This window comes from Paenibacillus planticolens, assembly GCF_013141725.1.
Classification (GTDB): domain Bacteria; phylum Bacillota; class Bacilli; order Paenibacillales; family NBRC-103111; genus Paenibacillus_E; species Paenibacillus_E planticolens.
Genome location: NZ_WHNZ01000017.1, coordinates 1 through 57671 on the forward strand (window position 1 = coordinate 1; position 57671 = coordinate 57671).

54 protein-coding genes and 1 riboswitch (1 of these 55 running past the window's edge) are annotated in these 57671 nt (G+C 48.7%); of the genes, 26 read left to right on the plus strand and 28 right to left on the minus strand.

Features of this window, described 5'->3' with window-relative positions; all coding sequences use genetic code 11:
• Positions 1–224: 224 nt before the first annotated feature.
• The gene (locus GC097_RS08685) at positions 225–503 is read right to left on the minus strand and encodes a hypothetical protein (RefSeq protein WP_171682946.1); all 279 of its coding nucleotides are present in this window, start codon (positions 501–503) and stop codon (positions 225–227) included.
• A gap of 150 nt (positions 504–653) precedes the next feature.
• Positions 654–1868: an S-layer homology domain-containing protein gene (locus GC097_RS08690; RefSeq protein ID WP_171682947.1), complete on the minus strand. Its 1215-nt coding sequence runs from the start codon at positions 1866–1868 to the stop codon at positions 654–656.
• Positions 1869–2083: 215 nt separating this feature from the next.
• Here GC097_RS08690 and GC097_RS08695 point away from each other — a divergent pair, with 215 nt between their 5' ends.
• The 4 genes from GC097_RS08695 to GC097_RS08710 all read left to right on the plus strand — a co-directional run bounded on the left by GC097_RS08695 (position 2084) and on the right by GC097_RS08710 (position 6685).
• The gene (locus GC097_RS08695; RefSeq protein WP_246294080.1) at positions 2084–3739 is read left to right on the plus strand and encodes an FAD-dependent oxidoreductase; all 1656 of its coding nucleotides are present in this window, start codon (positions 2084–2086) and stop codon (positions 3737–3739) included.
• 153 nt (positions 3740–3892) lie between these two features.
• The gene (locus tag GC097_RS08700; protein WP_171682948.1) at positions 3893–4660 is read left to right on the plus strand and encodes a DeoR/GlpR family DNA-binding transcription regulator; all 768 of its coding nucleotides are present in this window, start codon (positions 3893–3895) and stop codon (positions 4658–4660) included.
• Between the two features lies 1 nt (position 4661).
• Positions 4662–5486, plus strand: coding sequence for an HAD family hydrolase (locus GC097_RS08705; protein WP_171682949.1), 825 nt, complete (start codon positions 4662–4664; stop codon positions 5484–5486).
• The gene (locus GC097_RS08710) at positions 5483–6685 is read left to right on the plus strand and encodes an MFS transporter (RefSeq protein WP_171682950.1); all 1203 of its coding nucleotides are present in this window, start codon (positions 5483–5485) and stop codon (positions 6683–6685) included. Before GC097_RS08705 ends, GC097_RS08710 begins: the two co-directional genes overlap by 4 nt.
• A 92-nt stretch (positions 6686–6777) precedes the next feature.
• On the opposite strand, the gene GC097_RS08715 is transcribed toward GC097_RS08710, so the two are convergent.
• The 4 genes from GC097_RS08715 to GC097_RS08730 form a co-directional block, all read right to left on the minus strand.
• Complete coding sequence (locus tag GC097_RS08715) at positions 6778–7323, minus strand: hypothetical protein (RefSeq protein WP_171682951.1); 546 nt, start codon at positions 7321–7323, stop codon at positions 6778–6780.
• A 54-nt stretch (positions 7324–7377) separates the two neighbouring features.
• Positions 7378–8778, minus strand: coding sequence for a DEAD/DEAH box helicase (locus GC097_RS08720; protein WP_171682952.1), 1401 nt, complete (start codon positions 8776–8778; stop codon positions 7378–7380).
• A 143-nt stretch (positions 8779–8921) separates the two neighbouring features.
• On the minus strand, positions 8922–9443 hold the full coding sequence (locus GC097_RS08725; RefSeq protein ID WP_312875637.1) for an RNA polymerase sigma factor: 522 nt from the start codon (positions 9441–9443) through the stop codon (positions 8922–8924).
• Positions 9444–9619: 176 nt separating this feature from the next.
• Positions 9620–10423 carry an alpha/beta hydrolase family protein gene (locus tag GC097_RS08730; protein ID WP_171682953.1) on the minus strand — a complete coding sequence of 268 codons (804 nt, stop codon included), beginning with the start codon at positions 10421–10423 and terminating at the stop codon, positions 9620–9622.
• 82 nt (positions 10424–10505) lie between these two features.
• Between GC097_RS08730 and GC097_RS08735 the strand changes: the two genes are divergently transcribed.
• Entirely contained in the window at positions 10506–10763 is a 258-nt protein-coding gene (locus GC097_RS08735) for a DUF2573 family protein (RefSeq protein ID WP_171682954.1), read from the plus strand.
• Positions 10764–10814: 51 nt separating this feature from the next.
• Here GC097_RS08735 and GC097_RS08740 read toward each other — a convergent pair whose 3' ends face one another.
• Positions 10815–11591, minus strand: coding sequence for an SDR family NAD(P)-dependent oxidoreductase (locus GC097_RS08740; protein WP_171682955.1), 777 nt, complete (start codon positions 11589–11591; stop codon positions 10815–10817).
• A gap of 119 nt (positions 11592–11710) precedes the next feature.
• Positions 11711–12169 carry a chemotaxis protein CheX gene (locus GC097_RS08745; RefSeq protein WP_171682956.1) on the minus strand — a complete coding sequence of 153 codons (459 nt, stop codon included), beginning with the start codon at positions 12167–12169 and terminating at the stop codon, positions 11711–11713.
• 291 nt (positions 12170–12460) lie between these two features.
• Between GC097_RS08745 and GC097_RS08750 the strand changes: the two genes are divergently transcribed.
• Together GC097_RS08750 and GC097_RS08755 are read left to right on the plus strand one after the other, a co-directional pair.
• Positions 12461–14155: a PAS domain-containing sensor histidine kinase gene (locus tag GC097_RS08750; protein ID WP_171682957.1), complete on the plus strand. Its 1695-nt coding sequence runs from the start codon at positions 12461–12463 to the stop codon at positions 14153–14155.
• Positions 14152–14946, plus strand: coding sequence for a TIGR01457 family HAD-type hydrolase (locus tag GC097_RS08755; RefSeq protein ID WP_171682958.1), 795 nt, complete (start codon positions 14152–14154; stop codon positions 14944–14946). Before GC097_RS08750 ends, GC097_RS08755 begins: the two co-directional genes overlap by 4 nt.
• A gap of 107 nt (positions 14947–15053) precedes the next feature.
• Here GC097_RS08755 and GC097_RS08760 read toward each other — a convergent pair whose 3' ends face one another.
• Positions 15054–15632 (minus strand): PadR family transcriptional regulator, encoded by a 579-nt coding sequence (locus GC097_RS08760; protein WP_171682959.1) that lies wholly within the window; start codon positions 15630–15632, stop codon positions 15054–15056.
• A 13-nt stretch (positions 15633–15645) separates the two neighbouring features.
• Positions 15646–17172 (minus strand): MDR family MFS transporter, encoded by a 1527-nt coding sequence (locus GC097_RS08765; RefSeq protein WP_171682960.1) that lies wholly within the window; start codon positions 17170–17172, stop codon positions 15646–15648.
• A 221-nt stretch (positions 17173–17393) separates the two neighbouring features.
• Between GC097_RS08765 and GC097_RS08770 the strand changes: the two genes are divergently transcribed.
• Positions 17394–18296 carry a LysR family transcriptional regulator gene (locus tag GC097_RS08770; protein WP_171682961.1) on the plus strand — a complete coding sequence of 301 codons (903 nt, stop codon included), beginning with the start codon at positions 17394–17396 and terminating at the stop codon, positions 18294–18296.
• A 41-nt stretch (positions 18297–18337) separates the two neighbouring features.
• Complete coding sequence (locus GC097_RS08775) at positions 18338–19144, plus strand: histidinol-phosphatase (RefSeq protein ID WP_171682962.1); 807 nt, start codon at positions 18338–18340, stop codon at positions 19142–19144.
• A gap of 52 nt (positions 19145–19196) precedes the next feature.
• Here GC097_RS08775 and GC097_RS08780 read toward each other — a convergent pair whose 3' ends face one another.
• Positions 19197–21500 carry a bifunctional diguanylate cyclase/phosphodiesterase gene (locus GC097_RS08780; RefSeq protein WP_171682963.1) on the minus strand — a complete coding sequence of 768 codons (2304 nt, stop codon included), beginning with the start codon at positions 21498–21500 and terminating at the stop codon, positions 19197–19199.
• A 189-nt stretch (positions 21501–21689) separates the two neighbouring features.
• Here GC097_RS08780 and GC097_RS08785 point away from each other — a divergent pair, with 189 nt between their 5' ends.
• Positions 21690–22574: a helix-turn-helix domain-containing protein gene (locus tag GC097_RS08785; RefSeq protein ID WP_171682964.1), complete on the plus strand. Its 885-nt coding sequence runs from the start codon at positions 21690–21692 to the stop codon at positions 22572–22574.
• A gap of 70 nt (positions 22575–22644) precedes the next feature.
• The gene (locus GC097_RS08790) at positions 22645–23694 is read left to right on the plus strand and encodes a ParB/RepB/Spo0J family partition protein (RefSeq protein WP_171682965.1); all 1050 of its coding nucleotides are present in this window, start codon (positions 22645–22647) and stop codon (positions 23692–23694) included.
• Here the strand turns inward: GC097_RS08790 and GC097_RS08795 are convergent.
• The 3 genes from GC097_RS08795 to GC097_RS08805 form a co-directional block, all read right to left on the minus strand.
• On the minus strand, positions 23686–24189 hold the full coding sequence (locus GC097_RS08795) for a GNAT family N-acetyltransferase (protein WP_246294081.1): 504 nt from the start codon (positions 24187–24189) through the stop codon (positions 23686–23688). The genes GC097_RS08790 and GC097_RS08795 overlap by 9 nt on opposite strands.
• 55 nt (positions 24190–24244) lie before the next feature.
• Positions 24245–24739 carry a CYTH domain-containing protein gene (locus GC097_RS08800; protein WP_171682967.1) on the minus strand — a complete coding sequence of 165 codons (495 nt, stop codon included), beginning with the start codon at positions 24737–24739 and terminating at the stop codon, positions 24245–24247.
• 78 nt (positions 24740–24817) lie between these two features.
• Positions 24818–25636 (minus strand): helix-turn-helix domain-containing protein, encoded by an 819-nt coding sequence (locus tag GC097_RS08805; RefSeq protein WP_171682968.1) that lies wholly within the window; start codon positions 25634–25636, stop codon positions 24818–24820.
• A gap of 113 nt (positions 25637–25749) precedes the next feature.
• Here GC097_RS08805 and GC097_RS08810 point away from each other — a divergent pair, with 113 nt between their 5' ends.
• Positions 25750–27456 carry a glycoside hydrolase family 2 protein gene (locus tag GC097_RS08810; protein WP_171682969.1) on the plus strand — a complete coding sequence of 569 codons (1707 nt, stop codon included), beginning with the start codon at positions 25750–25752 and terminating at the stop codon, positions 27454–27456.
• Between the two features lie 294 nt (positions 27457–27750).
• On the opposite strand, the gene GC097_RS08815 is transcribed toward GC097_RS08810, so the two are convergent.
• Positions 27751–28530, minus strand: a complete 780-nt coding sequence (locus tag GC097_RS08815; protein WP_171682970.1) for an APH(3') family aminoglycoside O-phosphotransferase — start codon at positions 28528–28530, stop codon at positions 27751–27753.
• A gap of 305 nt (positions 28531–28835) precedes the next feature.
• On the opposite strand from GC097_RS08815, the gene GC097_RS08820 reads away from it, so the two are divergent.
• The 5 genes from GC097_RS08820 to GC097_RS08840 all read left to right on the plus strand — a co-directional run bounded on the left by GC097_RS08820 (position 28836) and on the right by GC097_RS08840 (position 35145).
• Complete coding sequence (locus GC097_RS08820; RefSeq protein ID WP_246294110.1) at positions 28836–30137, plus strand: erythromycin esterase family protein; 1302 nt, start codon at positions 28836–28838, stop codon at positions 30135–30137.
• Between the two features lie 127 nt (positions 30138–30264).
• Positions 30265–31218, plus strand: coding sequence for a magnesium/cobalt transporter CorA (corA, locus tag GC097_RS08825; protein WP_171682971.1), 954 nt, complete (start codon positions 30265–30267; stop codon positions 31216–31218).
• Between the two features lie 46 nt (positions 31219–31264).
• Positions 31265–31945, plus strand: a complete 681-nt coding sequence (locus GC097_RS08830; protein ID WP_171682972.1) for a response regulator transcription factor — start codon at positions 31265–31267, stop codon at positions 31943–31945.
• The gene (locus tag GC097_RS08835) at positions 31942–33303 is read left to right on the plus strand and encodes a HAMP domain-containing sensor histidine kinase (RefSeq protein WP_171682973.1); all 1362 of its coding nucleotides are present in this window, start codon (positions 31942–31944) and stop codon (positions 33301–33303) included. The genes GC097_RS08830 and GC097_RS08835 overlap by 4 nt, the downstream gene beginning before the upstream one ends.
• 144 nt (positions 33304–33447) lie before the next feature.
• Entirely contained in the window at positions 33448–35145 is a 1698-nt protein-coding gene (locus GC097_RS08840) for a S41 family peptidase (protein ID WP_171682974.1), read from the plus strand.
• Between the two features lies 1 nt (position 35146).
• On the opposite strand, the gene GC097_RS08845 is transcribed toward GC097_RS08840, so the two are convergent.
• Positions 35147–35668 (minus strand): DUF6886 family protein, encoded by a 522-nt coding sequence (locus GC097_RS08845; protein WP_171682975.1) that lies wholly within the window; start codon positions 35666–35668, stop codon positions 35147–35149.
• Positions 35669–35847: 179 nt separating this feature from the next.
• Between GC097_RS08845 and GC097_RS08850 the strand changes: the two genes are divergently transcribed.
• Complete coding sequence (locus tag GC097_RS08850; RefSeq protein ID WP_246294082.1) at positions 35848–36762, plus strand: phosphotransferase family protein; 915 nt, start codon at positions 35848–35850, stop codon at positions 36760–36762.
• Here the strand turns inward: GC097_RS08850 and rbsK are convergent.
• Together rbsK and gcvH are read right to left on the minus strand one after the other, a co-directional pair.
• Complete coding sequence (gene rbsK / locus GC097_RS08855; RefSeq protein ID WP_171682977.1) at positions 36735–37631, minus strand: ribokinase; 897 nt, start codon at positions 37629–37631, stop codon at positions 36735–36737. The two genes, GC097_RS08850 and rbsK, sit on opposite strands and share 28 nt — an antisense overlap.
• Positions 37632–37715: 84 nt before the next feature.
• Positions 37716–38105 carry a glycine cleavage system protein GcvH gene (gcvH, locus tag GC097_RS08860; RefSeq protein ID WP_171682978.1) on the minus strand — a complete coding sequence of 130 codons (390 nt, stop codon included), beginning with the start codon at positions 38103–38105 and terminating at the stop codon, positions 37716–37718.
• 161 nt (positions 38106–38266) lie between these two features.
• Positions 38267–38364, plus strand: a riboswitch (glycine riboswitch).
• Positions 38365–38590: 226 nt separating this feature from the next.
• Here gcvH and gcvT point away from each other — a divergent pair.
• The 3 genes from gcvT to gcvPB are packed head-to-tail and all read left to right on the plus strand — an operon-like array spanning position 38591 to position 42551.
• Entirely contained in the window at positions 38591–39685 is a 1095-nt protein-coding gene (gene gcvT / locus GC097_RS08865) for a glycine cleavage system aminomethyltransferase GcvT (RefSeq protein ID WP_171682979.1), read from the plus strand.
• 23 nt (positions 39686–39708) lie between these two features.
• Entirely contained in the window at positions 39709–41061 is a 1353-nt protein-coding gene (gene gcvPA, locus GC097_RS08870; protein WP_171682980.1) for an aminomethyl-transferring glycine dehydrogenase subunit GcvPA, read from the plus strand.
• Complete coding sequence (gcvPB, locus tag GC097_RS08875) at positions 41058–42551, plus strand: aminomethyl-transferring glycine dehydrogenase subunit GcvPB (RefSeq protein WP_216625709.1); 1494 nt, start codon at positions 41058–41060, stop codon at positions 42549–42551. The genes gcvPA and gcvPB overlap by 4 nt, the downstream gene beginning before the upstream one ends.
• Positions 42552–42953: 402 nt before the next feature.
• Here gcvPB and GC097_RS08880 read toward each other — a convergent pair whose 3' ends face one another.
• The 4 genes from GC097_RS08880 to GC097_RS08895 all read right to left on the minus strand — a co-directional run bounded on the left by GC097_RS08880 (position 42954) and on the right by GC097_RS08895 (position 47301).
• Positions 42954–43463, minus strand: a complete 510-nt coding sequence (locus GC097_RS08880; protein WP_171682981.1) for a DinB family protein — start codon at positions 43461–43463, stop codon at positions 42954–42956.
• Positions 43464–43537: 74 nt separating this feature from the next.
• Complete coding sequence (locus tag GC097_RS08885; RefSeq protein WP_171682982.1) at positions 43538–44512, minus strand: helix-turn-helix transcriptional regulator; 975 nt, start codon at positions 44510–44512, stop codon at positions 43538–43540.
• Positions 44513–45101: 589 nt separating this feature from the next.
• Positions 45102–46025, minus strand: coding sequence for a Gfo/Idh/MocA family protein (locus GC097_RS08890; RefSeq protein ID WP_171682983.1), 924 nt, complete (start codon positions 46023–46025; stop codon positions 45102–45104).
• Between the two features lie 7 nt (positions 46026–46032).
• A complete protein-coding gene (locus GC097_RS08895; protein ID WP_246294083.1) occupies positions 46033–47301 on the minus strand; it encodes an MFS transporter in 1269 nt (422 codons plus the stop codon).
• 132 nt (positions 47302–47433) lie between these two features.
• Between GC097_RS08895 and GC097_RS08900 the strand changes: the two genes are divergently transcribed.
• Entirely contained in the window at positions 47434–47991 is a 558-nt protein-coding gene (locus tag GC097_RS08900; RefSeq protein WP_171682985.1) for a hypothetical protein, read from the plus strand.
• 50 nt (positions 47992–48041) lie between these two features.
• Here the strand turns inward: GC097_RS08900 and GC097_RS08905 are convergent, their stop codons facing one another.
• From GC097_RS08905 to sigI, 4 genes are all read right to left on the minus strand, one after another.
• Complete coding sequence (locus GC097_RS08905; protein ID WP_171682986.1) at positions 48042–49553, minus strand: leucyl aminopeptidase; 1512 nt, start codon at positions 49551–49553, stop codon at positions 48042–48044.
• A gap of 21 nt (positions 49554–49574) precedes the next feature.
• Positions 49575–50588, minus strand: coding sequence for an aldo/keto reductase (locus tag GC097_RS08910; RefSeq protein ID WP_171682987.1), 1014 nt, complete (start codon positions 50586–50588; stop codon positions 49575–49577).
• Positions 50589–51534: 946 nt separating this feature from the next.
• Positions 51535–52962, minus strand: a complete 1428-nt coding sequence (locus GC097_RS08915; protein WP_171682988.1) for an anti-sigma-I factor RsgI family protein — start codon at positions 52960–52962, stop codon at positions 51535–51537.
• 29 nt (positions 52963–52991) lie between these two features.
• Complete coding sequence (gene sigI / locus GC097_RS08920; RefSeq protein ID WP_171682989.1) at positions 52992–53771, minus strand: RNA polymerase sigma factor SigI; 780 nt, start codon at positions 53769–53771, stop codon at positions 52992–52994.
• A gap of 196 nt (positions 53772–53967) precedes the next feature.
• Here sigI and GC097_RS08925 point away from each other — a divergent pair, with 196 nt between their 5' ends.
• Positions 53968–54609 carry a helix-turn-helix domain-containing protein gene (locus GC097_RS08925; protein WP_246294086.1) on the plus strand — a complete coding sequence of 214 codons (642 nt, stop codon included), beginning with the start codon at positions 53968–53970 and terminating at the stop codon, positions 54607–54609.
• Here the strand turns inward: GC097_RS08925 and GC097_RS08930 are convergent.
• A complete protein-coding gene (locus GC097_RS08930) occupies positions 54580–55161 on the minus strand; it encodes a hypothetical protein (RefSeq protein ID WP_171682990.1) in 582 nt (193 codons plus the stop codon). The two genes, GC097_RS08925 and GC097_RS08930, sit on opposite strands and share 30 nt — an antisense overlap.
• A gap of 224 nt (positions 55162–55385) precedes the next feature.
• Here GC097_RS08930 and GC097_RS08935 point away from each other — a divergent pair, with 224 nt between their 5' ends.
• Complete coding sequence (locus GC097_RS08935) at positions 55386–56168, plus strand: LytR/AlgR family response regulator transcription factor (RefSeq protein WP_171682991.1); 783 nt, start codon at positions 55386–55388, stop codon at positions 56166–56168.
• Between the two features lie 55 nt (positions 56169–56223).
• On the opposite strand, the gene GC097_RS08940 is transcribed toward GC097_RS08935, so the two are convergent.
• Positions 56224–56646: a hypothetical protein gene (locus GC097_RS08940; RefSeq protein WP_171682992.1), complete on the minus strand. Its 423-nt coding sequence runs from the start codon at positions 56644–56646 to the stop codon at positions 56224–56226.
• Positions 56647–56861: 215 nt separating this feature from the next.
• Here GC097_RS08940 and GC097_RS08945 point away from each other — a divergent pair, with 215 nt between their 5' ends.
• A complete protein-coding gene (locus GC097_RS08945; protein WP_171682993.1) occupies positions 56862–57269 on the plus strand; it encodes a DUF4912 domain-containing protein in 408 nt (135 codons plus the stop codon).
• Positions 57270–57292: 23 nt separating this feature from the next.
• On the plus strand, positions 57293–57671 hold the beginning of the coding sequence (locus GC097_RS08950; RefSeq protein WP_171682994.1) for a 1,4-alpha-glucan branching protein domain-containing protein. 2444 nt of this gene lie beyond the right edge of the window; the window shows 379 of its 2823 coding nt (coding positions 1–379); the start codon lies at positions 57293–57295; its stop codon lies beyond the right edge, outside the window.

Consider the following 57671-nt stretch of genomic DNA (forward strand, 5'->3'; position numbering starts at 1 on the left):
AGTCGATTACTCGACTGTGCTTACTCACTCGTTGTTCAGTTTTCAAAGATCAATGTCTTTCTCATTCCGTCCCGCTCTTGCGACCGGAATTACAATATAGCACATTCACCCAACCAGATGCAAGTTTTATTTTTACTTTTTTCGATAAAAATTTCAGCTCGTCTTGGCCGGAATGACAATATACCATGGGGATATGAATAATGCAACACCATTCTGCATTTTTTTTACGAATGACCGCGATTCAGCATATCCTCTACCAATTCCTGCTCGAAGCGCTCTTTCAACGCATCATTGCTTGGCGCTACGGATAAGCTAATCTCTTTGTATTCGCGGATCATATTTTGAATGGCCTCCAAGTTGCCCCCCTGGGCGAAATAATCTGTTTGGGCAATAACATGATAAGCCACAGCTTGGTAAGCATCAGTAAAGCTTTGATCCATATTGGCGGATCCTCGGTAGTCGGTGTAATATCTTTTGAATGTTTCCATCAGTGTTTCGTTCATAGCCAAGCCACTCCTTTCAAGATAGAGAACAGTTTCCCACAAGAAAAGGAAGTTTATACAGCATAAAACATAACAGCTCCCCGCAATAAAACGCAAGGAGCCTGTTATGTGTACTTAACCTTTTTCTATATCTCTCTAAAAGTTCTTTTTTTATTTTACATCAATGGAAGATACAACTTGGTTTTGACCTTTAAGCTCCACCAGATGACCTTGTGTAAACCCACCTAGGTTGCCTGTCAAAGCTACATTAGCAGCTACGTTATACACAGTAGTTTGGTTTACGCCATTGATATTTTGAGTGATGGAAATCGTTGTGATTTTACCATTCGCATCAACCGTTGTACCGTTCAATGTACCTACTACATCAAAGGATTGGTTAACTTGCGCCAATTTTGTAACTTCTACGAATACAACTTGATTATTGAAGGAACGAACTTTAATTTCGTCTCCCACTTGAAGCTCGGAAGGAGCTACTTTCACTCCGTTGCGCAAAATGAATGCATCCGGGTGCAGAACATAGTTTGTTGTAACTCCCGCTTTCGTTACCGGAAGCACGTTATTGTAAACCGTAGCGTTCACTGTGCCTGCAGTCGCGTTTTGCTCATCAGGCATTTGCCCGCCAGTACGATCCAATAGAGCTGCCAGTTGGGCACGCGTTACGTTTTGGTTTGGTTTGAAAGTGTTATCTTCGAAACCGTCAACCAGACCTTTTGCGATAGCTACAGCTACATAGCCTACAGAACCTGCAGGGATTTGCTTCGCATCTTTAAATGTCAGCTGCGTGTTCATTTTCGCTTTAGCTTCGGACTCAAGTTTCAGAGCTTTTACAAGAAGTGTAGTTGCCCATAGGCGGTCAGCTTCTTTATTCGGTTGAACGGAGTCATCGCTCTCAGTGAAAAGGTCGTTTTCAAGAGCTACGGCTACGTATCCTACAGCCCAAGCAGGGATTTTGTCAGCATCTTTGAAGTTTAGTTTTGTTGCCATTTCAGTAGCGGATTCCGCTTGTTCACGCAAACCCATCAATCTTACAGCGGCTGTAATCGCTTCAATGCGGGAAACGGATTTGTCCGGTTTGAACGTACCGTCTTCGTAACCTTCGAATACTTGCTTGGATGCCAAGCTAGCTATGTATCGCATTGCCCATTGAGCGCCTTTAAGATCGTCAAAGTTGATGCGGATTTGAATGTTGCCTTTAACATTAATATTATTGTTATTATAAGTGCTGTTGATGCTGTTGTTTCCTTTGCCGCGGTCATCACGGTCATTGTGGTCGTTTCCTTTAGCGAACGCTGCAGAAGCGCCACCCATTACCATTGTAAATACAAGTCCTGTTGCTACAGCTTTCTTCAATAGGTTCTTTTTCATATCAAGTTCCCTCTCCCATATTCATATGATTGGTATAAATAATGTGGAGCCTTCGCGAAGGGTTCCTGGTTATGCTACAAGGATTCGCCATAGAGAAAATGTTTAGGGGGGTGGTGCTGAAATCTTTTGAAATATCAAATGGCCGTGTCTGTTAAATCACCTATGAAACTGCTAAACTAAACGATATAAAAGACTGTCGCTAAAGGAGCCCGTTCATGCGTTTACGTAATCCCAGAGTTCAACTCGTTATTGCTCTAGCCGTCGTTCTAATTGGTTTGTTAGTCTTCTCCTTTAGCAAACTCGGGCTTATGCAAACAAAAGTGAAACCCCTCGCTGATTCAACAACAAACATCACGAACTCAAATCTTCCTCCTGCTACCGTAGCGCCCTCAGCACCAGTGGCAGGAACCAAAAATGAGAATATTAACACGTATCCAACAGAGCAATTTGACGTCGTTGTCATCGGCAGTGAGCTGGAAGGTCTGTATTTGGCCCGGGCGGCGGCAGACGAAGGCTTGAAGGTAAAGGTACTGGATCCTCACAAAGCTTTTGGAGGTCAAATTCTTCAAAGCCAAATGCTGTTTCTGGACGAAACTCGCGACGATCAAGGTCATTTATTAGTACAAGGCCGTGCTAAAGAATTATTCGACGGGTTCCGGAATGCCAAAATTCGCAAGCTTTCCGAATTCACTTCCTACATGAATAAACTGATCTTGAATATTCCGGTCGAATCCGGCATTGTCATGAATGAAGTTGAGCAAATCAACACATCTGACAATATGCATAAGGTTGCTTCTATTGTGTATACGAACGCTCAGAATGAGAAAAAGAAAATTACAGCCGGCTACTGGGTCGAAAATAGCGATTATGCCGCACTCATCTCCCGGCTCGATGCTAAGAGACTGCCCGGGCTTGAGAAATTCTACGGACAAAAAGAAATCGAGTACATGAGTGCCGGTATGATGATGAAATTCAAAAATGTCGATTGGAAAAAGTTCAATACCACCTTCAACTCGCTGAAGCCTGAGGAAAAATCCAAAAAATTTGGCGGCGGCTATGTCAGTGACAGCTTTGCAATTGGACTCAGCGGCATGACAAAGGCTTATCACCCTTCCAATGACCGAGTGTTTCTCAGAGGTTTGAATGCGGTGAATCAAAGAGACGGGGAAGTATTGATCAACGCACTTCTTGTGTATACGGTCGACCCGTCCAAACCCGAATCCATCCAGGAAGCCGTTACACTGGGCAACAAGGAGACCGCGTCCATTCTCGGGCATTTCCGTAAAACATTACCGGGCTGGGAGCATGCCGAGCTTGGCGAACTGCCGACCTACCCGTATGTACGAGAATATAACCATTACGAAATGGATTATGTGCTAAAGCCGTCCGACCTGCTCTCGGGCACCATGTTCTGGGATAACGTCAGCATTGGCGGCTACCCGCTTGATTTACAAGGCACGAGTGCAAATAAGTGGGGAATTGAAATGGGGCGCCCAGATAAATACGGCATGCCGCTGCGCAGCTTTTTATTGAAAAATTACGAAAACGTCATTGCCGCCGGGAAAAATGTGGGCTCCTCAGCGATCGCTTACGGAAGCACAAGAATTCAGCCGAATACGAGCCTGGCCGCTGAATCGATCGGCGTCATCCTCGGCCAAATTCACGGCAAGCACACGCTTAGAGAGATCAAGCCGGAAGAAATGACGAAGCTGCAGCAGTATTTAGCCGACCATTACCAAATAAAGGTGACCGGAGTCACCGGCACGAACAAAATCAGCGGTTGGACCGAGGAAGAAATCAGAAAGCTCGATAGCGGAGAAATTACGTATCCGAGTTATGTGCAAACACGTAAGAAAACAACTGCGAAATAAACAAAGACCGTACATTCGTTTCCAAAACGATTGTGCGGCTTTTTTTACGAAAATTTAATGAAATGATGGTTGAAAAAACAGAGCTGCGGTCATATAATAAGCATTATACTTAACATCACTTAAAAACACTTAAGCGAAAGGAGTGAAAACCCCTTGTTTCAAGAGGAGAGGCTTATTTCAATCCTTGATTACTTAAAATTAAATAAGCGCATTACCGTTGATTTGATTTGTGAACTCTATGATGTTTCACGGGATACCGCAAGGCGTGACATGGTGAAGCTTGAGGAACAAGGACGCATTGTGCGGACACGCGGCGGCGCTATTCTTCCTACCCTTTCCAAAGAAGTAGGCAATTATGAACAAAGGCTGCAAGCCGAGTCATCCTCGAAGCTAACCATCGGGAGAGCTGCCGCAGCGCTCATTCAGGACGGGGACTATATTATGATGGATGCTTCCACCACAGTTCTCCAAGCTGCAACCGCATTAAGCTCCAAGCGCAATGTTGTGGTGACAAGCTCCATAGAAATTGCTGCGATTCTGACCCGCAAGGATGAAACGACGATCCATATTCTTGGAGGTGTATTGGACAACAAACACCATAGCGTATACGGAGCAAAAGCGATTGAAATGCTGAATGATTACCACGTCGATAAGCTGTTGATCGGAACCTGCGGGATTACAGAAGAAGGCCTGTCAGCTCCTAACGAAGAGGACTGCTATTTAGTTCGCGCCATGATGCAGCATGCTGACCAAGTCATTGTTTTAGCGGATCACTCCAAGTTCGGTAAACGGCTGTTTCACCGGGTCGTAGGTTTCGAAAGCATCGATATCTTAGTGACTGACCAAGCGTTAAGCCCGGAAATGAAAGAAAAATTGCTTGCAAGCGAAGTAGAAATCGTTCTGGCTGAAGGAGATGAATGACATGATTAAGCTTATCGTCAGTGATTTGGACGGCACATTGCTCGATCACAGCAAGAAGGTTAGCCCCAGAGAGCAAGCTGCCCTGAAAAAGGCGAAGGAAGCCGATATGATCCTTTGCCTGGCATCAGGAAGAATGAATGTGGAGATGCAGCAAGTATTAGAGGAAATTGGACATCGCGCCTATTCGTTATCGCAAAATGGCGCGTTCATCCATCTGGAGGACGGTACGTTTCTGAAATCCGAGCTGTTCAAACCTGAGTTGGCTTTCCAAGTGTACCAATTGTTGAAGGAATTTGACCTCGTCAAGCTCGTTTGCTCCGGGGAAGCGAATTATATCACGCATTTGACTCCGGCTTCCGACGAGGTTCAATCCCGGACATTCCGCCCTTTTATTCTCAAAGAGGACTTGGAGCCGTCATTGAGAGGTGAACTTCCCGTTTGCAAGTTCTCGCTATTTGGAGATATCCAAGTTCTCTTGACGCTTAAATCCGTCATGGAGAAACAGCTCGGCGATCAAGTCGAACTGTTCATCTCCGACAAGGATTGCTTGGACATTATGCCGCTTCAAGTTTCCAAAGGCAACTCGCTGCTCGTGCTGATCGAGAAATTAGGTTTGCAGCCGGAGGAAGTCGCCTGTATCGGAGACTCCTTCAATGATGTCTCCATGTTCGGCATCACTCCTCATAGCTTTGCCATGAAAGGCGCTCATCCGGATGTTAAACAACAAGCAAACTATCAGGTGGAATCCGTAGCAGAAGCCATTCATCATATATTTGCCTACAACGATAAATATATTGCCGAACAAAAAGGAAGCACGATGATATGAAAAAATTATTGATCATGGGCTGCTTGTCTTATTTGTTAACTGGCTGCACCCACGTTATTTTTGGCGCTGTATTGCCTGAATTGCTTGCGCATTACGGACGGAGCTACAGCGACGGAGGCCTGCTAGTGTTCCTGGAGTTCGGCGGCTTCCTTCTTGGCGTGCTAAGCATGCCCGCACTCAGCCGCCGCATCAGCCGCCGAAGCACCATCATTACGGCCTTTGGGCTGCTCTTTTTGGCCATGATCGCCGTCGTGCTGCTGCCCCCTTGGCCGCTAGCTGTATGTCTTTCATTCGTAGCAGGCGTGGCTTTCGGGCTCGTTGAAGCGAGCATTTCCACCTTTGTGTTAATGGCAGCCAAGGATAAGCAAGCTTCTGCATTCAGCCAGCTTGAGGTCTTTTTCGGACTTGGCGCTCTAATTATGCCGGTGATTTCCAGTCTACTGATTATGAATGGTTTATGGAAATACGGCTTCATGCTGCTGGGACTTAGCGCGCTTGCGACAGGCATCATCTGGTCGAAGCTCTCCTTGGGCGAGCACGACGAATTGCTGGATCACAAAGCGGACCGGACGAAGGAAAATGTTAAGCCTCCAGCCCTGACGAGAAGTTCTTTAACCTTCCTTATTCTGTTCATGCTTGTTTTCTTCATCTACGTAGGAATGGAAAATACGATCGTTAATTTCCTGCCATCGATCTTTATCGATCAAATGCAAACGTCAAGCTCTGTTTCCACTTTGGCGGTGACGGCTTATTGGATTGCTATGGTCATTGGGCGTATATTCGCCGGCGTACTTGCCGAGAAAATGACCTATTTCCGCTACTTGGCCGTTTCTTTTGGCGGCAGCTTGGTTACTGTATTTTTGTGGTTGTTCAGCACTCAGTTGTGGAGCAGCTTCGCAATTGTTCTTCTGCTTGGCCTCTTCATGTCAGGGATGTTCGCTGTCGCTCTTATTTATGCGAATCAATTGCTTCCGGGACGTACAGAGCAAACGACAAGCACACTTATCGCTGCGGGCGGTTTAGGCGGATCCGTTCTTCCGCTAGGCGTGGGCTGGGGGATGGATAGATTTCAAGTCGGCCTCTCAATTTGGTTTGTGTTAGCTGGCATGTGTATCGTGTTCGGAATTGTTGTCTATTCCCGGAGATGGAAGGTTCAGGCTTCAAGTGAACGGAAACATGAGTCCGCTATCGTGACATAAAGTTTTTCGAAGAAGGCCAGGTAAGCACAAAAGGCTGTCCCACAAGTCATAGTAATGACTGGGACAGCCTCTTTCTTTTTTCCTCCACGCGTTTACCGCAGCGCCTTCAATTGAATGAGGACCGCTTTCTCCTCGAACCGCACATCCCTTACCCCTATAAGTAAAGGTAAGTGATCTTCGATCGAAAGCTCTATCGGAGCAAGCTGGAGCCAGTCTTTTGGCAGCAGCAGCCCTTTGATCATCGTGTTCTGATGTCGAATGACGACATTTGGCGGATCCCATGCTAAGGTAAACAGCAGTTGGGCACCAACAGGCACTATGTCCTGCCACCTGACATTTACGTCAGCCACAAGGTTGGATCCCTGAAGCGTGAGCTTGGCCCCTTCGATTCGAACACCGTTAGGCAAAGTCCGATGGGCTGCCAGCTGTTTCTTAACAAGATTGTTCAAATCTTGCTCGCTTACCTGCACTTCCAGCTTCCTGTTCTTGGCGATATCGGCGATCTTACCGGCAATCGAGATTTCTTGATAGCTCAGGTCCAGATCCTCCGCAGGTTTGATGTGCCGGATGATCATCACCGCGGCGGCCGCAGCAATAACGATGACCGCTATGACGAAAACAAATAACTTTTTCAGCACGCTTCACACCCCGCAGAAGACAGATTTGGCGAACCGTACCGATTCGGTAAACGGCTACTCTTTGTTCTGCTGCTTTTCCTTGAGCCAGCGGGGAGCGCCCTTGCTCTTGCGGTCGCGCTCGCGCTGGGCTTTGCTCACGGCCTTGCCGCCGGCAGCCGTGGGCTTCGGCGCTGTCGGCTTCGCCGGGGCAGCGTTAAACTCGCGCGCGTCCGGCGCCGCGGCAGCATCGCGCAGGCCGGCGGAGCCGCTGCGCACAGGCGCTGCGTCCCTCGGGCGCGCAGCTTCACGGCGGCTGCGCATGGCAGCCGCGCTGCGATCCTGGGCCGGATCGACGAGCCGGCCCTCGTACATCGCCTTCGGCGCGATCGTGATCCCGAGCTGTTTCTCGAATTTATCGAGAATGAACTGCTCCTTCGGTGTCACGATGGAAATGGTCGTGCCCTCGCGGCCCATCCGACCGGTCCGGCCTACGCGGTGGAGATAGTACTCCGCGTTCGTGGCAGGATCCAAGTGAAAAACGTGAGTCACGCCTTCAATGTCGAGTCCTCTTGCCGCAACGTCCGTTGCCAGCAGCAATTGGAATTTCCCCTCCCGGAAGTTGCCCATCACTTTGGCCCGGTCCTGTTTGCTCGCTTCTCCGTATAGAGCTTCTATCGACAATCCAACATATTGAAGCTTGGCTACAACTTGAGCGATATCATCCGTTACATTGATAAATACGATCGCGGATTTGGGCTTAATTAAGCGTACAAGTCTTCGCAAAGTATCAATCTTTTCGCGCTCTTGGCATACCACGTACATATGCTCCAAAGTTTCCGCGGTGCGCTGGCTTGGATTGATTTTAATGACAACCGGTTCCTTCAGCCATCTGCCGGCCGCTTGCTCCGTGCTTTGCGGAATCGTCGCTGACACGAACACCTTTTGACTGGACTTCAGCATCCCTTTTAAGACAGACTCAACATCCTGCATAGAGCCTAACTCGAACACTTGATCCACTTCATCGACAACGCCGATTTTCACATGGTGCAGGGTCAGCTTCTTTATTTTCATAAGCTCAAGCAAACGCCCCGGCGTTCCGACAACAATATGAGGGTGCAGCCGAAGCTTTTCAACTTGTCTGACCACAGCCGCTCCGCCAATCAAAGATTGCGAACGAATAGGGCTGCCAGCCGTCAATTTTTCAATTTCTTGCATGATCTGCATCCCTAGCTCCCGTGTCGGGACAACAACAAGCACCTGCAGTTGTTTCTGCGTCGGATCGATTTGCTCCAGCGCCGGCAGTAAATAAGCTAACGTTTTGCCTGTGCCGGTTTGCGATTGAATAATCGCATCGCTGCCTTGTTTCAAAACAGGAATCGCTTCTGCTTGAATAGGCGTTGGCTCGCCAATACCCAGTTCTTTCAATTTATCTAAATACGTTTGTGTGATTTGCAGCTGTTCAAAGCTTGTACTCAATGGACGTAAACCCCTTTTCTCATTCAACCTAATGACCTTATTATATGCGACGCTGTATACCGATACAAATCAGAACTTTGAAAAACACGTTAAACGGCGGCGTCTGCCCCATACAAGCAGAAATAAGAGTCCGCATGGACTCTTTATTTGCCAGTTCCCCACTCTTCTAACAACTTTTGCTTAATCACATCTCTTGCCCGGAACAAACGCTGCCGCACAACGCCCTCCGTAACCCCGAGCTCGATTGCCATGTCCTTGTAAGATAAATTATGTATCCATTTCATTGCAATAATTTGCCGGTAGGACGGTGTTAGCTGATTAATATAAGCTATGATGGCTTCACGCATGAGCTTCAGCTCGACCTCTTGATCCAGGGGAACCAAATAATCCGAGGTTGGCGCCGACTCCTTGATGCACAGCATAAGCTCAGTTTCAAGTTCATCCCGGTTTCGTCTGTGCTTCCTGAGATGATTCAGGGTGACATTCCGGGTCAGCTTTTTAACCCAGCTTTCATATTTATCTATATCTTGAAGCAGCGGCGCCTTACGCACAGCCCGAAGAAAAGACTCTTGAATGATATCCTCAACAGCCGCATGATCCCGAAGAATAAAATAGATCATGGGATAAACGAGGAGATAGAACTCATGATATATCTGTTCTTGCACGCTCTTCTCTAAGGTATAGAAATCACTGCTAAATAACAATCTGAGAGACTTCGAAATCAACGCCCCCTAGCCAACCAGGTAAGAACAATCTCTGTTTCATATCCTTATTTTAGGGCAAAGCCAGGGAGTAAACAACAATAAAAACAAAGTATTATGGTAACATCATCCACTTCGTACTAATGTTGGCTTTTTTCGCGCAACCAGGCAAATACATCATCCAGCGCCTTCTCATCTTCTTTCCTGGGAAACCGGTGATCCAGTCCCGTAAACAAGGCCATGGTGTAGACTTTGCCTGCCTGTTCCAAAGCAGCAGCCAGTTTTCTTGCATGACCGATATCGACTTGCGAGTCCTGAGTGCCATGAATAATATAGATTGGCGTGTCGATCTCATGAACCCAGTGCACCGGAGATCGGTCCAAATAAGCTTCGACTTGTTTCTTCGGGTGCCCGACTACGCGCTTTAACATCCGCCGCAAATCCACGCGCTGTTCGTAGGTGTCCAGCATGTCGCTTACGCCTCCCCACACAACAACAGGTCCTACCCCGCTGCATTCTCTAGCCGCACGCATCGCCATAACGGCTCCGCGAGAAAAGCCGATCAAGGATACAGGACCGGGTTGTACTTCCGCCAAAGACTGTACCAGTGGGATAGCATGAAATAAATCGTACCTGTCTTCCCCCGCAAAATCTTCGCGCCCTTCACCGCCTTCATTGCCTCTATAATACGGCGCAAAGACGACATAGCCGCGTTTGGCCATGGAGATGATCCGTCGCTTCCGAACCATGCCGACACGTTTGATGCCACCCCGGCAGTAAATAACCGCCGGCCGCGGGCTTGTCCCTTCCGGAACGGCTAGAAGCCCCTTCACCTTTAACCCTTGGCTTACATAGGTAAGAATAAATAGCGAAATATGTTTCACGAAGCAGCATATTTGCTCTCTTGCTATTAATTGGCCATCTTGCAATTGTGCTGTGGACATGGGTCCCCCCTATTTTGACAGCTGTCAGATCATCCTATAAACTAAAAGTGTCTTACTATTTTCCATCCGAAGGGATGAAACTATGAATACAGATTTTGAGAAAGAATTCAACGCCTTAGTGGTAAAAACCGCTGAACTCATTACGGGAGACACTTCGCCTGAAATGCTTGAGAAAATAAAGATTTGGGCATTTTTTAATCACGTTCATAAGTCGCTCCCAGCCTTGACCTCCCATTGGAACCAAACGCATCCGGAAAGCAAAGCGGAGGTACGCCGTATTTTCGAAGAGATTCGTGATCTAAACCAAGCCCAACAAGCAAAGAAGCCTGACTCGAAGTAACTGCAATCACCTAGAAAAAGCGGAATCCCGGTCCATTGACCGGGACCCGCTTTATTTTTTATTCAGAATACCTGAGGCCAGCCGGTCGAACAACCGCGGAAACAGGTGAAACAGCTTGATTCCTACGCCTGCTACAAAAGGAAGATTCTTCTCCGGTATTTTTTTCTGTACAGCATGGATCAGTTCTTTAACGACTTTCTCCGGTTTGAGCATAAACCAAGCCACATTCTTCACATAGTTACCGCTCGGGTCTGCTTTATCGAAAAATGGCGTAGAGATCGGCCCCGGGTTAATCGCCGTAACCGAAATCCCCGTTCGCATCAGCTCCTGACGCAAGCTATTCGTGAAACCAAGCACGGCATGCTTCGTTGCCGAGTAGCCCGTAGATTTGGCCGAACCGATTTTCCCTGCCATTGAAGCAATGTTCACGATATGGCCGCTCCCCGCCTTCAACATATGAGGCAATACGGCTTGTGTGCACCGGACGACTCCCATGTAATTTACGTTCATCATGTCTTCAAAATGCTCCAGCGGCGCCCCTGCAAACGACTCAAATATCCCATAGCCGGCATTATTAATCAGAATATCGATACGGCCGAACTTGGCGATAACCTGACTAACCACGTCATTTACTTGCTGCGTATTCGTAACGTCCAAGGCGTACACGGCATGCTGTCCTTGAAGACCGGCTGCAATTGTTTCGAGCTTGTCTGTACTGCGGGCAGTTAAAACGGGGATCGCTCCCATTTCAGCAAATTGCTGTGCCATGACCGCCCCGATACCGCTTGAAGCACCTGTAATCAAGACGATTTTGTTCGAAATGTTCAACGTTATTTCTCTCCTTATCTCAACAGATTACAAAAAAAAGAGAACTGCTTATCACAGTGCTCCTTCATTCTATCATATGTATACAACATGATTATCCAAATGAATATCCAAAACTCATATTACGTAATTAACACTTGAATGTCCAATTCCCCTATGCTATCCATGATCAAAGGAATGGTTAGCGCCCGCTTCGGCACGAATCCGGCAGCCGTTGCCGATTCAACAAGCTTCGGAGGTGTGATATCTACTCTTACGCCTTGATTAAAGAGCATCGTACTTGCATTCCCGCTAATCATATTACCTAGCTCTGATATGGCGCTTTTGCCCATTTCGTCCATTTCCGTTATCACGAATCCGCCCATCATCGCGGAAACCATTTTCAATGCGACATCTTCAGCCAATCCGAATACAATATCGCCTTCCATTTGTCCGGTCATCCCGATTTGGATCCAAATATACTTTTCTACAAATTTGACGTCTTTAACGCCGAGCTGCCCCGTAGTTGGGCGAATGTTAGCAACCTGCTCGATGACAATTCTAGCCGACTCCAAAAAAGGATTAATGTACTCAGCGTTCATAGCTCCGCTCCGATCTCATTTGTGAATAAGTTCCACGCGAAAAACGACCTTTTTCAACATTATACCTAAAATACTAGGACAAGTATACTGTATTTATTCATAAATTAGTTCCTTATACTCACATACAGGTGCTTGCCATGGCTTCATACTAAAATTGTCGAATATGGTTTTATTAATCTGAATCAGCAGGAAAATGAACATGTAATCTGGAAGAATATATAAATATGTGTCGAATCCTGATATACACACGCATGTGTGCATGTCCCCTCAAAGGAGCGCTGAAAGACCACCATGATAAAACAGAAAACGACAATTCACAATTGGACTTTATACCGGTTTACGCTTGTTTATCATATTATCGTTCTCTTGCTGGTCGGAGTGGATCTCTTCATCTTGCATCAGCTGTCTTATGTGAAATCTCACCGTTTGATCGGAGGAGCAGCCGATATTGTTGTATTTGGCTCCGTGCTGGGGTTGGCTTGGTATGGGATCAAAAAAGTGAAAAGCAAAGAAGCCACCATTCTGGAAACTGCCGAGCGATATCAATCCTTATACGACAATCATCCGGACTCGATTATTTCGTTTAGCCTCGACGGCGAAGTGCTGTCCGCTAACCACGGCATCGAGAATCTGCTTGGCCTCGGACGCGAAAGTTGTATGATGACTTCCTTTATTCCGATGATAAACCCGCCGGATCTGCTCAAGGCTTTGCATCATTTCCAAGTGGCCTCTGCCGGGATGCCGCAAAATTTCGAAGCTTCTTTTGTCCATCAAAACGGATTTCCTATTCCTTCGAATGTGACCTTTGTCCCGACGAAGGTCGATGGCCAAGTGGTGGGGGTTTACGCTATTCTAAAGGATCTCACTGAAGTTAAAGAGCAAAAAAAGGTCATCGACAAGCTGTATAAGCAAAATCAGCTTATCCTTAACTCCGTATCCGAAGGCATTTATGGGATTGACATGAGTGGCCGGACTATTTTCTGGAATCAGGCGGCTGAAGCGATTACCGGCTGGAAAGTGGACGAAATGCTAGGACGGCAAATTCATAATCTGATTCGGCCTGAGATGGCGGACGGAACCCCTTATTCCCGCGAGGAAAGTCCCATTCTCAACACCATCATGAACCGGGGCGTGCCTATTTTGAGAGAGGACCTGTTCTGGCGAAAGGATGGCACCTCCTTCCCTGTCGAATATATGTCCAGTCCCATTTTGGAGGAGAAAGGGCACATTCTGGGTACGGTGATAACTTTTAAAGATATTACAGAGTTAAAAAAGACCCAAGAGCTGCTTATTAAATCGGATAAGCTGTCTGCCGTAGGCCAGCTGGCAGCAGGCGTAGCGCACGAAATCCGCAACCCTTTGACAGCCTTGAAGGGATTCCTTCAATTATTGAATACAAAGAATGCGAAGGAGCAGTATTACATAGAGATCATGCAAAAAGAACTGCAGCGCATTGAATTTATTGTGAATGAGTTCCTGTTTGTGTCTAAACCTCAGGCTACAAACTTTGCCACTCGAACCGTTGAAGGAATTGTTATGAGCACGATCGAACTCCTTCAGCCGCAAGCGCTGATGGAAAATATTCAAATCGAAGCCGATATTGCGCCGGATCTCCCCCTTGTTTCCTGTGACGAACGGCAAATTAAGCAGGTTTTCATTAATATATTGAAAAATGCACTTGAGTCTATGGAACTAGGCGGGATAATGCGTATCCATGCCTCAGCGGATCCTTCTAAGCGCAACATTCTCATTCGTTTCATTGACCAAGGTTGCGGTATTGCACCGGAGCGGCTGCCCAAACTGGGGGAACCTTTCTATAGTACGAAGGAAAAAGGCACCGGACTTGGGCTCATGGTTTGTTTCCGGATTATTGAAGCGCATGGCGGCTTGATGGAAATTCAAAGTAAACTGGAGGAAGGGACGACGGTTGAGATTACGCTTCCTTCCGCACCAATAAAAGACAACGAGGGAGAGTTCGCATCATGAACGGTTTTCTAATTGATTTGGATGGCACGCTGTACCGGGGGCATGAACCAATTCCCCATGCCGCTTCTTTCATCCGGTGGCTGCAGCAGCACCGCATGCCCTATTTGCTGGTGACGAACAATTCATCCCGTACGCCGGAGCAGGTGTCCGGGCATCTGCATGAGCTCGGCATCGAGGTTCCCGCGGCGGCGGTCTATACATCCTCGCAGGCTGCCGCGCAGTACTTGACCGAGCAGCGCGGCGGCAGCCGCGTGCATATGGTCGGCGAAGCCGGACTGCGGATCGCCTTGGAGGCGTCCGGCTTCGCCATTAACGGCACGACGACGCCGGATTACGTCGTCCAAGGCATTGACCGCAGCTTCTCCTATGAGAAGCTGACGGAAGCCGTCCGCCACCTGAAGGCCGGCGCGACGTATGTGTTAACCAACCCCGACCGCATGCTGCCGTCGGATGGCGGGCTTATGCCAGGGGCCGGCTCCCTGGCCGCTTCGATCACCGCCGCCTCCGGCGTAGAGCCGGTGGTGATCGGAAAGCCTTCGCCGATCATTATGGCTTACGCCATAGAGCGGCTCGGTCTTCCTGCCGCCGATGTCTGGGTCATCGGCGATAACGTGCATACCGACATCCGCGGCGGCGCAGTAGCGGGGTGTCGTACGGCGCTCGTGCTGACCGGCGTCGCAACGGCGGATAACGTGCACGAGCAATTGGCGTCGGCGGGCGTGACGCCGGACCTCGTCTGCGATGATTTGGCGCATTTCATCGCACAATTCAGCGCACTTGACAGGTCTTAGGTCGCTAAAGTTAAATGCCGCCTCCATTGGCACAACAAAAAAACCTCCAATTCCGCAGCATCTGTGGTTTTGGAGGCTTTATTGAATCTATTTTTGTCCCGGGCTGATCAATCCAATCGGTCCCAGTCCACTTCGGGAGGAGAGTCCTTCTCCTGCAAACGGCCTTCGCGGGCATCCTTTTGCAGCTGCTCCAGCCATTTCAACTCGCTGAAGGAGTGCTTATATGTGCCAATCATCATCTGTAAGACAACACGGGGTACCGTGTTTCGGTGCTCTTCATACAGGCTTTTCATTCTGTTCATGATCACTTTTTGAGCCAAAATTTTATTTTCAAGAATATTGGCTATCTTGGCTTGGTCGCCATGTACGGTAAATGGCAAAGCGACATAAAGCGGGTGATAGTGCTTAATTTCTTCATGCAGCTGCTCGATCAACAGCTCCTGAAATTTGCGCTTCCCGGCTTCGGTGATTTGATAGACGGTTTTCTCCGGCCGATTCGTATCGCGCACGACTTCAAGTGCTTCCACAAGACCGTCCTTGCGCAATTGATCCATGGCATAATACAGCGAGCCGTCCTGCAGCTTCATATAATTATGCATGCCTCTTTCTTTCATCGTTTGCCGGATTTCATACGTATGCCGGTTGGCTTCCATCAACAGACCGAGTATGACGAGCTTCATCGACATAGCGGTTAACCTCCTAGTGCCCTACAGAGCCGCTCCCTTTGACAGGGGCGCTTCCCACTTCCATTTTCGCATTCCCCATAAGCAAAATGAACGCGAGTCCGATGACGGCTAAAACGACTGTTGTTTGAAAAACGACCGCAATGGAATCTGCCAGTGCCGTCAGCAGCTTGTGCAGCACTTCGGCAGGAATGTTCGCCCGAACTTGCGGCTGCAGCAAAATGCGCGCATCATGAAACTTTTCAGCCATCGCAGGATCTTGTAGGGATTTTGTAATGTTATCTCTAAGTGAGTTTACCTGAATACTGCCGAATACCGCAACTCCGATAGCGGAACCTACGGAACGGAAGAAGCCGACGAGCGAAGTCACAGTGCCTCTGCGGCGGAAATCTACCTTATGCAGTGCCGACATTGAGGTGATCGGGAAGCAAGCGCCGATGCCGAGTCCCATCAGAATCATAAACGTCGTGATTACCCAGCGTTTGGAATCGATGGAGATTCCTCCCAAAAGCGAAGTGGCTACCAGCAACAGTGCAGCGGATACCAACATCACATTCCGGTAAGAGAACTTCCCGATGAAGCGCCCGCCTAATGCGGAGCTGACAACGACACCAAGCATCATCGGCGTTAATGTAGAGCCTGCACTTGTAGCAGAGCCTTCAAATACACCTTGAATAAACAAAGGAATATACGTACCGGCCGAAATCAGAACGGCCCCGTAAGCGAAGCTGACACCCATGCTTGCGGTGAACAAGCGATTTTTGAACAAATCCAGAGGAACAATCGGTTCTGCGGCAGATTTTTCAATCATCAGGAAGACGGCCAAGAGAACGGCAAATCCTGCGAACAAGCTAATAATTTGCCAAGAATCCCAAGCATATTCTTTACCGCCGAGCTCTAACGCAAACATGAGTGACATAATCGCTGCCGTCAGTAAAATCGTACCGCTCCAGTCGATTTTGGCCTTGCTGTGTTCCACGGACTCGTGGTACGAGAAAATAATGAGTAATAAGGATACGACACCGAGAGGAAGATTAATAAAGAAAATCCATTCCCATGTAACGTGATCCGTGAAATAGGCGCCGATAATCGGGCCAAGCACGCTCGACAAACCGAATACGGCTCCGAATAGCCCTTGCATTTTACCCCTTTTCTCCGGCGGGAAAATGTCAAAAATAATGGCAAACGTAATCGGCATCAGGGCGCCGCCTCCGATACCTTGGATGGCGCGGTACACGATGAGCTGGGTCATCGAGGTAGCCGTTCCGCATAAAGCAGAACCAACCATGAATACAATGATCCCAATGATAAAAAACAGCTTGCGCCCATACATATCCGACAGCTTCCCGAAAATCGGCATCGCTGCCACGTTCGCAATCAAATATGCAGAGAAAACCCAGACGAACTGGCTGAAACCGCCCAATTTAGAAACAATAGTCGGCATCGCCGTCGAGACGATCGTCTGATCCAACGAAGCCAGTAGAAGTCCTAACATCAACCCGACGACTGTCCATGTTGGGTTTGACTTGCGTGTTAACGACATGAAGTGAATCTCCTTTATCAATCAATTTTAATCATACAAATTATTATAATCAAATTTGAATATATCGCAATAAAAATCGCATATCTTCGTCCCTGTTTTTCCGAAAATATTGCCGACCCGGCCCTACTATCATATAATAGGCTTACAAAAGCTTTTTATGCACTTTACAATTTCGATAAATTTTATTTGTAAACATACTATGAATAGCAGGAGGTAATCGCATGAATATGAACCAGTTGGAGACATTGCTCACGATTTCCAAAACGATGAGCTTCCGTAAAGCTGGCGAAATTCTTAACTTGACCCAACCTGCCGTTTCCGCGCAAATCAAGAGTCTAGAAGACGAATTCGGCACGATTCTCATTGATCGCAATCAGCCTGTTACTTTAACGGACAGCGGAAAGCTATTTTTGGAGCATGCTGAGAAAATGCTGCGGATCGCCAGTGACCTCAGGCAGCGCTTGACTGACTTACATCAAACACCGCAAGGCCATATCCACATCGGTACGACAACCTCTATTGCCATGCAAATTTTGCCGCGGGTGCTATCTTATTTTCAAGACCAATTCCCCCTGATCAAAACGACCATTCACTCCATGACGTCTTCCCAAATTATGACCTCTGTTGAGAATAGCCAAATTGATATCGGGCTTACTTATTTGTTTGAGAAAAATCAAGCGTTAGAGACTTCCGTGCTGTATTACGACACTTTCGAATTGATCGTCTCGACGCATCATCCGCTTAGCCGGTTCGCCCATTTGTCGATTGAGAAGCTGCGCAATATTCCGTTCATCATGCTTTCGCCGGAAACCGCCGGACGGCGCTTCGTCGATCACATTTTCAAAGCGTATGACGTCTCGCCGCACATTGTGATGGAGTTGTCCAGCAGTGAGGAAGTGAAGCGGATGGTGGAACTAAATCTCGGCGTCGCGATCATCTCCAAGCTTTCTGTGGCGGATGAGCTGCGGCATGGGACGTTGAAAATGGTAAAAGTCAGTGAGCTGGATAGTACTCATCCTGTAGGTGTAGTATATAAGTCGGGACGCTACTTGAATTCCGCCATGCAGCAGTTCCTTGCAGATCTGAAAGGAATGCCGGAAACGCAGTTTCTTGGCTCAGAGTAAAGAGAAATCAACTCAATTCATTGTTCAGGAGGCATCCTTGTATGAAATTCGACCTACATACCCATCATGACCGGTGCGGGCACGCGCAGGACAAAATTCGCGACTATATCGAGGCCGCCATTGCCGGCGGTTTGAAAGCGATTGGAATTTCGGACCATTCCCCATATTTCGGAAGCACGGAAGATCACGCCCAACCTTTAATCGCTATGGCAAAAAGCGAATTTCCCCGCTATATTGAGGAAGTGCTTCAGCTAAAAAAAGAATACGAAGGTAAAATCGATGTGCTGTTAGGCGTCGAATCCGACTATTTTCCCGAGCACGTCGACATCTATCGCCAGGAGTATGCCAAATACCCATTCGACTACATCATCGGCTCGGTGCATTTGTCCGGCGGCGTCAGCATTTTTAATCGCAACCGATGGAAACATCTGAACGAAGAGGAAAAGATCGAGCATAAAGAAGAGTACTACCGCCTTATCGCAGATTCCGCCCGTTCCGGCATGTTCCATATTCTTGGACATATCGATGCGATGAAAGGCTTTTACCCTGCTTTCTCCGACATCGCGACGCCGGCAGTAGGTGAGACTTTGAAGGTCATAGGCGAGTCCGGTGTAGCCATTGAAATCAATACGTCAGGCAAAACCAAAGATGTCGGCGGCTGGTATCCTTCGCACGCGATCTTGGAGCAAGCGCTTCACTATGGGGTAGAGGTAACGTTCGGCTCCGATGCGCATATCCCAAGCCGCGTCGGGGATGATTGGGATGAAGTGAGCAGAACGCTCAAAGAGATCGGCTTCAAACATTGGGTGTATTTCAAAAACAAACAAAAACAAATTGTTCCGCTATAAGAAAAGAGGCTCCCTTGCGTAAATCACTCTACGCGAGGGCAGCCTCTTTGATTTAGTTGCCAATATTCTCCATAAACATGAGCTTCGGCTGAAGACTCTCATGAAGTTTGTCATGCGTCTGACCCGCAGTCATAGGCATAAAGAAATAATAGCCCTGGATTTGGCTGCAGCCGTTAGCAACCAGGAAGCCGGCCTGCTCTTCCGTCTCGACCCCTTCGGCAATGATTTGCAATTGAAACGATTTGGCTACGGAAATGATCGCTTTGATCATAGCCCGATCCTTGTCATCGGTTTGTACGCCGCGGACAAACGACTGGTCCAGTTTGATTTTGGTGACCGGAAACCTTTTTAAATAGCTTAATGAAGAATAATGAGTGCCGAAATCGTCGACGGATATCGCAATACCGAGCTCGCGCAGACGGCCGAGAGCTTCCAACTGCTCATCCTGCATCGCAACATTTTCTGTAATTTCAATTTCCAAATATTTCGCCTCAAGGCCCGTCTCTTCGAGAATTTGAATCACTTTATCGACAAAGCGCTCATCGTTCAGCTGCTTAACGGAAAGATTGACGGATATCGTCAGCGGCTCTTCCAGGGTGCTGTGCCAAGCTTTCATCTGCTGGCAGGCCCCCCGCATCACCCATTCGCCGATCGCGACGATGAAGCCCATTTCCTCGGCAATCGGAATGAATTCCGAAGGGGAGATATAGCCCTTGGTCGTATGCTTCCAGCGCAGCAGCGCTTCAACGCCCGTAACTTTCCCCAGCAGGCAATCAACCTGCGGCTGATACACAATCTCGAGCTCATTTCGATCCATCGACTGCCGGAGATGATTCCCCATTTCCAGCTTGGATACGGAATTCATCGCCATTTGCTGATTAAAGAAGCTGTAGGAGCTGCCGCTCTCTTTCTTGGCCATATACATGGCGATATCTGCGTTCTTAAGCAGCGACTCCCAGGTTAGACCTCCATGCGGATACTGCACAATGCCAATGCTCGCGCTGATGAAAAAGGAACGGCCCGCGATCATACACGGCGGCTTCAAAATCTCGATCAATCCTTCGCAAAAACGCTGAATGTCCTGTTCTTCGGGGCAATCTTCGAGCAGGATCGCAAACTCATCCCCGCCGAATCTGGCGAACGTATGATAAGGAAGTTCGGAATGCTGAATCCGATGGACAACCTCGCTCAGCATGAGATCGCCCATGTGGTGACCGTGCGAATCATTCACCATTTTAAAGTTATCCAGGTCAAAAAACAGCACAGCCAGCGAAGTATGATTAATTTCGTTATAGACGATTTGTTCCTTCAATATCATTTGAAAATGCGCCCGATTATGAATTCCTGTCAGTACATCATGATAGGCCATATAGGACAGCATATGCTCCGATTCTATCAGCCTTTTGGTAGACTCCTGCAGCTCCTGCTGTCCGGCGATCAGCTCCTCATTCATCGCTGTCAAATCTTCATTGGCGAGCTGCAATTCTTGTGTGCGCTCGTTCACAGCCCGGCTTAACGCATTGCGCTGTCTAACCATGTAGAGGATGAAAAAGAAACCGAGCAGCAAAACTGTCATATACGAGCAGCGCGCCACGAGGATCTGCTTGTTGATGCTGTGCAACGCACTGCTATGAGGCAGCGCACCCAGCTCCCAGTTGTGATCCGCAAGCTCAATCGTGGTTATCATGGTGCTCTTCGCTTGGAAAACCGCATCATCCCCAAAAAAGGCCGGCTGTCCGGGGTTACGGAGGGCGAGTCCTTCATTTCTTGCCTCTTCCTCTCCCAAGCCCGCTTCGGTAAGCAAGTTATCCGAGTCGGCTCCAACGGATACAAATCCCCAAAACTGCCCGTTTTGATAGATAGGTTTGCGGGCAACTAATCCATTCACCCCTTGCAGCAATGTAAACGGACCATCTATGGTCATTTTCTTGGTTTGAAGGGCACGTGAAATTTGCTGCTGCACATTGGGCCGGGGATCTTTCAATAAATCCCAGTTTAGAATGGTTTCATTCCCCTTAAGCGGAAAAACGAATTTCATTACCCCTTTGGGCGCGATAATTAAATTAAGCGTAGATGCTTCTGCCCCAAGATACAGCGAAGCTATGTAATTCAAAACCTCTTGATCTGGTATGTTTTCCAAATAAGTAGAGCTTACGTAAGCTTCTAAACTGACCATGACGTTAAAATTACGATCAATCACCGATTGCAAGGCCAATGCCCTCGAGGATAACTGAGATTGTTCGGTTATACTTAGCTCATTCAACAAGGAGTTTTTGTACTTACCGAGAACAAACTCGGATGAAGAGATCAGTATAACGAAAACTAGAGCTATTATCGTATATTGCATCGTTTTCATGAGTCTCTACTCCCGTCAATTAACATTAAACGCCAAACTTCGACACGTTCCTCTCTATTATTCCATCTACGAAGTACTAGATCAATCTTTTTATTACGGAAAAGAAAACTAGCTTCCCGGCTCTTGCACTTTTCACAGATCATATGAAACAATAGAAGCAAGTCACAGCCTTGTTTGGGGGGAAGTCCGATGAAGACTCATCTCGGATCACTCGGGAATTTGCGTCCAACCGTCAACTTCTGCAATTATTTTCAAGCTCCGGCCGGCACATATTGGGGCCCCCGCACGATTCCGGACTGCCAGCTCATCCTTTTGGTATCCGGTTCTGCTAGTTTTGAATTTGCAGGTAAAAGCCTGAATTTACTGCCGGGGAACTGTCTGTTTTACGGAACCGATACGCCGCACCGTTTAGCGATTTCTTCCGATGGCCCTTCTACCTTAGGCAGCATTCATTTTAGCTGGGATTCAGCTTCGAGCGAAGCGATTCATCCGGAACCGACTATTATTTTACATACGAAAGAGCACTTGGCCAGACCTGCCAGAACTTATACCGTTCATGTGGAAGGACACGGCGACGTGGATATGTGGCATTACTATGAGGTTACACAGCTGGAAAGCCTGTTTGCGCGGATCGCCAAGGAATTCGTACACCGAGATCCTGGTTATGGCGCTATCGCCCGCGGCTATCTCCTCCAAATCCTTACCACTTTATTGCGCTATCAAATCGATAAACGTTTTCGCGCTGCTAACGGGCATAGCAAAATCGCGGCATCGATAGAGGCGATTCAGCAGGATACGTCCCGCCATTGGTCAACACCTGAGCTCGCTGCCATAAGCGGCTACCACCCCACCTATTTCGCAGAATTGTTCCGCGAAGCGACCGGGTATGCCCCGAAGCACTACTTGGTGATGGAAAGAGTGAAACAAGCGCAGCTGCTTTTGCTGCACGAACCCTCCATTGAAGCCGTGGCGACGAAACTGGGGTATTCGAGCATTCATTATTTTTGCCGGAATTTTAAAGCCGTTACCGGCCTAACCCCAACTGAGTTTAAGCAGCGTAATGTTGCGTTATAGGGAGTTATTTCCACAAATTAAACCTTGTTATATAATAAGCCAAGGAAATCCGAAGGATTGGAGACAAGTTATGGACATTATTGAAATTCCTATCGCTTTCATCGATGAAGACACAGATCAGCCCAGATATCAGTTCGATGAGGAAGCGCTGCAAGAGCTCATGAAAAGCATTGAGGAGATCGGCTTGCTCTCGCCGATTAAAGTAAGAACGACGGGCAACAACCGGTACAAAATCATCTATGGGAACCGCAGATATAAAGCGAGTAAAATGCTCGGAAAACAAACCATGTCCTGTATTGTGTCCACGGTCACGGATGAGATGGAAATTTATCTGGAGCAAATTGCGGAGAATTTGACGCGGGAAGGCTTTTCCCCGATTGAGGAAGCCGAGGCTTTCCATAAGCTGATGAACGATGCCAGATTCAGTTCCTCCATTAAATACCTCTCCGGCAAGCTGGGGAAGCCTGAATCCTATATCAAAAATAAATGCGATTTATTGAAATTCGGCAACGCCGTCAAAAAGTTGATCGTAAGCGGCACGGAAATCCGCAAGGACAAATTGACGGAAGATCAGCTCCTGCCTCTCAAGGACTTACCGCTCGAGCACCGCGATCCGCTGGCCTTGATTGTTGCGAGAGATGAAATGCCGGTAAGCGACGTGAAAAAAATCGCAAAAATGTTCAAGGATAAAGATATTTCAGAAAGCACGAAAGGGAAGCTGTTGTACAAATCAGGCCACGAGCTGGTGGAAACATGGTCGGTCTTTCAAAACAACCGCGCAGAGCGGGCCAAGCCTGCAGCTGCAAAAGCTTCCGCTAAAGCGCAGAAATCGCAGAAAGCAGCTGCAGCAAGCGAAGCACCAGTGGCGGAGCCGGTCAGCCAGCCTCAGATGGCAGCGACTGCGGCAACCGCAATCGCCGCAGCCCCCATTCAAGTTAAGCTGCAGCATCTGCTTACGGCCGTACAAGCTCCGAGCGAGAGTGATCTGCAGAATGAGGCCGCTAAGCTCGACGTCTCCGAAAAAGACAAGTTCCTGGACGATGTCAACACGTTAGTCGAACATTTGGAACAACAGTTGGAGGAATGGAAAAAGGTTAGAGAACTGACTCTTTCAAAATAGCTTCTTCGCATAACAATGCCTTGGAAGACCGCCGTACATCGGGCGGGAGAATTGAAGCGTGAGCCCGGCCGCCTCTAAGTTTTGCCGGCTGACCGCATTGTCCGGATGAACAGTGGCATAAAGGTACAGCATGTCCTTTTCCCGTGCGCGCTGTTCTCTCCAGGCATTGAAATGCCGCTGCAGCCCTCGTCCCCTCACCGATTCGTGGACAATCGTCCCTTCCAGCGAAGCGACTCTGGACAGTTCCGCCTCCGGCACGCCAAACTCCCGTCCGAGATTGCCGGCGCTTAGCCCCGGGAATGCGATCACGGTATAAGCAACGAGCGCGTCCCCTTGATAAACGCCGTACATTTCGCCTTTTTGCTCAACATATTCGTACAGGGCATCAAAACCAGTCGTCGAATACAGAGCATCCGAAGGCAGGCGCGAAACCACATCCGTCAGTAGCTCTTGTACCTGCGGTACGTCTTGTTCCCACAGCCGTATTATTTCCAAGATGTATGAACCTCCTTGATATGTACCATCTTCCATGTGCCTTGGCAAAAGGGACCTATTGATCTCTTTGCAGGGCAATCCACATAGACTTGTTCCGGAATTCTTCCTGTGAACCCAGCTCCCGCCCGAACCAGGCAGGCACTTCAAAGCGCTCAGCCGCTTCTAAGCTTGGAAATTCAACTTCAACCACGGCCAAATCCACTTGCTTATATTCATCGATTTCGAAACAAATCCCCTGAACTTCCACTGTCGTGCGAATCTTCTCCAACGGAATCAATCCCGTGCGCTCCAACAGCTGCTTGTAGACCGATTCAGAGATGCTGTACTCAATTTCTTCTCGAACCATGCCATGGCCGGATTTAAACGTATGTGTAAAATGCGACTCGCCGGAGCTGTCAACCAGTTGACGCACTCGAATTTCCTGATCCTCCGAAAAAGCTAAATATGTTTGATAAATATACTGCTTGGAAACCAACTTCATTTCTTCCTTTTCTAATTCTGCTGCAGGAAACTCAGGCAATAAAAACTTTCTTTCTATCTCGGCACTCATAGGTAAAGCCCCTCTCCCTAACCAATCTTTTTTTAAAAACTATTTTACCATAAAAATGTTGGAACAACCTGATAGGAGCTATTTATACAAAGCTCTGAACCGGGCCGGGGATACGTCATTCCAAGCCCGAAACATTTTGCCAAAATGAAATTCGTCGGCAAAACCGCAAGCGACCGCGATCGCTTTCATCGGCTCCTCCGTCAGCAGCAGAAGGGTTTTGGCTTTCTCGTTGCGGATTCGGTTCAAATATTCCTTGGGTGAAATGCCGGTCTGCTGCATGAACATTTTGCGTAATTGGGAGACTGAAATATGGAAATTCCGCGCCAATTCCTCCATCCTTAGAGGCCGGTTATAGCAGGTTTCCATCCAAAATTTCGCTTGCTGAAAAGCTTTCATATACGGGTCCGCCGATGCCTGCGTATCTCTCATATAATGAAGCAGTTTCGAAAGCACGTATTGAAACTCCGCCTGCCTTTCATGCGGATCTGTACTGTTGATCGACCACATTTGCTTAAATTGCTCATGAATCCAAACCGCTTGTTCCGGGGAATACAGTTTGATGAAAGGCAAGTGAAGCGTGTCCACGTACACAGGCTTTTGCCAGGTTGTATGCGTATAAGGTACATCGAAAGCGTCAAACAAAAGCATCCGAATGTACAGCGGTTGGTCCACCGAGGATGACATCGTCAGCGAAAAGCCGGGCTTCAGGTAGAGAAGCGTTCCCGGCTTCACCTGAATTGGCTCCTCCTCAGAGGAATGGGCAAACTCGCCCTCCCCGCTCATTATCCAGTACAGCGAATGAACATCCATCGTATTCCGAATATCCATCCAACCAGGCACTGGAAGCTTCTCATAGGTAAGGCGGAGATGATAAATTCTGTGCGCTTTGGTTTCCATATTGCCACCACCTGTAAAGCGATTTTGACAAATGATAAAAGACTTTATCCATAGATCATACCCATTCCTCCATGATACGCTTTACGAAACAGACATGAAAGGGGCTTTTTCTCATGATACGTTCTTTCAACCAGCACATCCTTCGCAAGACCCGTTTGCTCGATGGTTTATGGGACTTTGTCACAGATCCCGGCAATGCAGGCACGACGGAGGAATGGTACAAGCACTTTCCTTCCGATTCCCGAAAACTCGTTGTTCCTTCCTGCTGGAATAATGAATTGGGTTTATTCGAGTACATTGGGGCAGCGTGGTACCGCACTTATTTTGATACGACACAAGATACGAATGTTCGCTTGATCTTTGAGGGCATCCTTCATCATGCCGATGTGTATGTAGACGGTCAGCATCTCGGATACCACTTTGGCGGTTATACGCAGTTCTCCACCCTGCTTCCGCATCTGGCGCAAGGACGGCACGAACTAATTATTCGTGTAGACAGCACGCTGGACTGGCAGACACTGCCGACCGATGTGGCCGATTGGTACTCTTACGGCGGCATCATCCGTTCCGTGGAACTTCAGGAACTGCCTGACGTCTACATCGATACTTTAAAAATCGACTATGACCTTACAGACGATCAAGCGGATATCCGCTTACAAGTTCAGATACATTCTTTGAGCGACAAAGACGCTGAGATTGCTGTTAACGCCTCTACAGAAGGACTGGCCTTCCCCGCTTCGACGGTGCAGTTGGCCGCAGGCCAATCTGAGACGCTGACACTGCTCGGAAGTCTTTCCAACGTCCGTAAATGGGATGTCGGAGCTCCCGAACTTTACACGTTCACAGTGCGGACAGACGATGACGACCTTATCGATCGTACAGGTTTCCGTACGGTGAAAGTCGATAATGGCCAAATCCTTTTAAACGGGAAAAAACTTTATCTGCAAGGGGTTAACCGGCACGAGGAGCATCCGGAGTGGGGTTTTGCATTTCCACCTAAGCTTATGTTGAAGGATCTCGCAATTTTGCAAGATTTGGGCTGCAATATCGTACGCGGTTCCCATTATCCGCAAAGTCAGTTCTGGGTTGATTTGCTTGACGAACACGGCATGCTCCTGTGGAGCGAGATTCCGATGTGGGGCTGTTTTATGAGCACGGAAACGCTGGCCAGTCCTCTCTTTGCGGAGCGCGGCGTGCGGATGCTGGATGAAATGATTACCCGCGATTATCATCATCCTTCGATCATTTTCTGGGGAGCCCATAATGAAATCGATACACGCACGACAGAGGCGCTTGAGCTTACGAAGAAGTTTGTGGGCAAAATCCGCAGCATGGACGAGAGCCGTCTAGTCACCTACGCTACCATGCACCCGGTGGAAGATATCGTCCTGTCCTATTTCGATGTCATCGGCATCAATAAATATTATGGTTGGTACGAAGGGAACGTAAACGGATTCCGCGATATGCTGCACAATTATTATCGCAATGCCGAAGCTCAAGGAGCCGGCGGCAAGCCGCTCATCATGAGCGAGTTCGGTGCGGCCGGGATCTTCGGAGACGCAGGCTGGGAGCCGCGCTTATTCAGCGAAGATTATCAGGCTGACGTTGTGCGGCAGGCGCTGACCATTTTCCGCGAGGACCCGCGTATCGTAGGTACGCTCATCTGGCACTTCGCCGACATCCGCGTCGATGTGCGCAGCGACCGCCCTTACTTCCGCGACCGCGCGCGGAGCTTTAACAATAAGGGGCTGCTGAATGAGTACCGCAAGCCTAAGTTGGCTTACCGGTTGGTGAAGGAGATTTATCGTTCTGAGCGGTAATTAATGAGGGACCTGGCCTTTGCGGCCGGGTCCCTTTTGAGATAATAGGAGCTTCGGGGAACTACAGGGCGCTATTCGAGCAAAACCAGATCTTTCCCCGTGTGAGTGGAACTACAGGGTCTTATTTACCCTGAATGGCTATATTTTAGCCAAATTCGGTGAAATAGAGGATCATAGTTCCCTCTGAACTGGGATATGGCTGTTTTCTGGGAAAATAGCGGACTGTAGTTCCTCTCACTCGCAGGAGAATTGTACCGCATGCTGCTTCACTAAAACTTTTATGGCCTAACAGTATTAAAAGAATTCATCCATGAGCTGGTAGTAGTGGACTTTGGCCTCATCTAACTCAGTTAAACCATATGCATGGATGAACGTTTGCACATGCTCATTGCCAAAGTTATATTCAATACTTCTGATCGCCAATGCTAAATCCTGATACCGGTCCGCAACACCAGCCCTGCCCCAATCGATAAAGCCATGAACCTTACCGTCACGAAGGATGATATTGGGTAAGCAGTAATCGCCATGCGTAAAGACCAAGTCTTCGGTTTGTGGCCTATGGCGCAGGAGATCGCCCACTAAGTCTTCTGCCTTTATCCCTTGTCTTAGCTGGTCAAAATCATCTTCATCCACAAGCTTATTGTCCACTCGGCTTTGGGCTTCCGCTATTTTAGCGTCCAGCCTTTGATCAAAAGGGCATCCGTCAACCGGTATTTGATGAATGGCTCTAAGACCGTATGCTAATTGCTGCATTAATTGCGGCAGCATCCATTCATATGACTTGTCTGAGGCATTGACGCCTTCAATTTCGGTAATCAGCATGTATTCATTGACATCGTCTTGTCCAAAATAAACGACCTCTGGAACAGGCAATTTGCCTCGCAACCATACCAGCCGTTCTTTCTCGCTCAGAAGACTTTCAACCTCGGTAAGGGATTGGATTTTTAGGTAAAGATTCGATGAAGCGCCTGTCAGTAAGTACGTTCGAGATTGAGATAGACCGAGGGTAATTCTTTGCCATGTGTATCCGTTTGTTAATTGTGATAAGTCCGCAGGCAGCGCTATTTCTTGCATGCTGGTGTCCTCCCTTTTGAATTGTTTCCTCTATTTTCGGCTGCAGCCATAGGAAAACCTGCTTCTCAGGCAAAGCATCACGCCAACAGGCAAAAAAAGGGACCTCGCCTACGGGGCCAGGTCCAAAGTTTATATTAAAAAAGGGGGTCTTGTTTATTATAATAGCCCATCCATATTAGAGGACTGTAACAGAAATATTCCAATTGTGTTACAAAAAAAGCGATTCATGACGAATCGCTTTTTTGCCGTCGGTTTTGTACATACTACAGATGTAAATCTTTAGGACAGGAGCATGTCTGGTGAACATGAACAGAGCCATGAACGAAAGCGGGAACGGGAGCATCCAAGAAGCCATTGTGGAACAAATCAAGCAGCAGGCCTTACCTTTAAACACCCCGCAAGATCTGGATACGTTGATCGAGGCCATCGGAGATAAAAAATATGTCCTGCTCGGTGAGGCAACGCACGGCACATCCGAGTTTTATAAGCTGCGCGCGGAATTAACACGCAAGCTTATACAAACGAAAGGCTTTTCGTTTATTGCCGTCGAAGGCGACTGGCCCTCCTGCTATGAGGTCAACCGCTATGTGAAGCAGTACAAAGATGCAAAACCAAACACACTTGACGTGCTGCAAGGCTTTAACCGCTGGCCGACATGGATGTGGGCAAACGAAGAGGTTGGAGAGCTTGTCGATTGGCTCAAGGAACACAATGCGGAAAAACCCTTAGAACAACGCGTCGGTTTCTACGGACTGGACGTCTACAGCCTATGGGAGTCGTTAGAAGAAATCGAACGCTATTTGCAGGAAAAAGGCACGCCTGAGCAGCTCGCTTTGGCGCGCTCAGCTTTTGAATGTTTTGACTCCTACGACAAGGAGGGTCAAAACTATGGTGTGTCCGCGGCGTTCTACGGCGAAAGCTGCAAAGACGAGGTCGTGAAGCTGCTGAAGGAGCTTCACGCGAAGCGAGTGCGGTACGGCGAAGACAGCGAAGCGGCCCTCAGCGCGGAACTCAACGCGCTTGTTGCCGTGAACGCGGAGGACTACTACCGCACCATGGTCCGCCACGACGCGGAATCGTGGAACGTCCGCGACCGCCACATGACCGAGGCGCTGCGACGTCTCGTACAGTACTACGGCCCAGACGCCAAGGTCATCGTCTGGGAACACAACACGCACATCGGCGATGCGCGTGCAACGGATATGCTGGACGACGGCATGGTCAACGTCGGCCAGCTCGTGCGCGAAGCGCACGGCGAAGCCGATGTGTTCGCCATCGGCTTCGGCACTTACCGCGGCACGGTCATTGCCGCGAAAGCCTGGGGCGCGCCGGAGGCGACGATGCAAGTGCCGGCTGCCCAACCGGGCAGCTGGGAGGAGCTCATGCACCGCGCCGGCGCGCACGATCAAATCCTCCTGCTGCGCAAGGAGGATCCAGTACTTGGGCACGAGGTGCTGGGGCACCGTGCCATCGGGGTCGTGTACCGCCCGGCGTATGAGCGCGGGAACTACGTTCCCTCGGTGATGGCCCGGCGGTACGATGCCTTCGTGCATGTGGACGAAAGCCACGCGCTTCGTCCCTTAACGATAGAAAAAGTGCTTGTGTGAGCTCACACAAGCACTTTTTCGCATCTTCCTGCAGAATTCGCCTCATTATTGCCCAGGAAATTCTCAACTCTCGACAATATATGGTAGAATAAGAAGCTAATAACACCCCTCACTTAGGAGTTTTTTTATGATTCGTTCACTAGCGATTACAACCGATTTTACCGTGCTTCACGATATCCCCCTTCAACAGCTGAATGACGCCAATATCAAGTGGTATTGGGTTGACTTCCATCATCCCAGCGAAGAGGAAGCGCTGCTGTTAAAAGACCATTTCCGTTTCCATCCGCTGGCCATCGAGGACTGCTTCTACCTGCTGCAACGACCAAAAATGGACCATTACGACGAAAATGTCCATTTCTTTGTCATGCATGCGATGAACGCTAAGACGCTGGATGCCGAAGAGGTGGATATGTTTCTGGGGAGAAACTTCATCGTTACTTTTCATTTGCACGCATCCAGGGAAATCGAGGATGCCTGGTGCCGTCTGTCCGAGCAAGAAAATTTGCGAAGCGAAGGCCACGTTTATGCCGCTTATTTAGTTCTGGACAATTTGGTAGATCAATATTTTCCCGTCGTCTACCAATTAGAGGATCAACTGAACGAAATCGAAAACAACGTGCATTCCGAGTCCATTGAGGTGCTCATGAATGATATTTTTGAAATTCGCTCCAAATTGTTAAAAATACGCCGTACCATCGTGCCCATGCGCGACCTGCTGTACAGGGTCATCAATACCGAACGGATTGAACAATTTCGCGAGCATATCGTATTTTTCACGGATATTCACGATCATTTGCTTAAGCTGTCCGAGATGATTGAGTCCAACAGGGACATGACGGCCGATATGCGCGACAGCTATATCTCCTTGAATTCCAATCGCATGAACTCGATTATGAAGACGTTGACGGTTATTACGACGATTTTCATGCCCTTGACGTTCATTGCCGGATTATACGGCATGAATTTTGCTTATATGCCCGAGCTTCAGTGGCACTGGGGATATTTCGCCATTCTCATCATCATGTTCGGCATCGGTATCGGCATGTTCGCCTGGTTCTGGAAAAAAGGCTGGTTTAAATAGCCCGTCTCATTCTCTGGTGTATATTCCAAAAGGAGTTCGTATTCAAATGACCAAAATACTTATTGTGGATGACGACGCGCACATCCGCGAGCTTATGAGCTTTTTTTTGCAAAATGAAGGATTTGACATCATCGAAGCGGTAAACGGCGAGGAAGCACTTTCGGTGCTGGCGGATACGGTCGTTGAGCTTGTCATTCTTGATATTATGATGCCGCTGATGGACGGCTGGGATTTATGCAAAGAAATCCGAAAGCGAGATCCGCATATCCTTCTTCTCATGGTGACCGCCAAGGGAGAGTCGGGGCATAAAGTGAAAGGTTTTCAATTGGGGACAGACGATTATCTTGCAAAGCCGTTCGATCCGGTGGAGCTTGTGATGCGGGTCAAAGCACTATTGAAACGATCCCGAATATCCTCCTCCAAGGTGATACAACTAGGTGAGATTCTGTTGAATCTTGGAACCTACAAGGTTGTTCGCGGGAATGAAGAGCAATCGCTGCCTTTAAAAGAGTTCGAGCTGCTGTTCAAGCTGGCCAGCCATCCAGGCCAAATTTTCACCCGGGAGCAACTGATCACCCAAATTTGGGGGATGGATTACGAAGGCGACGACAGAACCGTGGATGTGCACATCAGAAGGCTGCGGCAGAGGTTTGCCGGCGATATGAAGCATTTTCACATTGAAACGACTCGCGGCCTTGGATACAGGCTTGTGGTGAATGCAGGATGAAGAGCTTATATGTCCGTGTTGTGCTCACCTTTTTGGCTGCGATCGTCATCGGCTTAATCTCCTCCTTCATTATCGGAGTCGCCATCTTTCAAAAAGAGTTAAATGAACTGGGACAAAACGATATGATCAAGGTAGGCGATAACCTCGTAAAGCTGTATCAACAAACTCAGCCTCAGGATCTGGAAGCGTTCATGGAGAAAGCATCCGAGTTGACGGTGTACCCGGTGCAAGTTTTTTCGGCCTCAGGCGAAATGAAATTATTTGGGTCCGACAAAGGGCAGGCTGTTGGGATTGATCGGGAGACTATTCAACATGTGCTGAATGGCGGGCAGTACCGCTCGAAGGTTAAAGCACAAGGGGCGATCTACGTCGGGCTTCCTTTTGCAATTGGGGGTCAGGACCATGCCCTCTTCCTGCTGTCGTCCTCCAAAAATGAGAAGGCCCTAAACCGGTTCTTGATTACAATTTTGCTTCTTGTGCTCGTGATAGGAAGCATGTGTATCGTTATTGCCGCCCGATTTTTGGTAAGGCCGCTTAAATTATTGACGAGAGCAACCAAACGACTCGCTAAAGGCGATTTCAATGTGGAGTTGAAGATGAAGCGAAAAGACGAATTAGGGATTCTTGCCCGAAGCTTCAATGAGACGGCCCGGGAGCTTAAGCAGTTGGAGATGATGCGTCAGGATTTTGTTTCGAATGTCTCCCACGAGATTCAATCGCCGTTAACGTCCATTTCGGGTTTTGCGAAAGCGCTCAAGCTCGACCATCTGGTAACACCGGAGAATCGGGGACGGTATTTGGATATCATTTTGAAGGAAAGCGACAGGCTGTCCCGGCTCAGCGATAATTTACTCAAGCTTGCTTCTCTGGAATCGAAACATCATCCTTTTGTGGCAAAAACGTTCAACCTCGATGAACAAATCCGACAGGTCGTTGTTTCGTGCGAGCCGCTGTGGTCAGCCAAACATATTCGGGTCGACCTAAGGCTGCCGATTGCCGCGAAAATCACGGCTGATCCCGATCAGCTCAATCAAGTATGGATTAATCTGCTAGGCAACAGCATTAAATTCACGCCCGACAATGGAACGATTCGCATCGAGCTCATCGCTAATACCCATTCGTATACCGTTATCATTAAAGATTCAGGGATTGGGATTACGCCTGAGGAATTGAACCATATTTTCGTGCGTTTTTACAAAACGGATCGATCGCGCAACAGTATAGGCAGCGGTCTCGGTCTCGCTATTGTGAAGCAAATTGTCTTGCACCATCATGGCAACATTGAAGTAGAAAGCGAGGTCGGGCAAGGTACGAAGTTCACCATACATATTCCGAGCTCTCCGCCAATTACGCTTTAAACCGCAGCCGGCACCTCATGGTGCCGGTATTTTTGATATGATTTGATAAATATTTCCATAAATAACCTGTCGCGTTCACGCTCCGTTCACATTTTTTTTCTAAGCTTTATGAGTAACGTAAGCCTCATATGAAGGAGATGACGAATGAGCATTGTGGGAGATCTATTGGGTTCATTGAAGTGGTTCACTGTGTATGACCTGCTGTTATTTGCTATCAATTTAATTCTTTTAGTGTGGTATGCAGTACCTATTCAAAAATATGTCAGATGGCTTGATTTTTTGCCTAGCGCAGGCCTTCTTATCGCGCTTGCAAGTGTGCTCAATGGTGACACGACCATCCTGGCGTTATTGCTCTACGCAATCACCGCGATACTTTTCTTATGTACGGTCAAAAAAGTAGTTAAACCCGTTCGTCGCATCCCCATGCCCAAATACAGAATTGTAAGAATCGTCCTATGTTTATTGGGTATTCTCCCTCTTGCCCTATCCTTGATGCTGGCGGGTGAGTCGCGTTTCAATCCGGTGAGCCATTTTAGTACACTGAGCTATTCCCAAGCCTTTGTACAATTGAACGAGCGGCTATCCCGAGAGTATCCATTCGGGGATTGGAAAAAGGTAGACTGGACGGCAATGAAAAATAAATATGAACCCCTATTTCAACAAGCAGAGCAAGAAAAGAACAAAGATTTATATTATAAAACGTTGAGATCGTATCTTTATTCTCTTCGAGACGGGCATGTCAAAATCATGAATGAGACATTGTATGATGACAATCAGGTTTTCAAACAAGAAGTCGGCGGCGGTGTTGGTCTGAGTACGATTCAATTAGATCAAGGCAAAGTATTGGTCAATTTGCTTTTAGCGGGCAGTCCTGCTGAACAAAGCGGCATCCAGCTTGGCGCGGAGATCATTTCTTGGGATGGAAAAGAGGCGAGTGAGGCTTATCGTGCCACCTACTGGAGCGAAAACCCGATGGCTACGGAAGGGGACCAGCTTCAGAATCAAGGACGATTCATGGTGAGAGCCCCAATTGGCAAAGAGATTCAGGTTACTTTTAAAAATAAAGTTGAGAATGAAATAACAAAAGCAATATTAAAGGCGTATGACGACAGTTACGAGACGCTAAAGAAAACGAAAGTAAAATTAAATAAAACGGATGCGCCCGTGGAAGGCGAAGTTCTAAGCAACGGATATGGGTATGTAAAGATCAGATATTTTCTGCCAGGCACGACCATGTCTAATCCGGATAAAGTGTTGGGAGATAAACTGAAAGAGTTTCAGGCAAAGCAGATAAAAGGCTTGATTATTGATGTTCGTGACAATCCCGGGGGAAGCGATGACCTGGTTACTGCGATGGCAGGCTATTTGGTTAATAAGCCGAAGTTTTATGAATATGTAAGCTATTACAATCGGATGACTGGAAAATTCGAAATCAATGCCAATGAAACTCGCATAATTAAACCCGTAGAGCCTTATTATGGCGGTAAGTTAGCTATTTTGATCAATCAGCGAACGGGAAGTTCCGGAGAAGGCTTGCCGATTGTGGCGAAGGGCTTGCCCAATGTCCGAATTGTTGGATTTACGTCTACAAATGGATCATTTGGCGTTGTATCAAGCCCTATTCAAGTTGAAATGCCGGAAGGTTACGTCCTGCAATTGCCGGATGGCAGGTCGTTGAATCAAGATAAAAGGATTCAAGGAGATAGTGACGACAAGGGGCAAGGCGGAGTAATTCCCGACATTAAAATTCCCTTGAACGAACAAACGTTCGAGGATAAATATATTCGCGGGCAAGATGTCGAGCTGAACTATGCGATTCAAGCTTTGGATAACATGAAGTAAACTATCCGTTGAATCCCTTTGCGTTCGCAAACCGGTGCATACCAAAATCAGTAATCGTAGAATTTAAAATGGCATTTTTCAATGGATGCAGGTTCGGGGTGAATCTTACTTCAATGTTAAGCAGCATAAGAAGATCGAGTAAATTCGTAAGCGGTTCAACTTCTTCTGGAATGATGGTTTGAGGGGAAATGTAGTAGCCGGCGTATGCATCAAACAATTGAAAAGTATCGCTCGGCATTTTATAACGGTAAAGTGTTGTATGCTTTATTCGTTCGTACCAGTCTGTTTCAACCGTTATAACAATATCTGAAGAGGTTAGGCCAAAAAACTTTTCATGATCCTCATCCGAAATATCATTCGTTTTCGTATACACAACTCGCGGACAATCTCTCGGAAAATAAAAAGTAAACGCGTGCGCATCATCAATCGCCCAGACGACCGGCGGCATATCCCTTCGGTTCTCCTTCACTCTAGGAACAAATACTTCGATTCCGCTTTCCTCGCTAAAATGAAATAAGTTCATGAAGTTGCTCCTTCTTAACTATAAAAATGCAGCACCTAACTGTTTAATTTTTCCTGATTCAAAATTTCGTGATAGACTTGGAAGTATCCTGCTTCATATGACATATGGCTTGGCATCGTATTAAAAACATAGGATGACTTAGGGAAGGTGATGGCAAAATGTCCGGGATTAAACCTAACATGAATACTAGATCAGCCCAAGCTTTTTTGCAGCAGATTTTGAACAGTCCGGTTACTGATGTACGACCAATTGAGCAGGGCGAGGTAAGCAAAGTATTCAGCTACAAACAGCAGGATGATGAATTTATCATTCATTTCAATAGCAGTTGCGAAGGGTTTGTCAGAGAGCGGTACGTGCATGACCTGTTCGCATCCCAAGGCATACCGGTTCCGCGTGTTTTGGAGATCGGCCGAGCGAACGAAGCATTATACTTCTCCATTGCCGAGAAAGTGCCGGGCCGTACCATCATTTCCTACCCGGAAGCCGAAATCAAGCAGATTCTTCCCGACCTCGTCCGGCAATTTACGAATATGAATGAAGTCCAGCTTGGCCAAACTGAAGGGTACGGCTGGATTCAGCCTTCGGGAGACGGCTCGCACAGGAGCTGGCCTGAATTTCTGGCTTCCTTCTTCCAGGAGGAACAAACCGGCTTTTGGCATGGGTGGTATGCCCTCTTTGAAGACAGCTTTTTGGAGAAGGATGTTTTTCAGCGTTTATACGGCATGATGATGGAGTTGTCCAAATATTCCCCGCAGCAGCGATATCTCGTACACGGCGATTTTCATTTGGGGAACATGCTGACGGACGGACATCGCGTCACGGGCATCGTCGACTGGGAGATGGCCTTCTATGGCGACTTCGTGTTCGACTTGGCGACGCAGCATCTGTGGACCCCGCAGCTGCAAATCCCTGAATTGGTGCGCAGCACTTGGGCTGCTGAGGGTCGGGACATCCCGCATTTCGAGGAGCGTCTGCGGTGCGCTCTGCTTTTCAAAGGCATTGACGGCCTTCGGTTCTACGCCAAGAAAGGCGACCGGAACGCCTACGATAGCGTGAAGGCGGAGCTTTATAGATCCGAAAGCTCCGATAAATAAGGGATCGAATCCTGCGCGCCCCTCCTGGTAACCGAAATGGAAGACGCCTGCTGCGCAATGTTCACCGCTTCATCCAAGGATTTGCCGGCAGCGATCATGGCTGCAAGCGTCCCGGAGAACGTGTCACCGGCGGCCGTTGTATCTACGGCATCTACTTTACGGCCTTCCATGTAAACATTTTCGGTTCCGTTATAATACACAATGCCTTTCTCGCCAAGTGTGATCAACGGGAAGCGAATGCCCTTCTCGCGCAATATAGTAAGCGCTGCAAAAGCATCTTCGGTGCTTTGCACGTCCACATTCGTGTACAGGCGGCATTCGATTTCGTTCGGCGTGAAATAGTCCACACCATCCAATATCTCATCATCCAAGGGAACAGCAGGCGCCGGATTTAAGAAAATCGGTACCTTCCCTTTCACGAGTCGAATGGTTTCGTAGACGGTTTCCAGCGGAATTTCGAGCTGCAGCATGATGGCCGAAGCGGAGAGCAGTTGATCTTTATAGCCTTCGATATAAGCAGGTTTAACCAGGTTATTGGCGCCGCCGTCAAGAATGATCGCATTATTCCCACCGCAAACGGTAATCGCCGCTACACCGGTCGTTACTTCCGGTTCAATTCCCACATAATCCGTTTTCACGCCGTAGCCTTTGAGACTGCCGATCAACGATTGTCCGAAAATATCAGCGCCAACTTTTGCCATAAACCAGGTATCTGCGCCCATCTTAGCGCAAGCAACCGCCTGATTGGCTCCCTTGCCTCCGGCTGACAGCATAAAGCCTTCGCCCCGCATCGTTTCGCCCATTTCGGGAATACGACTAGTCCGCATGACCAAGTCCATATTTGCACTGCCTATGACGATTATTTTCATAATTTTCTCCGATCCATCTAAAAATTCTAAATGAGCCCCTCCCTGCCTAGAGCAGAAAAGGGGCTCTTACCGTGCATTAACCTTTTAATCGTTGCCGATATAAGAAGCATACTCATCAGCCGTAAGCAGGCCTTCAAGCGCATCTGCGCCGGAAACCTCGACCTCAACCATCCATCCTTCGCCAAACGGCGCACTGTTAACGAGCTCAGGAGAACCTTCCAATGCCCCGTTGACAGCCGTTACTTTACCGGATACAGGCGAGAAAATATCGGAAACTGTTTTGACGGATTCCACGCTGCCGATACTTTCATTCGCGGTAATGGATGCTCCTGCCTTAGGCAGCTCAACAAAGACAATATCCCCCAATTGATCTTGGGCAAAATCAGTAATTCCCACGCGGACTACAGTATCCGACAGCTTTTCTACCCACTCATGATCTTTGGTGTATAACAAATTAGCTTGTACGTTACTCATCGTTTTACGCCTCGCTTACCTGCAAATTTTGCTTTTAGCTTAATCTAACGGGAACACCAAAGTCAAGGCGGACGTTGGGAAATGTTATCAAAAGTTGCAGTTGACAATTCACACCTAGATAGGCAAATATTAATATAATACTATAAATTGAATATTGGCGAATGATGGTACAGGGAGAGACCGCAAAGCAAGCTCGCGGCGCCGAAGGAGTAAGCCGGACAGCGGTGAATCTCTCAGGCAAAAGGACCTGTATCGGACGCAACTCTGGAGAGCTTCGAAGCGCGCGGCAGCGTGATTCGGACACCAAAGGGGAAACTCGGGCAGACAGATCGTATAGGTCTAATTCGAGGTAACTCTCAGGTAAAAAGGACAGGGCAAAAGGTATGTTTGTGTTGCATATCTTTTGCTCTTTTTTGCATTTTCAGCAATTTTCGGCGGTTTTGGGCAACATAGGAGAAGTACAAAATCGAAGGTGAGGTTAAAGCATGCTGAAACGAACACCGCTCTTCCCGGTTTACGCGGAGCATGGAGCGCGAGTTATTGATTTTGGAGGCTGGGAGCTGCCCGTGCAGTTCACGGGTATTCAAAAGGAGCACGATGCCGTCAGGCAGCAGGCCGGGCTTTTTGATGTGTCGCACATGGGCGAAGTCCGGGTTGCCGGAGATGGCGCCCTCCCTTTTCTGCAAAAAATCACCACGAACGACGTGTCGAAGCTCGAAGCCGGACAGTGCCAGTACAGTCTTATGTGCTATCCGGACGGAGGCGTCGTAGACGATCTGCTTGTTTACAAGTTAAGCGAAAATAACTATATGCTGGTCATCAACGCATCGAACATCGACAAAGATCTGGCTTGGATGCAGCAGCATCTCACAGACCATACCGAGATCACCAACATTTCGGATGAAACCGCCATGCTCGCTTTGCAGGGCCCTCATGCCGAACTGATTTTAGCTAAACTTACAGACGCGCCTATTCACACTTTGAAAACGTTTCGTTTCCTGCCCGATGTGAAGGTATCCGGAATCAACGCGCTGCTCTCCCGCACTGGCTATACGGGGGAAGACGGGTTCGAGCTCTATATCGATCAAAAGGATGCCGTTCAGCTGTGGAAGCTTTTGCTGGAGGCAGGCGGGGATTATGGGCTCGTGCCGGCCGGTTTAGGGGCCCGTGATACGCTGCGTTTTGAAGCGCGACTTCCCCTCTACGGGCAGGAGCTCTCCAAAGATGTTTCCCCGCTGGAGGCCGGACTGAACTATTTTGTGAAGCTCGATAAGGGAGATTTCATCGGACGTGACGTCATTGCCGGGCAGAAAGCGAACGGTACGCCGCGCAAGCTCGTCGGAATTGAAATGATCGACCGCGGCATCCCAAGGCCGCATTATCAAGTATTCACGGCGGACGGTGTCCCTATCGGGGAAGTGACGACAGGCACACAATCTCCTACGTTCAAAACGAATGTAGGACTCGCCTTAATCGATTCCGCCTACAGCCCGCTGGGGACGGAAGTGAACGTGGAAATTCGCGGGGCACAGGTCAAAGCCAAAGTCGTTGCCACCCCTTTTTATAAAAGAAAGCCGTAACCGGAGAGGAGCACGCGCCCATCATGAAGCACCGCTATTTGCCCATTACCGAGCAGGATCAGAAAGACATGCTGGAGACGATCGGCATCTCCTCCATGGAAGAGATGTTTCAGGATATTCCGCAGAAGGTTCGCTTTCAGGGCGAACTTAACGTATCGAAGGCGCTGGATGAGCAAGGACTGCTGCGTTATATGCGCGGTTTGTCCAGCCGCAACGCCGACTTCGACCGCTACGCCAGCTTCCTCGGCGCTGGCATCTACGATCATCACCTTCCCGTGGTGATCAATCATGTTATCTCGCGTTCGGAGTTCTACACCGCGTATACGCCTTATCAGCCGGAGATCTCCCAAGGGGAGCTGCAGGCGATTTTTGAATTTCAGTCGTACATTTGCGAGCTCACCGGCATGGCCGTGGCGAACGCCTCGATGTACGACGGCGCCACGGCGCTGGCCGAAGCCGGCGCCCTCGCCAGCGGCGCGACGAAGCGCAGCCGTCTGCTCGTCTCCCGCGCGGTGCACCCGGAGGCGCGCGCGATCCTGCGCACGACCGCCCGCGGGCTGAACTTGGAAGTGGTCGAGATCGGCCTGACGCCGGAGGGCGTCACCGATCTGACCGACCTGGCTTCCAAGGCAGGCGACGCGGCCGCCGTCATCCTCCAATCGCCGAATTTCTTCGGCTGCTTGGAGGATATCGGGGCAGCGGAGCCGATCGCGCACGGCGCGGGCGCCCTGCTCGTCGTGAGCGCGAACCCGCTCACGCTCGGGCTGCTCGAAGCGCCGGGCAAGCTCGGCGCTGACATCGTGGTCGGCGACTGCCAGCCGCTCGGCATCCCGGCTGCGCTGGGCGGGCCGACGTGCGGCTACTTCGCCGTCGCCGAAAGCTGGATGCGCCGCATGCCAGGGCGCATCGTGGGCCAAACCGTCGACCGCGCGGGAAAACGCGGCTTCGTGTTGACGCTCCAAGCGCGGGAGCAGCACATTCGCCGTGAGAAAGCCACGTCGAACATCTGCTCCAACCAGGCGCTTCTCGCGCTCTGCGCATCCGTGTACTTGTCCACGATGGGCAAGCAAGGCATTCAGGACGTCGGCAAGCTGAACGTCCAGAAAGCTCACTACGCGGCTGGCCGCATCGCCGCGTCCGGCAAGTTCTCGCTGCCGCTTACAGGCAGCTTCTTCAACGAATTCGCCGTCAAGCTTCCGGACGGCGCCAATGTGCAGGAGCTGAACAGCAAGCTCCTGCAGCTGGGGATCATCGGCGGCTACGATCTTGGACGCGACTATCCCGAGCTCGCCGGCCATATGCTGGTGGCCGTCACCGAGCAAAGAACGCGCGAAGATATCGATGCCTTCGCCGATGCACTGGAGGAACTCGTATGACGACAAGTACGAACGAAAACAACATAACCGTGAAAAATGACGGCAAAGCGCTTATTTTCGAAATGAGCCATCCCGATCGTGTCGCCTATTCCCTGCCGGAATCCGATGTGCCGGAAGTGAATTTGAACGACGTCCTGCCTTCCCAATTCCAGCGCAAGAACGCGCCGGAGCTGCCGGAAGTGTACGAGGTGGACGTCATTCGCCACTATACCGCCCTATCCCGGCGCAATTTCGGCATTGATAACGGCTTTTACCCGCTTGGCTCGTGTACGATGAAATACAACCCCAAAATCAACGAAGACGTAGCCCGCTTCCCGGGCTTCGCCAAAATACATCCCTACCAGCCGGAAGAATCGCTGCAAGGCGCCTTGGAGCTGCTGTTCAATCTCCAGCAAGACCTTGAAGCCATTACCGGCATGGATCGCGTAACCCTGCAGCCGGCGGCCGGCGCTCATGGCGAATGGACCGGACTTATGATGATCCGTTCCTACCATGAAAGCCGCGGTGAAAAGCGGACCAAGGTCATTTGCCCCGACTCCGCGCACGGTACGAATCCGGCCAGCGCTACGGTCGCAGGGTTCGAGACCATTACGATCAAATCCAACGACCGCGGTTTGGTGAACCTGGATGAGCTTCGCAAAGCCGTCGGCCCGGATACGGCCGCTCTGATGCTCACCAATCCGAACACGCTCGGCTTGTTCGAGGAGCAGATCGTCGAGATCGCCCAGATTGTCCATGAGGCGGGCGGACTGCTCTACTACGACGGCGCTAACGCCAATGCCATCATGGGCATTACCCGCCCCGGCGACATGGGCTTCGACGTTGTGCATCTCAACCTGCACAAAACGATGAGCACCCCGCACGGAGGCGGCGGCCCAGGAGCCGGTCCCGTCGGCGTCAAAGAAAAGCTCATCCCGTTCCTTCCTACGCCTCTTGTGGCGAAAAAGGAGGACGGCAGCTTTTATTTGGACTACAACTATCCGCAATCGATCGGCCGCGTCAAAGGCTACTACGGCAACTTCGGCATCCTCGTCCGCGCTTACACCTACATCCGAACACTCGGTCCGGAAGGCCTGCGCAAAGTATCCGAGTTTGCCGTGCTGAACGCCAACTATATGCTGGCTAGGCTGACGCCTTACTTCGATGTGCCGCATCCGCGCTTTTGCAAGCACGAGTTCGTGCTGTCGGGCAACCGTCAGAAGAAGCTGGGCGTACGCACCCTCGATATCGCTAAGCGCTTGCTCGACTTCGGCTATCATCCGCCGACGATCTACTTCCCGCTCAGCGTCGAGGAATGCATTATGATCGAGCCGACCGAGACCGAAAGCAAACAAACGCTGGACGAATTCATCGACACGATGATCGCCATCGCCAAAGAGGCCGAAGAGAATCCCGATATCGTCAAAAATGCGCCATACACCACCGTAGTCAGCCGCATGGACGAAGCGCTTGCCGCCCGCAAGCCTGTCTTGAACTGCAGCTGCGGTTAAAATGAGAGGCGTTGTCCCATAAGCTTTACGAAGAAGGCGAAGCAAGTTAACGGGAAAATCTCCCTCTAAATGGCTCGAAAGATGGCCTCGCAGGAAAATTAAAGGAAAAAATCCCGTTAATTTGACCGGATTTCGTAGATTCCTACGAAGTCGGCCCAAATAGAGGGAGCTTTTCCGGCTAAATGGATCCGACAAGCATCTGCAGAGAAATTAGAGGGAATTTTTTCCATTATTTTGAGCACAGAGCTTGAAATATAACGAAGAGGTTGTCCCATGAGTCATGGGAATGACTGGGGACACCCTCTTATTTTTTGCACAAAGCTGCAATGTGCAGATTGGCACTGAAAATCAATTCAACCTCGGATACAGATTCCACCAGCGACCTACAGATACCCTCTTTTGCTACTTATTGACCTCGTATAAGTAAAATACATAGTCACTCGAAGCCCCCGCATGCCCAAGCTGCCGAAGCATGGATGATATATTGCCGCGGTGGTATGTGCCGTGATTGACGATATGCTGAATCAATTCGCCTATGCTTGCCTGCAGCACGCCGAAGGTTGGGTGCGGAAATTGCTTCTTCGCTTGCAGATCGTCAGCACCTTTCAGAAAAACACGATACTCCTCCGCTTTTTCCCGGTAAGCAGCTTGCAGCTGCGTCAAGGTTTTGTTCGCCGTCTTAGCCTCAATAGCGCCGAGCAGCTCTTTTATTTGCTCATAGCTGTTTCCCATCATGCCTGACAGCCAAATCGTATCTACTTGGTAAATGTGTACGAGCCCTTTATAGATCGTCGGAAACACATTGCCGAGTTCCTGATGGAGAACTTCCTCCGGCAATTCTTCCAGACGTGCGAATACCCGCTTGTTGGCCCACACGTGATAATCATAGGTCTTGATCGCATGCTCTCTCATGCTTCATCCTCCTCGGAATAGAACTTCGTTTTCAACATAGCCCTATTGTACATCCTCTTCACTGACAAAATGAGTCAGTCAATCCGCGCCGAAGCATAATGGTCATGCAAATTTTGCGTAATCTCCATCAGCAGCTCAATAAGGAGCTGCGGCTCTTTAATTTGGATGGTCCCTCCATAACTGAGCAGGTAATAAGGCAGATGAGCGTGAATGGCTTTTTCTTGCAGCTGAAAATGGGCCTCATGCCTTGTGCGTTCTACTAGCGTATGGGCCATATACCAATGGCCGCACAGGTCGTCCAGCGCCTGTTCTCTCCCTGTGATTTTGACGGAGACTAGATCTTCCGGCTTATCCGAATCCGGCAGGAGACCCGCGAGAATGAATTGGCGCGCCGAGAAATCAATCGGCCTCTCAAACGTCATATCCGTCTTCGACATCTCACGTATACGATCCACGCGAAAGCTGCGAATCTCTTGGCGAAGATGACAGTGCCCTACGACATACCATTTGTTTTTCCAGCAAACAAGTCCATAAGGATCTAGATGGCGGGCTTCTGTTGCAGCGTAGTAACCCTTCTGATAGTGCATATGCAACGTGGTTCGCTGTGCAACCGCAACCTCCACTTCTTGTAGCAAAGAGGCTTCGGCGGCATCCGCCTGCGGCAAAATGACGTCAAGTCCCTGTTCATGAAGGTGGATTTGCTCCAGCTGCTCTTGATTGGTGTATATTTTTAGTTTAGCAACAGCTTGATTCAGCTTGTCGCCAAAGGGATAGCCTGCCTCAAGGGCAAAGGCGGAAGCATGAATGAGCGCCTTTTGCTCGTCCAGATCGAACACAAGAGGCGCTTCATGAAACTGTCCAAGCAAGCGATAACCGCCATGATGCCCGGAATCCGCAATAATCGGTACACCGCTCGCGCATAGCGCATCGATGTAGCGGTATATGGTTCGGATATGAATCTCAAGCTTGTCCGCTAACTGCTTAGCTGTTATTCGTTTGTGCGATTTGATGAGCCACAGAATGGCTAGCATTTGATCCGCTTTGGACATTCGCGCCTTGCCCTCCTCCAGTGAATCGTTTCCATTTTTAATCATAGCATTTTCTGGGATTATGATCATGTTTGTACAAACCCAAACCCATACCCATACTCATGCTCTTACCCTCCCGTAAGTCTGGTACGAGTGGGAACTATAGTCCTCTATTTTCCAACAAATCGTAGTTTCGGCCACGCAAAGGAAACTACGATCCTCTATTTCACCATTTCAGCCCGAATATTGGTTCTTTCGGACGAATAAGACCCTGTAGTTCCCATTTCCGCCTGAAATCAGCCCACTTAGCTCAAATAGAGCCCTGTAGTTCCGTTCCCTTCCGTTCCTTCCTTCCTTCCTTTCTTACTTACTTCCTTATTTCCTTATTTCCTTATTTCCTTATTTCCTTACTTTCTTACTTTCTTACTTTCTTACTTTCTTACTTCCTTACTAATTACTTTCTCTACCCTTCTTTCCATTCCATTCCCCCGCTGAATCCCTACCAACCACACCTTTTACACAACCTTGTTGCAGCGCCATCCCAAACAAATAAAAAAGAAGCCACCCCCAAGTAGAACGCTCTACCCGGAAATAGCCCCTAATAACCTCACTAAACAGACAAGCGCTCAACCAACCGATGCGACTCCAGCACAAGGTCGCCACGGATCGTGCAGGCATTCGGATCAGCCAAGCTGTCCAGGAAATGCTGAACAACGCTGGCGAAGCCCCTTCTTTCCAGCACGGTGTCCCAGCTTCCGAAGGTGTGTATGCGTGGTGCAGCGCCTTTTTCATAGAAGACCGCTGACTCCAAATTCGTCACGCAGGCAGAGCGTCCGCTGCCGTGCAGCTCGACCTTCTCCAAATCCACACCGGCCAGCCTTACCATGCTGTAGTTGCCCAGTGCAGCGCCGAAGTTCAGCGTCCCTGACGCGTGAAGCAGTTTCCCGTCTTCGTCTACCTGTTGGTTGCAGGTAGAAACTTCATAGGAGCCGCCGCCGAGCCAAAGCAAAAGATCCAGCATGTGAATCAAATCATCATACAGCGTCTCTTTGGCACTGTGCCCCTGCTGCTTAATCCGATGCTTAACCGCTTCGCACCAATCGAAGCCGCCAGCTTCCTTCAGCCAATCCCGAGCTTCGATATAAAGCGGAGCAAATCTGCGATTAAAGCCCGCAGCAAGCAGTACGCCTTTACGCTCCGCGTAAGAAGCCATCTCTACGGACTGTGCCCAATCGTAAGACAGGGGCTTATCTACATAGACCGCCACGCCACGCTCCATGCATCGCATAGCTATATCGTAATGGGTCGCTGTCGGGCTGTGCACGAAAACAGCATCCAAATCAAGAGCAAGGAGCTCTTCCAGCTTCGTCGTCCCGAACGGGATGCGGTACTTCGTTTGCATTCGTTCAACCGTCGCCGGTGTTGAGCTCATGATGCCTGCAATGTCTACTTGTTCGTTAACGGAAAGAAGGGGAAGGTATACTTTTTGCGCGATATCCCCAAGCCCGATGATTCCGATTCTTGTTTTTTTCATTCTGTGGTCAGCTCCTTATTTGTTTCCCGAGCACCATGCGCCCTACGACTAAGCCCAGTACAAGCAGCACAGCGCCCACCAGCGTTGAAACGCCATAAATTTGCACCCACATCGGTGCTTCCGAAATGAGCGCATACACTTTTCCGCCGACAATCGGCCCGAGAAAAGCGGCAAAACCCGTAATCGCCGAGTAGGTTGCGATGTACATCGGCCGTTCACTTTTCGGCGTGTCGCCGATCGTAAAAGTAAAAACCATCTGATTAAACCCGCCCAATCCGATGCCGAGCACAATATGAACCGCATAAAGCGCGGCAACCGCCGGTATAAAAGCAATTGCTCCCCATAAAATACAAGCGAGAGCAATAATCGGCAATGACCATAGCAGCAAGGTTTGCGCTGTGTAACGTGCATTTAGATTGCCCCAAACATAGTAACTTGCCATCATAACCAAAGTATGGACGACAGTGATGTAGGAGACGGTTTCATAATTTATTTTTATGAGCTTCAGCATGACATAGGAAAATAGCGGTACTGTCAGGCTTTGCACAAACAAAAACACGGCCAAGAAAATAATCGCTTTAAGAAAAGCGCTGTCTTTCAATGGTTTTCCAATCATGCCTATGGGATTCGACTCCGTGGACGGCTCGAAGGGCGGATTCGGATATAAGCAATACGCCAGTACATTGAGAACCGCACAAACGCCGACGATCATAAATAAATAGGTAAAGCCCTGCTCCCCCGGATACCGATCCAATATTTGTCCGCCGATAAACAGGGCAAGCGAACTCACCCCGCCCAGAATCGTATTGCGAAGCCCGAAATAGCGCCCACGAACCGGACCAGGCACAGCATCGCTAATCAGCGAGGTCCACACGACACCGCCCGCGGCATTGCCTAAATGAGCCACCGTATACAAGACGATATACATCACAACCCACAGATTCTGCGGAAAAAGAAACGGAATCAACCCTACGGAAGCCCACAACAGCCTGTGAGAGGAACCGAAAATAAGGAGCATTCGTTTGCGGTTTCTAAATTTCTGCATCGCCACAGCCATGCCGATTTGAATGATGTTGACGACCGTCGTGATCGCTAAAATAAATCCAATCTCGGTTGAAGTCGCGCCTAAATAAAGCAAATAACCCGTTAAGAAAGGTCCCCCGAGAAGCTGGAAAATAATAACGGCCGGAAATCCCTCCAGCGTTGCGATAAGCAGACTTTTCCGGTAGTAAGACATCTTTTTCCTGGGATTTAGCAAGCTGTCCAGCATTTTCATAAGCGTGCTCGCCTCCATTTTGTAAGGATAAAGCCTATCGATTGATCTAATAGTTTACAAGATATAGGGCGCTTATGTTAAAATAGGACAGACTACCTAATCTATCATGTCAGGCGGGATCAACGAATTACTATGAAACCAAACCATTTTGGTCTTATCACAAGCTCATTGCTCTTTTTGACTTTTATTGTACTCTCTCTTGTGTTCGAGTCAACAACTTATTTGTATATCGCCAGCGTTTGCCCGCTTCTCATCGTTCCTTTTCTTCCTGACATTCGTTCGGTCCAGTACATCAAGCCAAATCAGGCTAAAGGGGCTGTCCGGCTCATTACCATGGAAAATAAGGACAATTCCGATTCCGATTTTCTTGTGATCTTGTTTGAACAAGGCTTTGTCAGATGGAATGCTCGGAGGATCTATTTTAATCTGGATGATATTATGAAAGATGTATATGTCAAGCCAGATCCGTTCGCCGCCACGATGACGGTGTTAAAATACGACCTATTCCCCCATCGCAGCAAGAAAAACTGGGTCGGCATCTCCTTGCCCCAGCTCGAACAACGTATCGGCCAGCTCTCTTATACAACCAATGAAATTAACCGCCTAGTCATTCAAATGTCCGATGTGAACGAATTGCTGCAACGACCGGTTCCGCAGCCGGCTGCAGCCGGAAGAAGTGTCGGCGCATAAATCACAAAACACCTAACCTTGTGTTCTTGCAAGGTTAGGTGTTTTTTTGATCATTCGTATAGTTGCTCGCCGCACAAATAGGTTGCTAATGTCCGGACCATAACGCCTGTGGCCCCTTTGGGCTCGATGCCTTTGGCTGACCATAACCACGCCGTGCCGCCGGTATCCAAATGAATCCAAGGCGTTTCTTCGGCGAAGTAGCCGATGAACAGCCCTCCGGTGATTGCCCCCGCCCAGCGGTCTGCGGATGCTTGATTTTTGATATCGGCCACATCGCTTTTCAGCATGTCGCGATATTCGGGATAGTTCGGCAGCTGCCAGAGCTTTTCTCCCGCTTTCCCTGCCGCTTGAAGGAGCGGTTTCAGGAACTCATCATCGTTCGTCACAGCCCCCGTCGCCACATCGGCGAAGGAAATTAAGATGGCTCCGGTCAAGGTGGCTACATCAATCAGGCGCGTCGCTCCGAGCTGCTTCGCGTAAGTGATGCCCTCCGCCAAAACGATCCGGCCTTCCGCATCCGTATTCAGCACTTCTACGGAGTGTCCGCTGTACATGGACACGATATCGCCGGGACGGTAAGCTGAGCCGGATGTCATATTTTCTGCTGACGGTATGACCACAACCAAGTTCACCTTCGGCTTCAGCTGACCGACGACGTGAAGAGCTCCCAGCAGTGTTGCGGCTCCGCCCATATCGCTGATCATTTCTTCCATGCCGTCGGGGCTTTTCATCGAGATGCCGCCGGTATCGAAGGTAATGCCTTTACCGACAAGGCCCAGCACGTCGGCAGAATCAGGATCACCCTTGTACTGCAGGGTGATCATCCGTGGCGGGTTGGCGCTCCCTGCGCCAACCGCGATCAAGCCGCCCATCCCCTTAGCGGCGATCTCGTGTTCGTCCAGCACTTCGCTGTCGAAGCCATAGTGCTGGGCAAGCTTCAAGGCTTCCTCTGCAAGGGTAGCCGGTAGGAGCTTATTGGCCGGGAGGTTCGTGAGATCCCGGGCATAGTTGGTCCCCTCCGCAACCGCCTCGGCGGTTGCGATCGCGGACGACAGAAGCGCTGCGTCCGCAGCCGCTTCTGTGAGCAGCACGGCCCGGCGCAGTTCTGCGCGCGCCGGCTCGTTCTTGCGGTACACCGCGATGCGGTATGTACCGAGAAGCAGCCCTTCGGTCAGCGCCGTGATGGCGGACCGGCTGTCGATCCCGCTTGGCAGCTTCAGCGCCAAGCTTTCCAGCTTCAGCGCGAGTGCCTCGCGCGCTGCATAGACTGCGGCTGCGCGCAGCGTATCGCGTGAAGCTGCGGGGCCGAGCCCCGCAACGAGCACGTACGCGTACGGCAGCAGCCCGTGGGTCGGCAGCGCCTCGAGCTCGCCTGAGGCGCCGGTGAAGAGGCCCTTGGCGCGCATGCGCTGAAGGGCCTGGTCGAGCTGCGGCTGGCCGAGGACCGTGTCCTCGCGCAGCTCGGCTTCACTTAGGCAGACGAGGATGGCGTCTGCCTCCTGTTCGTTATGCGTGAATGACGTGAACACGCCCGTCGTAATTTCCGTGATTTTTGCAAACATTGCGTCATACTCCCTGTTTATTTAATAGAAAGATGCTGCCTTCTGAATGACAGATTGCATAGGCAGATGATACGGACACTTTTCCTCGCAAAGCGGTTTCTCTTTGCACGGATCATGATCAGCACAGCCTACTATTCTATCCTTTTGCTTCTGAAAAAATCCCTCACCCTTCGGCAGCAAGCCGAATTTTTCTCTGAATCTGCTCGCGATCATCACATCCGGGATCGCGATTTCAAGCGGACAAGAACAATAGTTGCAGCGTCTGCAATCATGCTGACCCAGCTCAACAGCCAATTGCTCGAGCTCTTGGCGCTCTTCTGCCCCAACTTCCTGCTCCTGTGCAGCCAGGTTTTCTTGCACTTCCTTGATGCTGACCATCCCTGATATCGTGACATGCACATCTTGGCTGTACGGATAACGGATGGCACGGTCAACGGGTTGTATGAATCCCCCGGACAAAGGCTTCATCGCCACCTTCATTAAATCCATCTCTGTCGCTTTGGGGATCAGCTCATCCAGGGCAAAAGGCTGCGCCAAATTCAAATGAAACAAAATTTGATCAAATTGCCCTTTGGCGATCCATTTCGCCAGTAAATCCGGCCGGTGACCGGAAATGCCGATGAATCGCACTTTGCCTTCTCGCTGGGCTTCCAGTGCTGCCTTGTAGGCTCCTTCCACATCCATAGCTTTCTTAAATTCACTAACATAGTTTACATAGTGGATTTGAAGCAAGTCGACATGGTCCGTTTTCATCCGCACCAGACTCCGCTCGATCTCCGCCTTTGCGGTTTCGTAATCGCGCGCGCCCGTTTTCGTCGCTAAGAAGTACTCTTCTCTGCGATGCGAAATGCACTCACCGATGATCTCCTCGCTGTTGCGATAAGCCGCTGCGGTGTCAATATAATTAATGCCGTGGTCCAAGGCATAGTTTAATGTTTCTCTAGCCTGTTCTAGCGGTACTCCCGGAAGGTTCATTGCACCAAAGCCAAGCGACGAAACATTGTAGCCTGATTTACCGAATCTCGAATATCTCAAACCAATATCTCCCTTCCCAGTTCCGTTAACGAGTGGATGAATAATTGCACATGCAACTATTGTAATACAACTTGGTCCTACTTTCCACGAGGTCGTGAATGATCAGGGGAACTACAGGGCGCTATTTCGCCAAAAAGCGGCCAAATGGAGGGCAAGGGGGAGCTACAGGGCTTTATTTCCTCTGTTTGAGCACGTAGTGGGCATGGGAGGCCTAGGTAAGGGAACGTAGTTCCCCTTGTTTTAGCGAAATGCGCTATCTATAGCAAATAGAGGATCATAGTTCCCCCAAATGTTTCGCCGAGTCGTGATTGGCGGAGAATGGACTGGTGCGACTTGGGCGCATGTTGGGGAGTTTTGAGTGCTGATGAACATTTGTGGTGCTGGGTTACTTTGGACTGTTGGTGGGCGGTATTGGAGGTCGAGTGCTTTTAGACACATATGGTGCATGCTTGGTTACTTTGGATTGTTGGTGGACGGCGGCGGTATAGGAGGTTGAGTACCTGTTGCGGCGAGTTGAGTACTCATGAACGCTTTCGGTGAGTATTAGGCACGCTTGAGGTATGCCCTTAGGTGATTGATGCTAAAATCGTGAAAAAGTGACTGTCCCTTAAGTAGATTATTCTTGAGGGTTCCAAATCCATGCTGTACGAAGAAGGCGGGGTAAATTAACTGGAAAATCTCCCTCTAAATGGCTCGAATGATAACCTTGCAGGGAATTTATAAGGAAAAACTCCCGTTAATTTGACCGGCTTTCGTAGATTCTCACGAAATCGGTGCAAATAGAGGGAGTTTTTCCAGTTAAATGAATCTGACAAGCGTCTACAGTCAATTTAGAGGGAAAATTCCCCTTTATTTTGACCACAGAAGCATAACTGCTGGGAGGGCTTTCCCACAAGTCATAGAGATGACTGGGGATCACTTATGGGACAACCTTCTCGTTCCCCCATCATCGACCGTCCTTACCGTCTTTCTTTTGCTCCCACTCCCGGTCTCCCAAATTCCAATGGAAAGTGGAATTACGCTCATTTTCCGGCTTCGGAGACGATGTCGGCTTCGTTGTCGGTTTGGCCGTTGGCTTGCTTGAAACGGTTGGCTTGATGGTCGGCTTCATACTAGGCTTTGGGGTTTCACCTGGCTTTGACGATGATCCTTTTTTCGAATCATCGTCATCATCTCTGCGGTCCGGCTTTGGTGTTGATTTTTTATCTTCGTTGTCGTTCTTGGCGTTTTTGTCATTCTTGTTGTCGTTTTTATCATTTTTGTCGTCACGATCATTTTTGTCGTCTCGGTCGTTCTTGTTATCGTTACGGACATTTTTCGGCGTAGGCGTTGGTGTCGGCTTCAAGCTGGGCTTGCCGTTGTTATCGTTCTTACCGAACTTGCTATTGTTATTATTGTTGTTGTTATTATTGTTATTGCCATTATTCTTGCCATTGTTGTTTTTATCGTTTTTGTCATTCTTGTCGTTCTTATCATTCTGGTCATTGCTTGCATTGCCCTTGCCTTTATTTGAATCGTTATGTATCTGCTGATTTCGCTCGCTCAGCTTACCGGATTTCTCATCCGCGACCAGTTTTTGCAGAGAGGACTTATCGATCGGCTTTGATGGAGTTACCAGTTTATCGATTCCGCCGTTATCCTTGGCTAACTGATGGATGGAAACGCTTTTGATGTCATCCAGAGATACTTTCGCCCCATTGTCTACGGCATTGAGATAAATGGCATATTTACCCGCGGAAACACCGCTGGCCTTTGCTTCTTGTCTCACTTCTTGCGGGGCTGCAAACGCAGTTACTTCATAGTTCTTGACCTGCTCCGGATGCGCCTGCTCAATATGCTTGTTGACCTGATTTTTCAACTTGGTTGCAATCGCCTCATCATTTACCGCTGTTTTTTGCTCTACAACAGTTGAGGAGATGATGATATCGCCTTCGCCTTTCGCGAGCGCTCCCTGCTCAGCTTTATCCAGAATGTCCGAGGTAACGCTCTCTAGCGTCTTGCCCTTGTACTTTAAGGTGCTGATTAACTCAACGCCATCAGGATTTAGCCCGCTCAAATCCTGTACCATCTCTTCATTATCAATGCCGATTTCAATACTCGGATTGATATCTATGGTTACGTAAGCGACCACTTGACCGCTCGGCACATTGCCTGTCAGTGTGGATACTAAGACGAAGCACAAGACAATGGCGGCTGCCAAGCCGGAAAGAATGCCTATTTGCGGTACCCGGAAGCGCCTTATCGCAGGTGCAAACAGTATTTCCTCCCCTAGTTCACAATTTCGCGTCCCCCTAGGAAGCTTCTCAAATCGACCCTCTGGATTCATGACAATAATGGAGCTCTCGCTTATTTCCATTACGATTCCCTTGTTCATGCGCTGTTCTTCCTTTCTTTATGCTGTGCTCATTCTCGAATCTGTAAATAATCTCGCAAGTAAGGGTATGGACCGTTGAAAATGAGAGCTATTGCTATCAAATATTTACGGTTGCGCTCCAATGTTTTTCTTGAAACCTGTACTTGCTCCAGCAGCTCTTTGATGGGCAGCTGCCGTTTCGTCAGAAGAGTCCGCATAAGTTCCGCATCCTGCGCCAGCGTCCGTCCGATGCCAAACAGCATCTGTCTGGAATCGTCGTGTTTAGGAGAGGCTTCCGTCAATTCAGAGAAATCGATATCAAATTCACTAAGGCAGCGGCTGAAATCCATAATTTCGCTTCGCCGTTCTTCAAGTCCTTTTTGCTTTTCATAAGCTTCTATTGCTTGATGAACCTCAATCGGATTGAGTAGGTTATCTTCATCATCTTCCTGATCGAATGAACTATAAGGAATCTGTCCTTTGAAACGTTGTTCTTTACGCAAGAAATCAATTAATCTCCTCCGCATGACCGTTTCGGCAAAGCCTAGAAAAGATCTTCCCATAACGGAAGAATATTGATTAATCGCTTCATTAAATGCCCCTAGAGCAATACTAAATTCATCGTCCCTAGCCGGGTCTATATATCGTTTACAGAACCTACTTGTCACTTTAGCTACGTAGGGCTGGTAATCCGAAATAAATTGATTCCTAAGTCTTAGGTCTCCTGCCTGAATTTGATGTATAGTAACCTCAAGGGAAGAGGCATGGGATTCACTTTGTCCTCGGGATTCCTTTTTCCCAAGGAACCTTTTGAATAGTACCAGTAGCACCTTTCCACCTCACAGTATAGTAGTTTCGTCCTTATGTATCACAATTCGGGGGGTACGCTTAATGTTAAAGGGAAATAAAAAGTAGATTTATTATAACATATATGTTCAAATGAGCACCTACTGGCAAATAAAACCTGTGTAGACGATTTCATTTTAATCTAGAATCCTATACAATTAGGGCAAGGAGGTGTTTCATTTGGAGCAAGGTAATCAATTTGGCAAGTTCCTCGAGACTTTGCGCGGGAAAATGTCCTTGCGAAAGGTTGCCAGTAAAAGCGGCCTGTCTCATGCTTACATTCGAGATTTAGAACTCGGACGTAATCGTACCACGAATGACATCATCAAGCCATCCCCTGACACCTTGAGGAAGCTTTCGCAAGCTTATCAATATCCTTATACGGATCTTTTAATGAAAGCCGGATATCTGGAAGAAGCGTCATCATGGAAGACGCCCGGTGAAATCCGTTTAGATAATGTCTGGTATGTGGAGTTCGGTACGAAATCGATCAAGTACTTTTCGCAAGAAGGAATCGTGGAAGAAAACGTAGAATCGCTCGTGGCTTTTACTAGCTTCATAGAAGCATTAATGGATCTCCATTTTGTGAAAGTGGATATGCATCTGTTCGTTAATCTGAACAAAATAAAAAAGTATGCCCCCTCAGAAGGCAAACTTTATTTTGATACTCTTGAAGATGGGCCTTTCATTACCCTTGCTGCAATGGCGCAGATGAAATATCATCAGACGCTGCTTGACTATGTGGCTCGAAACACAGGCATGTCTATGGATGCAGATAGCGATGCTCGCCAACTATCGTTGAAAGCTAAGCTCCTTACCTAGCATGACATAGACAAAAAGCGCTGTTTCGAAACCGAGCAATTGAATCGGCATCAGTGCGCTCAGCATGCTTTCCGGATAGAAATCTTGGTAAGCAATTCCAAGGATTACCACAAGAATAAAAAGGTAGAATCCTGCATTTTCTTTGGTTGGCGGTATTCGTGTGTAATGGGTCAGGAACGTGAAGCCGAGCCGAAGCTTGCGAATGCCGACAAGCATGCCGCATTTCACACCAATGATTAGCAATAGAATAATGACTTGCTGAGCAGTGTCGTCATCCATGTCTGTAAACGAAGTGAATGGAAGTAGTTCCCATATCATATTTACTCCTGTAGACACAATGTCGGACAAAATATACCCGGAAATTGCAGCGACAACAGCCGGTATGGGTTGGAATTTCCAAACGCTTATGATCAGCACACAGATGATGCTTAGGTATAATAGAGGACTTTGGTCCAAATAGGTGACCAACGATCCGGCAAGTGCAGCGAATGAAATGGGCCACCAGTGCGGCTTTATTTTTTGTCTGAACAGAACCAACGATAATAGAATCATGGGGACAAAATCAAGACAGGCCAGAACAAATTTCGCCCATGTAAACAAAAACTAACCCCTCATTTCTAAGCTTGCTCCTAGGAGATATCTCACTTAACTCTACAACTAGAATTATACAGGATAACGGATCTTTTGCGTTCAAAGTGGACTAAGTTGGCTGTTTCCGAGCATAAGCTGACAGAATGCATAGGGAATAGGTGAGAGAAATGGAGTGCGATGATTGTATGGGGCACCGTTTCACAGTTGCCATCGTAGAAGATAATTATTGGGTCGGCAAGCTGCTGGAAAGCTATTGTCAACAGTGCGGATTGCATGTCATCTCGATCGCCTCGGACGGCGAACAATTCCTTGAGACATACGATCAGCTTCTGCCGGACATCATCCTGGTGGATATCGGACTTGCAGGTAATCTGGATGGCATCGCTATGGTGCAATCATTACGCAAAGCCGGTTATCAGCAGAAAGTGATCATGGTTAGCGGCACGACGAATATCGATCATATCCTTACGAGCTTCCATGACCTTGGATCTCTCTACTTTTTGTCTAAGCCGGTGGCGCTGCCCAAGTTTCAGGCGGCCATTCGGAAAGCCATTGCGGAAGTTCAATTGGAACGGAGTCAATTGCTTCAAGCGGCTCCTCCTGCCAAGACAACCTGGATTACCGTAAAAAATCAAAAATCTCAGCTGCCCATCTCGGAGGAATCGATCCTTTTCGTTGAGAAAGAAGACAAGCGTTTAACAAGAATTCATCTCATGAATGGCGCTCAGATGGAATCCAGTACCAATTTAACGGATATTCTGTCTCAGAGCTCGCCGCTGATCTTTAGTCCGTTCAAAGGCTTTCTTGTCAATATGCGGCACGTTGTTTCGTATGTCAAAGAAAGCAGTTTTCCAACGTCACGCAGATTTCTTATTCATTTGAACCATACATCTGTCAAAATTCCGTTAAGCAGAAGCTTGCAAAAAGAATTCGGTCAATTGCTGCAGGGAATTCATGGGAACGTGTAAAATAAAAGGCCGCTATTCCGTTAAGAAAGGATAGCGGCCTTTATAGTTATAACCTCTACATGGGCTTAGAGGTTTTTTTGTTTTTTAGCCTATCGCGGCGAACGCTTAGCATTTTCAATCGTTTCATGAGTTGATCTTCCCATTCGGCATCCTCTAAGGATTTGGCCACCCCGAGCAGATCAAGCGCCATATCAATTTGACTTCGCACGATCTCCATGGGCTCTTCGCCTTCATGATTCACGCAGTTGTCGTGCAGCAGATGATCTTTCCCATCTACGTATTCCAAGAAATCAACCTCGTGAGCCCCGTCCCCATGGGCGTACTCCGCCAAAATTTCGTATTCGTTCTCCACCAGATAATGAACCTCAATGCGGTGACATACCGGGCAGAAGAGAATCGGCACATTATGAATCTGCGTACGAATATGTTTTAATGTCCCTTTTGTTCCAATCATACTAGCGCCACAACAAAAACTCATCGTCATCACTCCCTTTGAGCTTTCCGTGAGGAAAACTTGCATCGTAGCATAATCTTCATTACCCCGGATTGATCTAATATATTCGCCTCGAAAGCTTGAAATTCCTTTTTTACGAGACATCTAGATTTTAGCAATCCACGCATATTTTTCTGGGGAAAAGCAAATGCTTTTACAAGCAAACGGTCATCAGACATGCGATTTCCAGAAAAGAGGAAATGACCTTGAAAGCTTTCCCTATTGCAGGATCAGGATATGAGGTTCCCGGCAGATATCACAAGGACTTACTCCATCTTATGGTCGTAGGCGCACATTCGCTCTATGTATATTGGGAAATATCTGACAGACGCAGATGGCTGGTGTCTCAGCATTTTGAATGCGACTTCGGCGCCATGCCAAGCGTCATCCGTTTGTACGATGTGACCCATTTGCTTTTTAACGGACATAACGCACATGCCTATTGGGATGTAACCACGGAGCCCGAGGCTGATCACTGGTACTTGCATCACGTCCATGCCGACCGCAGCTATATCGTGGATATTGGCACATATACGTGGGAACGTGAATTTATCCCCTTGCTTCGATCCAATTGTGTTGCAACACCCAAAGATTCGGAAGCGGAGTAGGGAGAACGAGGTGACGATTCTCTTTGATTAATCGCATAAAACCGAAACCTGAGATTAAGGGCTATTTTGCCCTCGTGCTGCATGCTCATCTTCCCTACATCCGCCATCAGGAACACGATGCAGACCGGGAGGATCGCTGGTTTTTTGAAGCCATGACAGAAACGTACTTACCATTGTTGGAAGTTATGCATCATCTATCGCAGGATCAGATCGATTTCCGCATAACGTTCTCCATGACTCCGACTCTCTTATCCCTGTTCAGCGATCCGCTCCTGCAAGACAAGTATCGCACTTACCTAAGCGAGCTTATCGCGCTAGCAGACAGCGAACAGGTTCGTTTACATAAGGACCCCGTTCTCCTTCCGCTTGCCAAACATTACTCGCAGAGATTCCAAGAGCTTC

Bases quoted from the DNA above. Each gene is read 5' to 3' on its own strand.
- GC097_RS08685 (WP_171682946.1), bottom strand. From the start codon at position 503: ATGAACGAAACACTGATGGAAACATTCAAAAGATATTACACCGACTAC.
- GC097_RS08690 (WP_171682947.1), bottom strand. From the start codon at position 1,868: ATGAAAAAGAACCTATTGAAGAAAGCTGTAGCAACAGGACTTGTATTT.
- GC097_RS08695 (WP_246294080.1), top strand. From the start codon at position 2,084: ATGCGTTTACGTAATCCCAGAGTTCAACTCGTTATTGCTCTAGCCGTC.
- GC097_RS08705 (WP_171682949.1), top strand. From the start codon at position 4,662: ATGATTAAGCTTATCGTCAGTGATTTGGACGGCACATTGCTCGATCAC.
- GC097_RS08710 (WP_171682950.1), top strand. From the start codon at position 5,483: ATGAAAAAATTATTGATCATGGGCTGCTTGTCTTATTTGTTAACTGGC.
- GC097_RS08730 (WP_171682953.1), bottom strand. From the start codon at position 10,423: ATGTCCACAGCACAATTGCAAGATGGCCAATTAATAGCAAGAGAGCAA.
- GC097_RS08735 (WP_171682954.1), top strand. From the start codon at position 10,506: ATGAATACAGATTTTGAGAAAGAATTCAACGCCTTAGTGGTAAAAACC.
- GC097_RS08745 (WP_171682956.1), bottom strand. From the start codon at position 12,169: ATGAACGCTGAGTACATTAATCCTTTTTTGGAGTCGGCTAGAATTGTC.
- GC097_RS08750 (WP_171682957.1), top strand. From the start codon at position 12,461: ATGATAAAACAGAAAACGACAATTCACAATTGGACTTTATACCGGTTT.
- GC097_RS08755 (WP_171682958.1), top strand. From the start codon at position 14,152: ATGAACGGTTTTCTAATTGATTTGGATGGCACGCTGTACCGGGGGCAT.
- GC097_RS08760 (WP_171682959.1), bottom strand. From the start codon at position 15,632: ATGTCGATGAAGCTCGTCATACTCGGTCTGTTGATGGAAGCCAACCGG.
- GC097_RS08765 (WP_171682960.1), bottom strand. From the start codon at position 17,172: ATGTCGTTAACACGCAAGTCAAACCCAACATGGACAGTCGTCGGGTTG.
- GC097_RS08770 (WP_171682961.1), top strand. From the start codon at position 17,394: ATGAATATGAACCAGTTGGAGACATTGCTCACGATTTCCAAAACGATG.
- GC097_RS08775 (WP_171682962.1), top strand. From the start codon at position 18,338: ATGAAATTCGACCTACATACCCATCATGACCGGTGCGGGCACGCGCAG.
- GC097_RS08780 (WP_171682963.1), bottom strand. From the start codon at position 21,500: ATGAAAACGATGCAATATACGATAATAGCTCTAGTTTTCGTTATACTG.
- GC097_RS08785 (WP_171682964.1), top strand. From the start codon at position 21,690: ATGAAGACTCATCTCGGATCACTCGGGAATTTGCGTCCAACCGTCAAC.
- GC097_RS08790 (WP_171682965.1), top strand. From the start codon at position 22,645: ATGGACATTATTGAAATTCCTATCGCTTTCATCGATGAAGACACAGAT.
- GC097_RS08800 (WP_171682967.1), bottom strand. From the start codon at position 24,739: ATGAGTGCCGAGATAGAAAGAAAGTTTTTATTGCCTGAGTTTCCTGCA.
- GC097_RS08805 (WP_171682968.1), bottom strand. From the start codon at position 25,636: ATGGAAACCAAAGCGCACAGAATTTATCATCTCCGCCTTACCTATGAG.
- GC097_RS08810 (WP_171682969.1), top strand. From the start codon at position 25,750: ATGATACGTTCTTTCAACCAGCACATCCTTCGCAAGACCCGTTTGCTC.
- GC097_RS08815 (WP_171682970.1), bottom strand. From the start codon at position 28,530: ATGCAAGAAATAGCGCTGCCTGCGGACTTATCACAATTAACAAACGGA.
- GC097_RS08820 (WP_246294110.1), top strand. From the start codon at position 28,836: ATGAACAGAGCCATGAACGAAAGCGGGAACGGGAGCATCCAAGAAGCC.
- corA (WP_171682971.1), top strand. From the start codon at position 30,265: ATGATTCGTTCACTAGCGATTACAACCGATTTTACCGTGCTTCACGAT.
- GC097_RS08830 (WP_171682972.1), top strand. From the start codon at position 31,265: ATGACCAAAATACTTATTGTGGATGACGACGCGCACATCCGCGAGCTT.
- GC097_RS08835 (WP_171682973.1), top strand. From the start codon at position 31,942: ATGAAGAGCTTATATGTCCGTGTTGTGCTCACCTTTTTGGCTGCGATC.
- GC097_RS08840 (WP_171682974.1), top strand. From the start codon at position 33,448: ATGAGCATTGTGGGAGATCTATTGGGTTCATTGAAGTGGTTCACTGTG.
- GC097_RS08845 (WP_171682975.1), bottom strand. From the start codon at position 35,668: ATGAACTTATTTCATTTTAGCGAGGAAAGCGGAATCGAAGTATTTGTT.
- GC097_RS08850 (WP_246294082.1), top strand. From the start codon at position 35,848: ATGAATACTAGATCAGCCCAAGCTTTTTTGCAGCAGATTTTGAACAGT.
- rbsK (WP_171682977.1), bottom strand. From the start codon at position 37,631: ATGAAAATAATCGTCATAGGCAGTGCAAATATGGACTTGGTCATGCGG.
- gcvH (WP_171682978.1), bottom strand. From the start codon at position 38,105: ATGAGTAACGTACAAGCTAATTTGTTATACACCAAAGATCATGAGTGG.
- gcvT (WP_171682979.1), top strand. From the start codon at position 38,591: ATGCTGAAACGAACACCGCTCTTCCCGGTTTACGCGGAGCATGGAGCG.
- gcvPA (WP_171682980.1), top strand. From the start codon at position 39,709: ATGAAGCACCGCTATTTGCCCATTACCGAGCAGGATCAGAAAGACATG.
- gcvPB (WP_216625709.1), top strand. From the start codon at position 41,058: ATGACGACAAGTACGAACGAAAACAACATAACCGTGAAAAATGACGGC.
- GC097_RS08880 (WP_171682981.1), bottom strand. From the start codon at position 43,463: ATGAGAGAGCATGCGATCAAGACCTATGATTATCACGTGTGGGCCAAC.
- GC097_RS08885 (WP_171682982.1), bottom strand. From the start codon at position 44,512: ATGTCCAAAGCGGATCAAATGCTAGCCATTCTGTGGCTCATCAAATCG.
- GC097_RS08890 (WP_171682983.1), bottom strand. From the start codon at position 46,025: ATGAAAAAAACAAGAATCGGAATCATCGGGCTTGGGGATATCGCGCAA.
- GC097_RS08895 (WP_246294083.1), bottom strand. From the start codon at position 47,301: ATGAAAATGCTGGACAGCTTGCTAAATCCCAGGAAAAAGATGTCTTAC.
- GC097_RS08900 (WP_171682985.1), top strand. From the start codon at position 47,434: ATGAAACCAAACCATTTTGGTCTTATCACAAGCTCATTGCTCTTTTTG.
- GC097_RS08905 (WP_171682986.1), bottom strand. From the start codon at position 49,553: ATGTTTGCAAAAATCACGGAAATTACGACGGGCGTGTTCACGTCATTC.
- GC097_RS08915 (WP_171682988.1), bottom strand. From the start codon at position 52,962: ATGAACAAGGGAATCGTAATGGAAATAAGCGAGAGCTCCATTATTGTC.
- GC097_RS08930 (WP_171682990.1), bottom strand. From the start codon at position 55,161: ATGATTCTATTATCGTTGGTTCTGTTCAGACAAAAAATAAAGCCGCAC.
- GC097_RS08935 (WP_171682991.1), top strand. From the start codon at position 55,386: ATGGGGCACCGTTTCACAGTTGCCATCGTAGAAGATAATTATTGGGTC.
- GC097_RS08940 (WP_171682992.1), bottom strand. From the start codon at position 56,646: ATGAGTTTTTGTTGTGGCGCTAGTATGATTGGAACAAAAGGGACATTA.
- GC097_RS08945 (WP_171682993.1), top strand. From the start codon at position 56,862: ATGACCTTGAAAGCTTTCCCTATTGCAGGATCAGGATATGAGGTTCCC.